Genomic DNA, 57,031 nt, shown 5'->3' with positions numbered 1-57,031 from the left:
CGACGAACTCCCCAGAGGAGTCGATCTCGCGCTCTTCGATTTCGCCGTCAACTCCGGTCCCCGGCAGGCAGTCATGATGCTCCAGCGGGTTCTCGGTGTCGAAGCCGACGGCCTGGTTGGACCCATCACGCTTGAGGCCGTTCGACGGGCCGATGCCGTCGATACGATTCGCCGCCTGACACGCAGACGCCTCGGGTTCCTCTCCCGCCTCGCCATCTGGCCCGTCTTCGGGCGCGGATGGCGCAGGCGGGTTCTCCACGTCGAGCGGGAGGCAATCCTGCTCGCGTCCTCCTTCACTCCTCAACACGGAATATCCAACATGATCGATACCAAGGCCATTCTTGCCAGCCGCACCATCTGGGCCAACCTGATCGGCCTCGTCGCCGTAATCCTCGGCCTGTTCGGTTTCGAGGCCTCGGCTCTCAGCGCAGGCGCTTTTCAGGAGGCTCTGGTTCAGTTCATCGCGGCAGGCAGCTTCATCGCCTCCACAGTCTTCCGGATCCTGGCCACGAAGCAGATTACGAACTAGACTGGACATTCAGGCTTTGTTCAGTGCGGCAAGGTCATAAGGCGGGCATGCGTCTGGTTTGGCTGATCATAGCGATGTGGGGGATGATGGGTGTTGCGTCCGCGCAAAGCGCGACGGCGGCGCTCAAGAATTGCCTCCCGCCTCGGGAAATGCAGCAGGCTGTGGCCTCCAAAGGCGTCGTGGCGCCGGCCTCGGCCGTCATGACGGCCCGTCGCCAGGTTCCGAACGCCGATGTGGTGCGGGCAAGCCTCTGCCGCAGCAGCGATACCCTGGTTTATGTGATCATGGCCTTGCAGAAGGATGGGCGTATCGTGCAAGTGACGATCGACGGCTCCTCCGGACGCGTAAAATCGGTCCAGTGAAAAGAAAGCTCGAAACGTGCGCCTTCTCGTTGTCGAGGATGACAGAACCCTCAATAAACAGATCGTGACCGCCCTCGAACAGGCGGGCTATGCGGTCGATGCTGCTTTCGATGGCGAGGAGGGGCAGTTTCTCGGGGATACCGAGCCCTACGACGCCATCATCCTCGATCTCGGCTTGCCGAAGGTGGACGGCGTATCCGTTCTCACGGCCTGGCGCCGGGAGGGCCGGAAGATGCCCGTCATCATCCTCACAGCCCGCGACCGCTGGAGCGACAAGGTTCAAGGCTTCGATGCCGGGGCCGACGATTACGTGACCAAGCCTTTCCACATGGAGGAGCTACTGGCTCGCGTCCGCGCCTTGCTGCGCCGGGCCACCGGCCATGCCACGAGCGAGATCGCCTGCGGCCCGGTGAAGCTCGACACCCGCTCCGGGCGTGTGGCGGTGGACGGGAATCCGGTGAAGCTCACCTCGCACGAGTACCGGCTCCTGTCCTACCTCATGCATCATATGGGCCGCATCGTCTCCCGCGGCGAGCTGACGGAGCATCTCTACGATCAGGATTTCGACCGTGACTCGAACACGATCGAGGTCTTCATTGGCCGCCTGCGCAAGAAGCTCGGGGTGGATATCATCCAGACCGTTCGCGGCCTGGGCTATCTCCTCGATGCGAGCCAGACACAGACGAAATCGTGAGGGGATTCCGCCCGATTCTTGACCGTTTCGCAAGCCGGCCCATTGCGGTCCGGCTTGCCGTTTCTTCAGTCTTTTGGAGCTTCGCGATCCTGCTCGTGGCAGGGCTCATCCTGCTCACGCTTTACCGCGACAACACGGAGAGGGCATTCGACCAGCGCCTGCTGGTCTATGCCAATACCCTGGCTTCGAATCTGGTGGCCCCCGGCGATCCGGACCGCGACCTCGGTCCCATCGGCGACCCGCGCTTCGAGCTGCCTCTGTCCGGCTGGTACTGGCAGGTGGCGCGGCCCAACGCCAAGCCGGAAGAAATCCGCTCCTCGAAATCCCTGTTCGGCGGCCAGGTGCCGAGCCTTGCAGCCACGGTCGACAACCGCTTCGGGCAGATCCGCCGCGGCTACGGCAAGGCCCCCGACGAGCGGAACCTGCGGATCATCGAGCGCGACATCGATCTCGGCGAGGATGGCCGTTACATCATTCGGGTTGCGGGCCCCGCCGATGAAATCGATGTGGGCGTACGCGATTTCCTTTTCGCGCTAACCGTGACATTCGCGCTTCTCGGCTTGGCTCTCGGCTTCTCGACCCTTCTGCAGATCCGCTTCGGCTTGCGTCCGCTCGCCAATCTTCGCAGCGCTCTCGGCGCCATCCGGCGCGGGGAGGCCGAAAGGATCGTGGGCGAGTATCCTCGTGATATTTCTCCGCTCGCAAGCGAGCTGAACCTGCTGCTCGATACGAACCGGGAGATCCTGGAGCGGGCCCGCACTCAGGTCGGGAATCTGGCCCACGCCCTCAAGACACCCCTCAGCATCGTCATGAACGAGGCGGAGAACGCCCCTGAAGAGGTTGCGTCCAGAGTACGCGAACAGGCGGCCCTGATGCGTGATCAGGTGAACTACTATCTCGACCGTGCCCGTGCAGCGGCTCTGGCCGGCACGCTGGGAACGCTCACCGATGTTGAGCCCGTCATCGGCGGCCTCGCCCGCACCTTCGCCAAGATCTACCGGGAGAAGGAGCTGGCGGTTGAGCTAGCCATTCCCCGCGACCTGCGCTTCAGGGGGGAGAAGCAGGATCTGGAGGAGATGGCCGGCAACCTGATCGACAACGCCGCCAAATGGGCCTCTCACAAAGTCGAGATTTCCGTCGAGATCATCCGCGAGGACGATGACCGTCCGCGCTTCCGTCTGCTCATCGACGATGACGGGCCAGGCCTTCCGGAAACGGCGCGGGCCGAGGTGCTCAAGCGCGGCCGACGTCTCGACGAAACCAAGCCCGGCTCGGGCCTCGGCCTTTCCATCGTCACCGACCTCGCCACCCTCTATCGAGGCTCGCTCAGGCTCGAAGAATCTCCCTTGGGAGGCCTGCGAGCCGTGCTCGAGCTCCCGGGGGATAGAGGTTAATCCTATGTATTTTTACGCGTGACACCGTGCCACCGTCGTGCTTGACGAGGACTCGGGGTAATTAGGATTTTATGGTGATCTGGATCATACTCTTGCTGATGACGGCGGCAGCCGTGATGGCGGTGCTTTGGCCCCTGTCGCGCCACCGCGCATTTTCTGCGCAGCAGCTCGATCCGGATATGCAATTCTATCGCGAGCAGATCGCAGAGATCGAGCGCGATCGGGAGCGCGGCGTGCTCCTGGACAGCGAAGCCGAGGCCGCCAAGGCGGAAGCCGGACGCCGTCTTCTGCGCGCCACGGGAATGACATCGGATACATTCGCGGCTCTTGGAGAGCCTGCTCTGCGCCGCCGCAGAGCCGCATCGACTCTGGCCTTGTCGATGATCCCCATCATGGCTCTCGTCATCTATGGTGCCTACGGCTCGCCACATCTCATGGCTAATCCGCCTCAGCGTCAGGCCGAACAGCCGGGCTCCAATCTCGACCTCATGACTGCCGTTTCCCAGATCGAGGCACATCTGGCGAAGCATCCTGAAGACGGTCGTGGCTGGGAAGTCGTCGCTCCCGTCTATTTCCGCATGGGGCGGCTGGACGATGCGGTAAAGGCCTATGAGACCGCCATTCGCTATCTCGGTCCCGGCGCGGAAAGGCTGTCCAGTTACGGCGAGACGCTGGTCCTCGCCAATGATGGCCTTGTCTCGTCCAAGGCACAGGCGGTTTTCGAGCAGGCCGTGCAATTGGACGCAAGCGCATTCAAAGCGCGCTATTATCTGGCTGTCGCCGCCGAGCAGGATGGCCAGCCCGAGAAAGCCAAGCAGGCTTACGCGGCGCTTCTTGCTTCCTCACCTGAAGGCGCGCCATGGGCCAATGCCATAAAGCAGCGCCTGGCCAGCCTCGGCGTGGAGCAGCCCGTTGCAGGGCAGCAGAATGCTCCCCAGATAGGGGCCGAAGACATTGCTCGCATGGTGTCGGGCCTCGCCGAGCGCCTCGAGACCCAGGGCGGATCTCCTGAAGAATGGGCGCGCCTGATCCGATCCTATACGGTTCTCGGGCAACGGGATAAGGCGGTGGCCACTGCTGCGCGCGCGCGGCAAGTCTTGGCGCAGGATGACGCTGGCCTGAAGACCATCGATGCAATGACACGCGAACTGAAACTGACTGACGCCGGACCATGACCAGAAAGCAAAGACGTTTGACCCTGATCGGCTTCGCAGGCGGCATTCTCGCGCTTGCGCTGGGTCTTGTGCTTTACGCCATGAACGACACGATCGTGTTCTTTAATTCACCGGCGGACATCCAAGCCAAGAATGTGCAGCCCGGCACGCGTCTGCGTCTGGGCGGTCTCGTGAAAGAAGGAACCGTGCAGCGCGGCGTCGATCAGCAGATCTCCTTCGAGGTCATGGACGCACAGGCCACCATGCAGGTGCACTACAAGGGACTGTTGCCCGATCTGTTCCGTGAAGGGCAGGGCGTCATTGCCGAGGGCATTCTGGAGAGCGCCACCGTCTTCCGGGCGGATTCCGTTCTGGCCAAGCACGACGAGAATTACATGCCGCGCGAAGTGGCAGACACCCTGAAGAAACAGGGGCATTGGATGGGTGAGGCCAACGCCGCGCCGAAGACACAGTAGTAAGGGAGAGCCTGGTGATTGTCGAAGCCGGACATTTCGCGCTCGCACTGGCGCTCGGATTATCCCTGATCCAGTTCATCGTGCCTCTCTGGGGCGCGCGCGCCAACGATCCCGTTTTGATGTCGGTGGGACCTGTGACGGCTCTAGCCGTCTTCGTCTGTATCGCCTTTTCCTTCTTGGCGCTGACAGTTGCTTACGTGACGTCCGACTTCTCGGTCGCGAACGTGGTCGCGAATTCGCATTCGACAAAGCCGCTGATCTACAAGATCTCCGGCGTGTGGGGGAACCACGAAGGTTCCATGTTGCTGTGGGTGCTGATCCTGGCGCTGTTCGGGTCTGTTGTCGCTCTTTCCAGGAACAGCATTCCCATGCGGTTGCAGGCTAACACCCTTGCGGTGCAGGCAGCCGTCACCATCGCCTTCCTGCTCTTCATGCTGCTCACCTCGAATCCGTTTACGCGGATCATTCCGGCGCCCATCGAAGGGCAGGACTTGAACCCGCTGCTTCAGGATCCCGGCCTCGCGATCCACCCGCCGTTGCTCTACATCGGCTATGTGGGCTTCTCGATCTCATTCGCCTTCGCTTGCGCCGCGCTGATCGACGGTCGCATTGATGCGGTCTGGGCACGCATCGTCCGGCCCTGGACGCTCGGTGCCTGGGCGTTCCTGACCCTGGGCATCGCCATGGGCTCTTACTGGGCCTATTACGAACTCGGCTGGGGCGGCTGGTGGTTCTGGGATCCGGTGGAGAACGCTTCGCTCATGCCATGGCTTGCAGGCACGGCTCTTCTGCATTCCACGGTCGTCATGGAAAAGCGCGATGCGCTGAAAGTCTGGACGATCCTGCTCGCCATCCTCACGTTCTCCCTGTCTCTGCTCGGCACCTTCCTGGTGCGCTCGGGCGTGCTGACCTCCGTGCATTCCTTCGCGGTCGATCCAGAGCGCGGCACGTTTATTCTCGCCATTCTCATCCTGTTCATCGGCGGCTCGCTCGCCCTCTTCGCGTGGCGCGCGCCGATGCTCAAGCAGGGAGGGTTGTTCGCTCCCGTCTCCCGTGAGGGAGCGCTTGTGCTGAACAACCTGTTCCTGTCGACCGCCTGTGCGACGGTTCTGATCGGCACCCTCTATCCGCTGGCGTTGGAGGTCGTGACGGGAGAGAAGATCTCGGTTGGCGAGCCGTTCTTCAATCTGACCTTCATTCCTCTCGTCCTTCCGCTGCTCCTCCTTTTGCCTCTTGGCCAAACCCTTGCCTGGAAGCGCGGAAACTTCCTCGGTTCCGCGCAGCGTCTTTATGCCGTGTTCGGCATCTCGCTTGTCACGACCGTCGCGCTCTTCGCCTTCTATTACGGCGGCCCCGTCGCCGCTCCTCTCGGCATCGGTCTTGGCGTCTATCTGGTTCTCGGCTCGTTCAACGAGATCGTGACGCGCTCCTGGTCGAAGGGTACTCCTTTTGCCGTGGCTCGTCGCAAGGCCGCCAACCTGCCGCGCTCCACCTGGGGCACCGTGCTGGCTCATGCAGGCGTCGGCCTGACGGTTATCGGTATTGCGGCCACGGCCTGGGGCGTCGAGGGACTCGCCACGGTCAAACCTGGCGAGCGCCTCAAGGCTGGCGATTACGAAGCCAGACTCGAACGCGTCATTCCTCGCACTGAAGCCAATTTCCGTGAGGATGTGGCTGTCTTCACCATCTACCTGCAGGGCCACGAAGTCGGCACCCTGGAGAGCATGAAGCGCCTCTACGTGACGCGCGGCATGCCGACGACGGAAGCCGGCATCATGACGGTGGGCTTGGGGCAGGTCTATGTGAGCCTCGGCGAGCCGCAGGCCGATGGCTCGGTGGGCGTGCGCCTCTACTATAAGCCGCTCGTGCTGCTGATCTGGATCGGTTCGGTAATCATGGCCCTTGGCGGCGGTGTCTCTCTGACCGACCGGCGGCTGCGTATCGGCGCTCCGGTTCGTGCCAAGACATCGGCGGCTGCGCCCGTCCCGGCGGAGTGAGCCATGCGATTTGTTCTCAGCCTCCTCGCCGCCCTTGTCTTCAGCATGTCGGCTCTTGCGGTTCAGCCGGATGAGGTGCTGAAGGATCCAGCTCTCGAAAAGCGTGCGCGCGAAATCTCTTCGGGCCTGCGCTGCCTCGTGTGCCAGAACCAGTCCATTGACGATTCCGACGCGCAGCTTGCCAAGGATCTGCGCGTTCTCGTGCGGGAGCGTCTTGTGGCCGGCGATAGCGACGCGCAGGTAGAGAGCTTTCTTGTGCAGCGCTACGGTGAGTTCGTACTGCTCAAGCCCACTTTCGGGGCTCACACCCTGCTGTTGTGGCTGACGCCTGCGCTTGTTCTCGTCCTGGGCGGTCTCGGCGTCTACGTTGCCATGCGTCACCGCCCACGTCCTGCGACAGCGCTCGATGCGGATGAGCAGAAGGCGCTTGAGAAGCTGCTCAAGCGCGATCAGGGTGCCTGAAGTCAGGGACAAGCGCTCTGCGCTTTCCGTGACAGGACATGATCGAGGGGGCTTCACTACATCCATGCCTAAGGTGTTTAGTCCTTAGCTGATGGGCCCTTATTCCTTGCTTAGAAACAGGCCTGTTATTTCCGTTGAACAAGCCAATTTGTCGCTGCGCCAAACCGCAAAGCTAATGCTATCGGGCCATCGATTTCCTCATATCTGGCCTGAAAGGTACGGTCGTGAAAGCAGCGGCCTCTGGATTTGTTTTCTTCTTTTTGCTCCTGCCATTTTCCGCTCAATCCAATGAGAACCTCGTCGCCAAGCGCGAAGCCTGCCGTCAGGAAGCGAGAGCGCGCATCTCTCCCCTCGGCAAGGTCGGCGTCGATGAGTTCCGGCGTGTCGTGGAACGAAGGGGCGCTTATGTCAGCCGTTGCATGTCTAGGAAGGTTGCCATCGGCACCGACCCCGGGTCCTCTTCGGAGCAAGCCCTCGTTGTTACGGTCGCGAGCCCTCTGAAACGGACCGCTGTAGCGGTCCAGAACAAGCCCGCCAGGATTGCGAGGAGCCCTGATCGAAAGAAGATGAAAGCGGCTTCGGTCAGGTCTGGTAAAGTCAGGAAGGCAGCTCGGAGGGGACCTCGGCGTCTGACCGGACGGGCGAAGTGAGAGGCTGCCGCCGTGCCTCAAAACCTTACCAACATTTCATCTTGAGGTGAGGGTACCGTAAGGCGGCATCCCCCATCTTCCTCTCAACATGAACCGAAATAGGTTCTGTCAGGAGAGAAGAGATGTTGGATAAAGTGTCCAATCCCGTTCGTAAGCGCACTGCGAAATGGCTCGGAGCCGCAGCCGTCGCCGCCCTGATTGCAGGCGGCTCCGTTGGGACCGGCCTCGTCGCCCCTAGCCCTGCCCATGCCGAGCTGCGCTCCATGTCGCAGCCGATCCAGAATGTGCCGTCCTTCGCGGATGTGATCGAGCGCGTGAAGCCCGCTGTCGTGGCCGTAAAGGTCAAGGTGCAGAATGTAGCTGACCGAGGTGATGGTGATGATGGCCCGCAGTTCTCGATGCCGGATCTGCCCCCGGGGCATCCGATGGAGCGCTTCTTCCGCCAGTTCCGGGATCAGATGCCGGGCGAGCGCGGCGGCCGTGGACCGCGCAGCGAGCGTCCCCGTCAATTCGGCCAGTCCCTGGGCTCCGGCTTCTTCATCTCGGCTGACGGCTATGTCGTGACCAATAATCACGTGATCGACAATGCCTCCGAGGTGCAGGTGACCATGGATGACGGCAAGACCCTGGACGCCAAGGTCATCGGAACCGATCCCAAGACCGACCTTGCCCTGCTGAAGGTCGAAGGCAATGACTTCCCCTACGTGCGCTTGGCTCCCCAGAAAGCCCGCATCGGTGATTGGGTGGTCGCCATCGGCAATCCGTTCGGCCTCGGCGGCACTGTGACGGCCGGCATCGTCTCGGCCCAGCACCGCGACATCGGCGCAGGTCCTTACGATGACTTCATCCAGATCGATGCCTCGGTGAACAAAGGCAACTCGGGCGGCCCGACCTTCAATCTCTCAGGCGAGGTTGTGGGCGTGAACACGGCGATCTTCTCGCCGTCGGGCGGCAATGTGGGCATTGCGTTTGCCATCCCGGCGAGCACGGTCGACCAGATCGTCACATCCTTGAAGGATAAGGGCTCCGTGACCCGCGGCTTCATCGGCGTGCAGATGCAGCCGGTGACCAAGGAGATCGCCGAGGCTATCGGCCTCAAGGAGGCCAAGGGTGCTCTCGTGGCCGAGGCGATCAAGGACGGTCCCGCCGCGAAGGCCGGGGTCCGCACAGGCGATACGATCATCGCCGTCGACGGCCAGCCGATCAACGAGGCCAAGGATCTGTCCCGCAGAGTCGCCCAGGTCGCGCCCGGCAAGAGCCTGTCCTTGACGCTCTGGCGCGAGGGCAAGGAACGGACGGTGACCCTCGAGGTCGCCAGCCAGCCGAAGGGCGTCTGATCCTTCGGGAATGAGTAAGGACACCAGGCCTAAAGTGTTGATTGCCCCCGACACCTGGTGTCTTCTGCCCACGGCAGGCTGGCCTTTCTCCCCTCCAAGGCCGGCCTGCCGTTGGGCTCAATTGCGTTAAAGACAGGCTATGCGGATTCTCATCATCGAGGACGACAAAGAGGCGGCCTCCTACCTGGTAAAGGCGTTTCGGGAATCAGGCCACGTGGCGGACCATGCCGCCGATGGCCTCGATGGCTATGCCATGGCCGAGTCGGGGGATTACGATGTGCTCATCGTCGACCGCATGCTGCCGAAGCTCGATGGCCTCTCCCTCATTCGCTCCCTGCGCGAGCAGAAGGTCGAGACGCCTGTTCTCATTCTCTCGGCTCTCGGTCAGGTCGATGATCGCGTAAAGGGCCTGCGCGCCGGCGGTGACGATTACCTCCCCAAACCCTATGCCTTCTCCGAGCTTCTGGCGCGGATTGAGGTGCTCGCCCGTCGCCGCGCTTCCGCGCCGAGTGCGGAGCCGACCCTTTATCGCATCGCCGATCTCGAACTCGATAGGCTGTCCCATCGGGTGACGCGCTCGGGCCACGAGATCGTATTGCAGCCGCGCGAGTTCAGACTGCTCGAATACTTGATGAAGAACGCCAATCAGGTAGTCACGCGCACGATGCTGCTGGAGCACGTGTGGGATTATCACTTCGATCCCCAGACCAACGTGATCGACGTTCACGTCTCGCGCCTGCGGTCCAAGATCGACAAGGGCTTTGACAAGCCTCTCATCCACACCATTCGCGGGGCAGGATACATGGTCCGCGTCGGTGCGATGGATGGTGAGGAATGAGTTCGCCCGCATGACATCTCTCGGCAAGCTCTTCCGGACCACCGCGTTCAAGCTGTCCTTCACATATCTCGTCGTCTTCACGCTCTTCGCTTTTGCGACCCTGGGCTATGTTGCCTGGAGTGCGCAGAAGGTCCTGACGGATCAATTCGTCTCCAGTATCGAGTCGGAGATTAACAGCCTGGCCGGGATATACAGAAGCGGCGGTCTCCGGCGGCTGGTCAACGCGGTCGAGCGGCGCTCTCGCGCACCTGGCGCATCGCTTTACCTCGTCACCACCAGCCTTGGAGAGCGGGTTGCAGGCAATGTCGGAGCCTTGCCTCCCGGCGTGGTCGATCGCTTCGGGGAATTCGAGACACTCTATAATCGAACCGATGAGACGGACTCGAAGCCCAATGTCGCGCTGGTGCGTGTCTATCAACTGCCCGGAGATTTCCGTCTGCTCGTCGGCCGCGACATCGAGGAGCGCATTCGTCTGCAGGACGTTATCCATCGCGCCTTCGGCTACTCCATATTGTTCATCGGCGTTCTGGGCTGCCTGGGTAGCTGGTTCATTGCACGCCGCGTCCTCAAGCGCGTCGATGACATGACCGACACCACACGCGATATCATGGCGGGAGATCTCGACGGACGCTTGCGGATTGCAGGAACCGGAGACGAGCTCGACCGTCTCGCGCAGAACCTCAACGACATGCTCGACCGCATCGGCGAGCTGATGCGCGGCATGCGCGAAGTGTCGGACAATATCGCTCACGATCTCAAGACGCCCCTCACGCGCCTCCGCAACAAGGCGGATGAGGCGCTGAGAACGGCGAAGACCCCTGATGAGCTGAAGGCGGCGCTCGAAGCGACCATTGAGGAAAGCGACAACCTGATCCGCATCTTCAACGCCCTTCTCATGATCGCGCGGCTTGAGGCCGGCAATGCCCGTGAGGCGCTGGCCGATTTCGATGCGTCGGAGGCGGTTCGAGATGTGGCGGAGCTTTACGAAGCTCTCGCTGAGGAGGCCGGGGGCTCTCTCGAAGTCTCTGTCGAGGAAGGCTTGCCGATTCATGGCAGCCGCGAGCTACTGGGTCAGGCCATGGCTAACTTGCTCGACAACGCGCTGAAATATGGCGCATCCCACGATGGGAGGGCTCAAAAGATCAGCGTTTCGGCCCAACGCATAGGAAGCGAAGCGCGGATCGTCGTGGCCGATCGCGGCCCCGGTATTCCGGAAAGCGAGCGGAGCCATGTGCTGGAGAGGTTCGTGCGCTTGGAAACCGCCCGCTCACGTCCCGGTTTCGGCCTCGGGCTCAGCCTTGCGGCCGCAGTGGCGCGGCTTCACGAGGGAAGGCTCTTGCTTGAAGACAATGCGCCCGGGCTGCGTGTCATCTTGCTCCTGCCTTTGAAGGAGGTTTCGGTTCCGCAAGCGGTCCCGGTCCCCGCCGCCTGAGCCTGAAGTCGCATTGGGCGCGGCTCAATTTTCGATTGCCTCGCGGGCCGCGGCGTGAACACTCAGGCCGTCTCAGCATTTGGATGGATTAGCCGTGCCCGACCAGAACTGCTCACTCATCAGCCGCCTGACGCAGACCCCGCCTGTCTCCGAGGTCAAAAAGGCCAAGGCGCAGCTGGCGGAGTTCATGGAGCGTGCTCGTCATGAGCCTGAGGCGGCGGGGCTTCTCCCGCGTCTCGAAGAAGGGATGTTTCGCGATCTTCTGCTGGCGCTGGCGGATTATTCTCCATTTCTCTGGCAGCTCGTCGTAACCGATCCGCCACGCACAGCAAGGCTCGCCCTAGAGGAACCCGAGGCTGTTCATTCTTCGATCATCGAGAACCAGGCCCATCTCTTCCGGCGTGTCCGCGCAGGCGAGATAACCCGGGACGATGCCGTAGCCGCCTTCCGGCGTAACCGCAACAGTCACGCGCTTCTCGTCGCTCTTGCCGATATCGGCGGACTTTGGGGAGCGGAGGAAGTCACGCAAGCTCTGTCTGACTTTGCCGATGCCTCCGTTTCAGGCGGCTTGAACCTGATCCTGACGGAAATGGCGGATCTCGGGCGCATCAAGCTCCAGAACCCCGATGCACCGGGTGAGGGCTCAGGCATGACGGTGCTGGCGCTGGGCAAGCACGGGGCAGGAGAGCTCAACTACTCCAGCGACATTGATCTCGTCATTTTCTTCGATCCCGAGACATCCGCCCTCAAGGAAGGAGCAGAGGCGACGACCATCTACACGCGCATCGCTCAGCAATTGTCCCGGCTGCTGCAAGAGCGGACGGCTGACGGCTATGTGCACCGCGTCGATTACCGGCTGCGTCCCGATCCGGGCTCGACACCGACCGCCATGTCCTTGTCGTCAGCCTATGTCTATTACGAAACGCTTGGGCAGAACTGGGAGCGCGCGGCTTTCATCAAGGCACGGCCTGTGGCCGGCGATCTGACACTGGGCGAGAACTTTCTTAAAGAGCTTCGCCCTTTCATCTGGCGCAAGTACTTCGATTTCGCCTCCATTGCCGATGTGCATGCCATGAAGCGGCAGATTCATGCGGTGCGAGGACACGACCAGATCGCGGTGGCAGGGCACGACATCAAGCTCGGACGAGGTGGGATCCGCGAGGTCGAGTTCTTCGTGCAGACGCAGCAGCTCGTGTTCGGCGGCAGGCGTCCCGCGCTTCGGGGGCGCCGGACCCTCGACATGCTGGTCGAGTTGCACAACGAGGGCTGGATCACGGATCAGGCCCGCGATGAGCTTTCCCATGCCTATCGTTTCTTGCGCGCTATTGAGCATCGGTTGCAAATGGTTGCCGACGAGCAGACGCAGCGCTTGCCCTCGGATGAGGACGAACTTAAGCGCTTCGCTAAGTTCTGCGGCTATCCCGATCTCAAGGCCTTTTCGAGAGCTCTCACCGATCAGGCCAAGATCGTGCAGGGGCATTATGCCCTTCTTTTCGAAGAAGGACCTGAACTCGCCTCCGATGCGGGAAGCCTCGTCTTTACCGGTACCAGCGACGACCCGGAGACGCTTGCAACGCTCCAGCGCATGGGTTTTCGTGAGCCTGAGAAAGCGGCGGAGACTGTGCGTGGCTGGCATTTCGGGCGTCGCGCTGCAATCACCAGCCAGCGGGCACGCGAGGTGCTGACGGAGCTGACGCCCGCCTTGCTCTCAGCTCTGGGTGGCACGGCCGATCCCGATGGTGCGCTCGCTGCTCTCGACAGTGCCTTCGGCCGCATGCCGGCTGCCGTGGAGCTTCTCACCATCCTGCAATCCCACGAAAAGCTGCGCCTGCGCTTTGCAGACCTGCTCGGCACTGCGCCGCGGCTCGCCAATACGGTGGCGCAGTCCCCGCATGTGCTCGATGTGCTGATCGATCCCGCGTTCGGTATCCCGCTTGTGGATGAAGCGGCCATCGAAGAGCAGGTGCGGCAGATCATAGGGACGCCTGGAAATTATGAAGACTTTCTCGACCGCACTCGTGATGCCGCCCGGCAGATGCGGTTTATCACCGGCGCGCGGCTTCTGTCCGACATCATCTCCCCATCACAGGCCGGCGCGGCCTACGCCGCGATAGCTGCTGCCATCGTCCGGGCATCGTTCGAGCGCGTACGCAAGGAGTTCGAGGCAGAGCACGGCGTCGTGCCAGAGGCCCAGGTTGCCATCCTGGGACTTGGCCGTCTCGGCACGAAAGAGCTGACGGCGGGGTCGGACCTCGACCTTGTCGTCCTCTATGACTTCGATGAGGAACAGCGTGAGAGCACCGGTCCACGCGCCCTCGACGCGGTCGTCTACCATACTCGCCTGACCCAGCGCCTCGTTGCGGCGCTGACTGTGCCGACGAGGCGGGGGCTTCTCTACGAGGTGGACCTGCGCTTGCGCCCTCAGGGCGGCAAGGGGCCTGTCGCTTCGCAATTCAAAGGCTTTGTCGCTTATCAGCAAAGCGAGGCCGAGCTGTGGGAGCACATGGCGCTCACGCGGTCCCGCGTCCTGAGTGCCGATCCGGGCTTTGCGGAGCGGGTGCAAGCAGCCATCGATGTGATTGTCCAGGCTGAACGCGATCCCCGGCATGTGGTGTCGGAAGTGCGCTCGATGCGCGCGCTGATCGCTCAGGAGAAGGGCGAAGATGACGCCTGGGATCTCAAGCTCGCAAAGGGCGGCCTGACCGATCTCGACTTCATCGCCCAGGCTCTGGTGCTGGCGCATTCTTCCCAGCATCCATCACTGGCAGGGCTCGCGCCGGAAGAGACTTTCCAGGAGGCCTGCAAAGCAGGTCTGATTTCACAGGAAGACGCGAGGGAGTTGGTTGAGGCTCATCGTCAGTTTAATGCCATTTTCCAATGGCAGCGCCTGACCATTGAAGGAGCCTTCAATCCTGACCATGTGCCACCCGCCATCTTCAAGCGTCTCGCCACCGTTGCTGGCTTGCCCGATGCGAAGGTGCTGCTGACGCATTTGAACGCAACGCGCCAGCATGTGCGGGAGATCTATGAGCGTGTGCTGCGCTGAACGGAGCCCAGGGGCTTAGGCGGCGGCGTCCGCCAGAGCAATATCGGCGTTCGTCGCTTCGGTGAGCGGAAGGTGGACCAGTACGATGGTGCCGAGGCCTTCCTGGCTCTTGATACGCAAGGAACCGCCATGGAGTTCCGCAAGCGAGCGGGCAATGGCGAGGCCGAGGCCCGAGCCCTTGTAGCTCTTGGAGAACTCAGTTTCTACCTGCTCGAAGGGCTGGCCGAGCTTATGCAGGGCATGATCCGGAATGCCGATGCCGTTGTCCTCGACATAGATGTTGACGGCGTCGCCTGCGAGACGGGTACGCACCGTGATGCAGCCGCCTTCGCTCGTGAACTTCGTCGCGTTCTGAAGCAGATTGACGAGGATCTGGTGGAGCGCGCGCTCGTCGGCCGGCACCACGATGTCCTCGGGCGTCACGTCGACATTGACTGAGAGGTTCTTCGCTTTGGTCTGCTCGCTGACGAGCTTGAGCGCCCGCTGGATCGAGCCGTGAACTTCGAGAGGCTGCTTCTTGAGGGTCGTGCGGCCCGCCTCGATGCGCGACATGTCGAGGATGTCGTTGATGACCGACAGGAGATACTCGCCGCTCGAGCGGATATCCGTGCAGTATTCTTCATACTTGTCCGAGCCCAACGAGCCGAAGATGCCGCTCTGCATGACTTCTGCAAAGCCGATGATGGCGTTGAGCGGCGTGCGCAGCTCGTGGCTCATATTGGCCAGGAATTCAGACTTGGCGCGGTTGGCGCTCTCGGCCTGAGCCTTCTGGTCGAGATAGCGCTCGGCGAGATCCGCGAGCTGGTGCGTCTGCGCTTCGAGCTTTTGGCGCGACTGCTTGAGATCGAGAACGGTGGCGATGAGTTCCTTCTCGGATTCGACGAGGCGGTGCTCATGGCGCTTGAGCGCGGTGATGTCCGTGCCCACCGACACGTAGCCGCCGTCTTTCGTGCGGCGTTCGTTGATCTGCAGCCAGCGGCCATCCTGAAGGCGCGCCTCGAAGGTGCGGGCGCCCACATCCTGCTGCTCACGGCGCAGGAACTGGTGCTGCACTTCCGGCGGACGGCCAAGCGCCATCACTTCCGCATAGGACTTGCCCTGCAGGTTGGCATCGGCTGGCAGCTCGTGAAGCTTCTGGAACTTCGAGTTGCAGAGAACGAGATGATTGTTGGCATCCCAGAGAACGAAGGCCTCGGAGATTGCCTCGATGGCGTCGTGAAGGCGCGCATCGGCGCGGGCGGTCTTCTCTTCGAGGCCGCGCTGTTCGGTGACATCCACGGCAATGCCGACGAGGTGGCTCGCTGCATCGTCCGGATCGTTCATGAGTTCGGCGCGGGCACGTAGCCACACCCAGTCGCCGGTCACGCTGCGAATGCGGAACTCATAATCGACGAGGGAGGTGGTGGCGGAGGCCAGCTGTTCGGCGAGGGTATAGAGATCCTGATCCTCGGGATGGATCATGGTGTTCACTTCGCCGAACGAAAGGAATTCGTCCTGCCGCTCATAGCCGAGGAGCTCGTACATGGAGTCGGACCAGTAGATGCGCCCGCGTCCGATGTCCCAATCCCACAAGCCGCAGCGGCCGCGATTGAGCGCGGAGTCGATGCGATCACGCACCTTCTCGCACACCTCGTCGGCAGCGCGGGCCCGGTTCGCCTGCATCATATAAGCAACGCCGATGCCCAGAAGCACCATGATCGTCGCGCCCAGCAGGGAGACATGGCCGATGGTGCGTGTCCACCAACCCGCGAGCACGTGGGGCAGGGGCTGCACGATGGCGATCTGGCCGGAAGAGGCCTGAAGGGCCCGAACGGTTGCGATACCCTCGTTGCCGCCAGCCATCTTGATCGTCATGACGCCTGCGCGATCTGCAAAGAGTGCCAGGGGCTGCGCGTCCCCAAGGACTTCGGCCAGGGTCTGCGGCACGTTCTCCGCTGACGGGTGCATGGCCAGCACGGCGCCGGCTTGGTCGATAAGAAGAAGGCGTCGGCTGTGGTTCAGGGCGCTCGCCGGCATTTCCTTGGCGAGCGAGTTGAGCTGCGCCGCAGCCTGCACCCGGTCCGCCGGAGCGGGATATGCGCCGAGCTTTGCCGCAGAAAGGGAAGCGATGATGTCGATGTCCTGAATGGCATCCAGCATGGTGTCGCGGCGCCCGTCGCGGATTTGAATCCACGCGCTGCCTGCGAGCGTGATGAGAAAGAGAAAGAGAACGGCAGGAACTGCAAGCCGGAGCAGGGATTCATATTGCTCGAGCCGACGATAAGCCGGGTTCGCGTCCGATCGCGCCACCCCTAGAATCGTACCCGCGCGTGCGGGTACGCATGCGGTCACCGCCCCCGCCATGCGATGCTCCCTTCGGAACCGTTACTGTCCTCATATTCGGAAGGACGTGCCGCATCTCTCCGAATCACCAACAATAGAATCACGGGCAGGTGATTTGTCTAGCTATGTGATCAGTTAGGTTAATAAAAAATTCTCATCCTCTCTCAGGCCTGGGGATAGCTTTGGATAACCCACATCGACACTTGCCAAGATGCCCCGAAGCCTAAGCGTCCGCGCTTTCCTCAAGTGAACGATTTACGATGTCACCTACGTCACGGGAAAGACTCGGTTTTTGCGCGATGGACTGCAGCGCGATGCGTGCATGATTGCGGCGTGTTGATTCCATCATCTTCCAAGAACTGAAGGCAGTCAGCAGGCGCGATGCGAGTTGCGGATTCAACTCATCGGCACGCAGTACGATAGAGGCGAGGAACGCATAGCCCGCTCCATCCTTTCGGTTGAACTGCACTTGGTTGAGCATCGCGAAGCTGCCGATCAAAGAGCGCACGCGATTGGGGTTGTTCATCGAGAAAGCCGGGTGCTCCATCAGACGTTGCACGCGCTCAACCGTCGTATCCTCGGGGATGGCAGCCTGCAGCGAGAACCATTTGTCGAGCACGAGAGGTTCATCGCGGTAACGCTCCTCGAAACTCGCGATGGCGCTCTCGCGCAGCGAGCCGGGGATCGTCATGAGAACGCTCAGGGCCGCCAGTCGATCGGTCATGTTGGTTGCAGTTTCAAACTGCTTGCTCGCGAGCTTCTCGCCAGCTTGCGGATCGGCTGCGGCCAGAAGATCGAGTGCTGCATTGCGCAGAGATCTCCTGCCGGCGCTTGCCGCATCGGGGCTATAGGTCTTGGCCGGTGCGAGGGAATGGTAAAAATCCGCCAGTTTTTCGAAACAGTTTTTGCCGAGATGACCACGCAGTTCCTTGCGAGCGTGATGAATCGCATCGGGATCCACATCCTGGCCGATCTCCTGAGCGATGTCGGCATCGCTGGGGAGCGATAGAACGAGCGCTGCGAAGGCAGGATCGCGCAAAGCGGCCTCTTCCAGGAAACCTTTGAAGGCAGAGGATAGGGAAGCCATGGCATCTTCGCTCACGGGCACTCCGGTCGAGCGCGCCGCGAGTGTGCGCATGGCCAGGGTCTGTGCGGCCTGCCAGCGGTTGAAGGCGTCCGCATCGTGCCGAAGCAGCACGATGAGTTCCTCGTTCGTAAGGTCGAGAGAAACCTTAACCGGAGCCGAGAAGTCACGAAACACCGACGGAACAGGGCGGGAGCTGACCCCCGTGAAGGTAATGCTGTCTTCAGTCTTGTCGAGCAGGAAGACACCCCTGGAATTCACGCGCTCGCATTTGGCCTCCATCCGCTGCCCGTCTTGCGTGACGAGGCCGAGCACGACGGGGATCACCATCGGCTCCTTCGTGGGTTGTCCAGGCGTGGGAGGCGTCTGCTGTTTGAAGTCGAGCCGGTAGGTCTGGGTTGTCCCATCATAATGTCCGCGCACCTCTACGCGCGGGGTGCCGGATTGCGCATACCATCGGGCGAAATGCGAAAGGTCGAGCCCCGTGACATCGGCAAAGGCCTTCAGGAAATCCTCGACCGTGGCGGCGGTGCCGTCGCAGCGATCATAATAGAGGTCCATGCCTCGCCGGAAATCCGCATCGCCGATGATCGTCTTAAGCATGCGGACGATCTCGGCGCCTTTCTCATAGACGGTCGCAGTATAGAAATTGTTGATCTCACGGTACTGGTTCGGACGCACCGGGTGGGAGAGGGGGCTTGCATCCTCGAGAAACTGCCGCGACCGCAGCGTCTTCACCTCCGCGATGCGATGCACCGGCCGGGAGCGCTCGTCCGAGGAGAATTCCTGGTCGCGGAAAACCGTCAATCCTTCCTTCAGGCAGAGCTGGAACCAGTCGCGGCAGGTCACGCGATTGCCGGACCAGTTATGAAAATACTCGTGGGCAATGATCGCCTCGATATTCGCATAATCCGTATCGGTCGCGGTCTCGGGTGAGGCGAGCACATATTTATCGTTGAAAATGTTGAGACCCTTGTTCTCCATCGCGCCCATGTTGAAATCGGACACGGCAACGATGTTGAACACGTCGAGGTCGTACTCGCGGCCGAAGACCCTCTCGTCCCAGATCATCGAGCGTTCAAGCGCGTCGAGCGCGTAGCCGGCGCGATCCTCCTTGCCTGGCTCCACATAGACAGCGATTTCCACCTCTCGGCCATTCATGGTTGTGAACGGCTTGGCAATCTTGCCCAGGCGCCCACCGACGAGCGCGAACAGATACGACGGCTTCGGGAAGGGATCGTGCCAGACCGCGTAGTGACGACCGGTGCCCTCGATGATGCCGCTTTCGACCGGATTGCCGTTGCCGAGCAGGACCGGAGCCTCCTCCCGATCGGCCTCGATGCGTGTTGTATAGACGGCCAGCACATCGGGACGGTCGAGAAAGTAAGTGATCCGCCTGAAACCTTCGGCCTCGCATTGCGTGCAATAGTTCCCGCTGGACCGGTAAAGACCCATGAGCTTGGTGTTTGCGGTGGGGTTGATCTCGGTTTCGATGGTGAGCTTGAACGGATGCTGCGGCGGCTGCGAGATCGTGAGCGATTGCGGGGAGGCTTCGAACTCTCCGGCTTCCAACGCACGTTCATCGAGAGCGATGCCCTTCAGGTTCACCTCGTCGCCGTCCAGGATCAGGGGAACATCCGAGCGCCCAGCAGGATTAGGCCGCATGGAGAGGGTCGCCGTCACCTTTGTGGCCGTCGGGTGGAGTCTGACATCCAGCTCGACCCGGTCGATCAGGAAATCGCTGGGCAGGTAATCCTCAAGCCGGACGATATGGTCGACATCGGTGCGCATCGGCAACTCTCTGATGAAATATGATTGCGTTGGAGCCTAGGGGTCGGGCTGCAGGAAGCAAGGGCGTTTGAATCGGCGAGTTACAAAAGTCACGTCCAGTTGGACATTTCAAAGGCTTTTTACGCCTGGGTAAACCATTGCCCTTGATCTCCCGGCCGATTGCGCCATCAGGTTAGCCCAAGCTCAATAAGGGAGATTGTTTATGGAATACCTGCATACGATGGTCCGGGTTTCTAACCTGGAACAGTCCCTCGACTTCTTCTGCAACAAGTTCGGTCTTGTCGAAGTCCGCCGGACCGAAAACGAGAAGGGCCGTTTCACCCTCGTTTTCCTGGCCGCTCCCGGTGATTTGGAAAAAGCCAAGGACACGAAGGCGCCGCTGCTGGAGCTCACCTATAACTGGGACGAGCATGAATATGCCGGCGGCCGGAACTTCGGCCATCTGGCCTACCGGGTCGACGATATCTATGAGATCTGCCAGAGGCTGATGGATGCGGGCGTCACCATCAACCGTCCGCCGCGTGACGGCTACATGGCCTTTGTCAAAACTCCCGACAACATCTCCATCGAATTGCTGCAGCGCGGTGAGCCCAAGCCGGCGCAGGAGCCCTGGGCTTCGATGCCGAACACGGGTTCTTGGTAAGCCTGGGTGTTCGTAGAAAGTATCCTTGGCGAAAAGCTCTTGCTCCTCCATTCTTCCCGGCCCACCATAACAGGCCGGGAAGAGCCCGGCGGAGGATAATCTTGGCAAGAGACGCAATTCGTTTCTGGCGGAATGGTCAGCCCATCGAAGTTTCCGGCTTTCACCCGCGGACTACCCTTCTGGACTATTTGAGACTTCAGGAGCGTCGGGTCGGAACGAAGGAGGGCTGCGCCGAGGGCGATTGCGGAGCCTGTACGGTTGCACTCGGTCGCATTCGGGACGGGCGCGTTCAATATGAACCCATCAATGCCTGTATTCTGCTTCTCGGCCAAGTAGACGGCGCCGAGGTCGTAACCGTCGAGGATCTGGCGCAAGGTAGCGACCTTCACCCTGTTCAGTCCGCCATGGTTGCCCATCATGGATCTCAATGCGGTTTCTGTACCCCCGGCATCGTGATGAGCCTCTTTACGCTCTATCACCAGGATGCCGAGCGGCGATTGAGCCGCGAACACGTCAATGATGTCCTCGCTGGTAACCTTTGCCGCTGCACAGGCTATCGTCCCATCGTCGACGCGGCCCTCGAGGCCTGCGCCGGCGCTCCCCAGGATACATTCGCACAAGCCAGCGAGACAACGATACGCGGTCTCACCGAGCTGGCTGACGAGCAGGATCTCTTCATTGGCAACGAAGCACGCTTCTTTGCCGCGCCAGCGAGCGAAGCCTCACTCGCAACCCTCTATGCGCAGCACCCTGATGCCACGCTGGTGGCCGGCTGTACGGATGTGGGCTTGTGGATCACCAAGGGGATGGCCGAGCTCGACAGGATGATCTGGCTGGGGCGCGTTGCAGGCCTCGACAGGATCGAGGATGGTACGGACGCGCTGACCATCGGCGCAACGGTCACCCACGCACAGGCCTATGCGGGCCTTCAAAACATCGATCCCGATCTCGGCGAACTCATGCGCCGTTTCGGGTCCGCTCAGGTGCGTGCCTCCGGAACCGTAGGCGGCAATATCGCCAACGGCTCGCCCATCGGCGATCTTGCGCCTGCTCTCATTGCGCTGGACGCCACGCTTGAGCTGCGCCGAGGCGAGAGCACGCGCAATATACCCCTTGAAGATTTCTTCATCGCCTATCGCAAGCAGGACCGTTTACCCGGCGAGTTCGTGCGGAGCATCAAGGTGCCGAAGCTCAAAGGCCATGAGGCGTTTCGCGCCTACAAGGTTTCCAAACGCTTCGACGAGGATATCTCCGCTGTCATGGGAGCGTTCAGGTTCGCGCTCGATGGCCGCAAGATCGTTCAGGCGCGCATTGCCTTCGGGGGCATGGCGGGCATACCGAAGCGCGCATCGGAGACGGAAGCCGCGCTCATCGGCGTTTCCCTCGACGAGCCTGCCTCGTGGGGGGATGCTATGGCCGCCGTCGCGCGCGACTACCAGCCGCTCGACGATCACCGCGCGTCTGCCGCCTATCGCGCAACGGTTGCTCGAAACCTCGTGTTCAAGGCCTTGAGCGAGACAGCATCCGGCGCCACGCGTCCTACGCGTATCGTCGGCCAGCGCGAAACGCTGGCAGCTGCGGAGTAAGACCATGAATGAGCAATCGAAGGTCGGCGCAGCTTTCGTCTCCTCCTTGAGGGAGGGGAGCGCTCCCGAGGGAGCGGAAGCGCTCCGCCATGTGCGCAAACCCCTGCCGCACGATTCCGGACCCAAACATGTGCAGGGTGTTGCGCAATATATCGACGACATCCGCGAGCCCGAGGGCACGCTTCATATCGCTATCGGACAGGCGCCGAAAGCGCGTGGGCGCCTCGTCTCGCTCGATGTCTCAGCCGTTCGCAAGACGCCCGGCGTCGTTGCGGTTCTCACCATTGCCGATATTCCCGGCAAGAACGACGTCTCGCCTGCTTTCGGCGACGATCCTTTGTTCGTTGACAGTGAGATCAGCTTTCGCGGGCAAGCTGTGTTTGCTGTCGTTGCCACGAGTCGCGATATTGCGCGGCGCGCGGTGAAGCATGCGGTGATGGAGATTGAATCTGAGGCGCCGAGTGTCACCGTCGAGGACGCATTGGCGCGCGGCGAAACCGTTCTTCCTGACTATTCTTACGGTCGTGGTGACGTCGATGCCGTCGTCGCGGCAGCGCCGCATCGGCTTCAAGGCCAGTTCCGTGTCGGTGGGCAGGAGCACTTCTATCTCGAAGGCCAAGTGGCTTTCGCCATTCCGGGGGAGGATGGCGATATCCATGTCTATTCCTCGACCCAGCATCCTACCGAAGTGCAGCATGTGGTCGCCCGGGTTCTGGATATTCCCGATGCTTATGTGACCTGCGAAACCCGCCGCATGGGCGGCGGGTTCGGCGGCAAGGAAAGTCAGGCCACGCAATGGGCCGTGACGGCGGCGCTGGCTGCGCGGGTAACCGGGCGCCCCTGCAAGATCCGCCTGGATCGCGACGACGATTTCATCCTCACCGGCAAGCGGCACGATTTCCGCTGCGACTGGCGCGTGGGTTTCGATGTAGAGGGGCGAATCCAGGGCTATGGCGTCGACCTTCTCGCGCGCTGCGGCTATTCGGCTGACCTTTCGGCTGGCGTGGTGGACCGCGCCATGTTCCATGCGGACAACGCCTATTGGATGCCTGCCGTCCATGTCGCCTCGAAGCGGGTCAAGACCAATACAGTGTCGAACACCGCCTTCCGCGGCTTCGGCGGTCCACAGGGCATGTTGGCCATCGAGCATGTGATGGATCAGATCGCCTGGGCGACGGGGCAGGATCCGCTCGATGTCCGCTATGCCAACTTTTATCGCCCGGGTGAGAATGTCACGCCCTACGGCATGGAGGTGGAGGAAACCGACACGCTTCTGAACCTCGTGCGGACGCTGGAGGAAACCTCAGGCTACCGTGAGCGCCGCAAGGAGATTGCAGCTTTCAATGCGTCTTCACCGATCATGAAGCGCGGATTGTCGCTGACACCGGTCAAGTTCGGCATCAGCTTCACCCTGACCCATATGAACCAGGCCGGTGCTCTGGTTCATGTATACCAGGACGGGTCCGTACATCTGAACCACGGCGGCACAGAGATGGGGCAGGGGCTTTACATCAAGGTGGCGCAGGTTGTGGCCGAGGAGTTCGGCATTGCCATGGAGCGTGTGCGCATCACCGCGACAACAACGGCGAAAGTGCCCAACACCTCACCGACGGCGGCCTCCTCCGGCTCCGATCTCAACGGCATGGCGGCGAAGGTCGCTGCTGGCGCGATCAAGAAGCGCATGATCGCTTACGCTGCCGAGGCATACAACGTTCCCGAGGCTCAGATCGAGTTCCGGGATGACCGCGTGTTCATAGGGAACCAAAGCATCCCGTTCGATGAGCTGGTGAAGAAGTGCATCCTCGCGCGCGTTCCGATGTCCGAAGCCGGACATTACAAGACGCCGAAGATCACTTGGGATCGCGCCAAGGGTACGGGCCGCCCCTTTTTCTATTTCGCCTACGGTGCGGCGTGCTCGGAAGTAATCGTCGATACGCTGACCGGCGAGAACCGCGTGCTGCGTACGGATATCCTCCACGATGTCGGGCGCTCCTTGAATCCAGCCATCGACATCGGGCAGATCGAGGGCGGCTTCGTGCAGGGCATGGGCTGGCTCACCACCGAGGAGCTGGTATTCAGCAAGGAGGGTCATCTGCTCACGCACGCGCCCTCCACTTACAAGATCCCGGTAGCCTCGGACGTACCTTCCGATTTTCGCGTAGCGCTCTATCCCAACACTAACCGGGAGGAGACGATCTACCGCTCCAAGGCCGTAGGCGAGCCGCCGATCATGCTGGCGAACAGCGTGTTCTGCGCATTGGCCGATGCGATCCACGCGCTCGATCCGTCGAAGCCTGTTCTGCTGCACGCACCCGCGACGCCCGAGGCGATCCTGCGCGCCTGCGAAGCCTTGCGGGGGAGGTCGATGGGGTGAGGGCTTGGCGACAGCTCACCGAGTTGATTGAGCGGCATGGGGTTGCGGCCCTGATTACCGTGCATGACGTGAAAGGTTCCGCGCCTCGCGAGAAGGATGCGCGTATGGTCGTGCGGCCGGATGGGGCTTTTCACGGCACCATCGGCGGCGGGCAGCTCGAGTTTCTGGTGCTCGACATCGCCCACGAGATGCTGAAGGCGGGGAGAGGGCCTGCACGCATCGTCGATCAGGCCCTCGGACCCGATCTCGGACAGTGCTGCGGCGGGCGCGTGAAGATCCTCATCGAGACCTTCGACAAGCAAGACCTCGACGACATCTCTCCTTTTGTTGCCATGGAGAGTAAAGGCGGGCTGTTCGATCTCGAATGCCGGATGGAGGCAGGGCGCGTCGGGCGCGAAATGGCATCGGAAGCGGATGTCAGCCCAGGCGCTGAATGGCGTGAGACCCATGGCGAGGACCGCACGCCGGTTCTTCTCTTCGGCGCGGGCCACGTGGGACGGGCGCTCGTTCTGGCGCTTGCGCCTCTGCCGTTTTCCATTCGCTGGTTGGACGATCGCGAGGGGGCTTTTCCCGCTCACGTTCCCGCAAATACTTCAGCGGTGCAGATGAGGAGCCCCGAGGCCGAGATAGCCGAGGCGCGGCCGGATTCCATGATCCTCGTGATGACCCACGACCACCCCCTCGACATGGCGATTGCGGCGGCAGCCTTGCAGCGGGGTTTCCCTTATGTCGGCCTCATCGGCAGCGCCACCAAGCGGGCACGGTTCGAAAAGCGCTTCCGGGAACTCGGGTTGCCCCAGGAGCGTATCGACGCCCTGATCTGCCCCATCGGGGTTGCCGGCGTCGCGGACAAGGATCCGGCGGTGATCGCGGCCTCGGTGGCAGCGCAGCTTCTCCAGACGCGGGAGCGCCGGCAGCTTGACCGAAAACTCTCGCCACTCGACGCAGCAGGCGGTACATAAGCCCCATGACTGACACGAACACTCAGGACCAGCGCTACCTGAAGCGCGCCATCGACCTGTCTCGCGAGCACATGGATGACGGGGCCGGCGGGCCGTTCGGAGCCGTCATCGTTCGAGACGGCAAGGTTCTGGCTGAAGGCTGGAACCAGGTAACTTCCGCCAATGATCCTACTGCCCATGCCGAGGTAACGGCGATCCGTCGGGCCTGCGAGGCGGTCGGCGATTTTTCCCTGGAAGGCGCAACGCTCTATACGAGTTGCGAGCCCTGTCCCATGTGCCTGGCCTCTGCCTATTGGGCACGGGTGTCCCGGATCGTCTTCGCCAATACCCGCCAGGATGCTGCCGAGATTGGGTTTGACGACAGCCTGATCTACGACGAAATTCCCAAGCCTATTTCGGAGCGTATCATTCCGACCGATCATTTGCCGAGCCTGGAGGCCAAGGCCGTGTTCCAGGCGTGGGCGGACAAGCCCGACAAGATCGAGTATTAACTTGGCCGATTGCGTTTCCTATCTATCGCTGATCCAGCACTGACCAGAGACAAAGCCATGCCCCGCGTCACCACTATCGTTCGCAAGCCCGCCGTAAAGGCAGACCGTGTCGTCGACACGGTGATCCTCGACCATGAGGCGAGGAGCCGCCGGCAGGCGAGGCTGACGGCTGAAGGCGGCATCGAGATCCTGATCGATCTCGATATGGAAACCACCATCAATGACGGCGATGCCCTGCGCCTGGAGGACGGCAGCCTTGTTCAGGTGAAGGCGAAGGCCGAGGGCCTGCTGGAAGTGAAGGCGGAGAACCCCTTGCGTCTCATGCGTCTTGCCTGGCACCTCGGCTCCAATCATGGCCTCGCCGAGATCAAGAACGATGCTCTCTACATCGAGAACGATCCGGCTCTCGCGGAGCTCGCGCGCGGGCAGGGCTGCACCGTGACGCCGGTGGAGCGCCCCTTCAAGCCCGAGCGCAGCACCCATGTCTGCGACCATGATCACCATCATCACGGGCACGGGCATGATCACCACCATCATGACCATGCTCACGCTCATGAGCATCATGGCCATTCCCACGATCACAAGCATGACCACGGCCATCAACACGAGCACGGTCATGGCTGTGGATGCGGCCATCATCATGGACACGACCACAAGCATGATCATTGATCATGTGAATATCTGACGCATTCGATGTCCAAGACGACCCGCGCCACGCAGGCCCTGCAGCAGGCCGGTGTTTCCTTTACAGTCCATGCCTACGAGTATGATCCCAATGCGGAGCGCATCGGTCTGCAGGCAGCCGAGGCCATCGGCGCGGACCCTAACAGCGTGCTGAAGACGCTGATGGTGCTGGTGGATGGAAAGCCCGCCTGCGTCGTCGTTCCCTCCGACAAGGAGGTGAACCTGAAGAAGCTCGCCTCGACGCTCGGCGGCAAGGCGGCGCAGATGATGAAGCCCGCCGATGCGGAGCGCCTGACCGGCTATCACGTGGGAGGCATCAGCCCCTTCGGTCAGAAGAAACGCGTTCCAACTGTCATGGAGCAATCCGCTTTTGAGCATCCGGAAGTGTTCATGAACGGTGGTCAGCGAGGCCTTCAGGTGAAGCTCAAGCCGAGCGATGCGGCAAAGACGCTGGACGCCAAGGTGGCGGCGGTGATCTGACCCGCCTTCCGTGATCGCACCCTCGTGGCCGGACATGATCCGGCCACGAAGGATATGCGTTAAAGAGTGAAGTCACCCAGGTCGGCGTGGAAATCGAGCTTCTTCGGCAAAAAGTCCAGCAAATGCTCCCGAATTTCTGGGAGAGCCTCGTGATGTGCCGCTGCGAATTCGGTCAGGGTTTCAGAACTCCATATATCGGTAATGCCATCGATCACGTCCCCAGGAGAAACACTTGCTTCTCCGAAGACGAATGAAAAGGCATCCTCAGTGAGGGTGATAGGGATGCTGGGATCGTCCGTGCCAGCGAGCCTGGAACTCAAGTCCAGCAGCCTCTGAGCCGCAAGGGTGAGAATGGGGTCATCCTGCGCCGTGAGCACGGCTGCCGTCTGCTGCAGCCATTCGGTCAGGGCCGCCACTTCTTGCGGTTCGGGTGAGATGCTGCCCTCCTCGATGCGGTCGATGGCGCTTTCGATGATCGTCTGCACGTCGACGGTTGCCAGGAGCTCAGGGCGGCCGTTTACGACGGCGATCTGGTAGAGCATGGCCAAGGCTGCCCCGCCCGCATAAAGATCGCCTTCTCCTGTAACTTCATCGGGGGACTGCCTCAGGATTCCCTTGATCAGCTGAAGGTCGGCTTGAGCGCGCAGGAGGGTATCAGGCTGGTCATAGGCTCTGTCATGGCGGCGGAACAGGGCGTCGAGGGAATCTTCGGGTGGCACGGTGTAATCACCGGGCTCATCGTCGCCGACGAACTCACCGCCCGTCCAGTTCGGGCCGCCGTAATTGCCGTAAGTGGGAATGGGAAGACCGCCGGGGCCTTCGGTCAGAAGCAGCCAGTTGATCTGCATATTTCCGTCCTCATCTGAAGCCTATGTTTTCGATGGGCTAGGTTCGGTCGAGCTTGCAGGTCACCGGCTCAATCCGGCCAGAATGCGGTAGCTGGGCTATTGCGGGACAACGATTCCAGCCTCTGTGACATTGCTGCCCGCTTATTTTCCTTGAGATTAGGGTTGCCATGTCGGAAAAGGCTGCTCGAAGGCTGATAACCCGGAAAGCTCTCCTAGAAACTATTTCGAGATGACCCAGAAGTTCTTCACCGTTGCGCCGATGATGGATTGGACCGACCGGCATTGCCGCGCGTTCCATCGCGTCATGTCGCGCCGGGCGCGCCTTTATACGGAGATGGTCACCACGGGTGCGGTCATTTTCGGTCCGCGCGAGCGTTTGCTTGGCTTCAGCGACGCGGAGCATCCGGTAGCGGTGCAGCTGGGAGGCTCGAACCCGGAGGAGCTCGCGAAGGCCGCGAGGATCTGCGCCGAGTTCGGCTATGACGAGATCAATCTCAATGTAGGTTGCCCCTCCGACCGGGTGCAGAACGGCCGCTTCGGCGCTTGCCTGATGCAGGAGCCGGTGCTTGTCGGCGAATGCGTGGCGGCCATGAAGGCTGCGGTTTCTCTGCCCGTCACGGTCAAGTGCCGCATCGGCGTGGACGATCAGGATACGGAGGAGGCGCTCGACCGCCTCACCGATTGCGTGGTCACGGCAGGCTGCGACGAGTTGACGGTCCATGCGCGCAAGGCTTGGCTGAAGGGCCTTTCTCCGAAGGAGAACCGGGACATCCCGCCGCTCGATTACAATCGCGTCTATCGGCTGAAGGCGGCTCGGCCCGATTTGCCCATCGCCATCAATGGCGGCATCAAGACCTGGGCCGAGATTCACGAGCATCTCAAACACGTAGACGGCGTCATGCTGGGCCGCATCGCCTATCACGAGCCCGAGATTCTGCTTGGCGTGGACCGCGAGCTTTATGGCGAGGAGCCGCCGGTCGCCGACGGCTTCGAAGCCGTGGAGGCCTATGAGTCCTACATCGCGGCGCAGCTGGAAAAGGGCGAGCGCCTGAGCAACATCACCCGCCACATGCTCGGCCTCTTCACAGGCCGTCCGGGTGCGCGCGCCTTCCGGCGACATCTGGCCACGGAAGCGGTGAAGCCGGGCGCGAACCTGCAAACCCTGCGCGATGCGGTGGCGCATGTGTCGCGGGGGTTTGCCTTGGATACGGCTGCGGAGTAAGACGGCTCTCCTCCGGCGGTGAAGTCGATTGGATATTCTCCGCTTCGTCCGGAATGACGGCTTGGATCAGTCGCCTTCCTTGGCGCGCAGTATCAGCCTGTTCCCCCGCACTTCATACGACCCAAGTCGCTCCAGGAATGTCATGCCGAGGAGATTGGCGTGCAGGACGCCTTCGCGCGCGATGAGGGCGCGGACATTGCGCTCCGTGATCGAGCCAATGGACAGGGTCTCCACCACCACCGATGCTGCAAGCGCACCGCCATTGGCCGTCGCGACTGGCACGGAATAGTTCAGCGTTTCCGGCTTGAAGCCGAGGGCAGCGGCGTTCTCCGCGCGCAGCACCACCGTGCTTGCGCCTGTGTCGAAGACGAAGCGCGTATCATTGCCGTTCACCTTGCCTTGCAGCAGAAAGCTGCCGTCCGTCTTGCGGGCAGCGACAACTTCGCCGTCCGGCGTCACCACGGTACGTCCCACCGCAATGTCGCCGATGGCGCGGTCGATCACGGCCTGCAATTCGCCGCGTGCGCCGAACATGACAAGAAGCGCGATCAGCACTCCGCCGCTCACGGCGGTGGCCTGTACCCCATAGGTCCAATGCTGGCCAAAGCCTTCGATGATGGCGGCAGCGAGGATTAGACTGATGCCTCCGAACGCCAAAAGACCTGCTGCCTCGAGCGGGGAGAGATCGGCTATGTTCCGATCGGAGAACATGGCGATGAGCAGCGCTGCAATCAGAAGAAATCCGCCTGCGCCACGAATGCCCGGCATCACTCGGCCTTGTCGCGCTCAGGGGTGAAGGCTTCGCGCATGCGCTCCGGCAGTTCGGCCATGATGCGCTGGCGCTCCTCTTCCGGAATCCGGTACCAGCTCGCAATCTCAGCCCGCGTGCGGCCACAGCCTTCGCAGAGGCCCGTTTCGGGGTCGAGGGTACAGACGCGGATGCAGGGGCTGGAGACGCGGGCCATATCTCTCACATGTTGTTACGGTTGAGCCGCGGTCAAGAGGCCGATGAGCGCAGCGATTTCCGCGATCTGCTGCGTTGCGCCCGCAATATCGCCCGTCTGACCACCGAGATGCTTCATGGACAGGCGGATGAAGCCCCATCCCGTCAGCCCCGAGAGAATGAGCATGAGTGCAACGCCGGATGGCGGCAGGTTGCCGATCATGCCGAGGATGATGGTGATCAGCCCTGCCAGCGCCGCCGCGAACCAGAACCCTTCCCGGGTAGGCTGTCCGACCGCATAGGCCGCTCCATCGATGCGGGCAGGGGGCAGGAACACGAGGGGCATGAGACCGATCGTCCGGGAGAGAGAGGCGGTAATCAGAAGGGCAAGCATCCCCGTTTGCCACCCGGCGACGGAGGTGAGCCCGGCAAGCGCTCCGATGCGCAGCAGCAGGCCTAGGAAGAGGGCGGAGGCCCCGAAGGAGCCGATCCGGCTGTCGCGCATGATCTCCAGGCGGCGCTCGCGGGTCGAGCCGCCGAAGCTGTCGGCGGTATCGGCAAGGCCGTCCTCGTGGAAGGCCCCCGTCGTGAGCGTCGCTGCGGCGACTGCCAGGGTGGCTGAAAGCCAAGGGCCGAGGGCCAGGAAATAAGAGAGCGCGAAGACCAGCGCCGGAATGCCCCCCAGGATCAGCCCGGCAAGCGGCAGAACCCGGACAAGGCGCGAGAAATCCGGCAGCGCATGGGCGTTCTGCTCCCAGGGCAGGGGTGGAACCGGAAGGCGCGAATAGAAGCGCAGGCAATGGGCCAGATCGATGGTCGTGGCCTGCCAGAAGCCGGTTGGCGCGCCCTGCGGCGTTTCGATTTGCTCGGACATGCTTCACCCCACGCAATCAGGCCGCTATAGGTCACGCCTCTTCAGATTCCGCAATGCCCCCTGGGCCGGAGCCTTCCATGACCAATGCCTCACCCTTCGACGATATCCGCCGCCTGATCACGACCATGCCCGGTCCAGACGAGGCGGCCATCGAGGCGGTGCGGCTGCGGGATCGACAACTCACCAAGCCCGCCGGGAGCCTGGGGCGCTTGGAATGGATCGCCGAATGGCTCGCCGCCTGGCAGGGCAAGCCTAACCCGACAGCGGACCGCCCGCTGGTCTGCGTCTTCGCCGGGAGCCATGGGGTGACGGCGAAGGGCGTCTCGGCCTTTCCGTCCGACGTGAACCGCCAGATGCTCGAGAACTTTGCTGCTGGTGGAGCGGCCATCAACCAGATCTGCGCGGCTTACGGCCTTGGCTTCAAGGTGTTCGACCTCGCCATCGACATGCCCACCGGCGACATTACCGAGGCGGAGGCCATGGATGAGAAGGCCTGCGTCGCTACCATGGCCTTCGGCATGGAGGCGATTGCCGGCGGCACGGACCTGCTCGCGATCGGCGAAATGGGCATCGGCAACACGACCGTGGCTGCCGCCATCTATATGGCCCTTTTTGGCGGCCCTGCCGAGCATTGGGTAGGCCGCGGCACGGGCTTGGACGAAGAGGGCTTGAAGCGCAAGATTGCCGCCGTGGAGGCTGCCGTCGCCCATCATCGCGAGCATCTCAAGGATCCGCTGGAGGTCTTGCGCCGTCTCGGCGGGCGCGAGGTCGCGGCAATGGCCGGTGCGATTCTTGCCGCGCGGCTGCAGAAGATTCCCGTAGTGATCGACGGTTATGTGGCGACCGCCGCGGCCGCGGTGCTTCACGCCATCCATCCCTCGACCATCGATCATTGCATCGCCGGTCATCTGAGCGCCGAGGGCGCGCACCAGGATGTACTGGCGCGCCTCGGAAAAATTCCGCTGCTCGCGCTCGGCATGCGCCTCGGCGAAGGCTCGGGCGCCGCCCTTGCCATGGGCATCGTGAAGGCTGCCGCCGCCGTTCATCGCGATATGGCGACCTTCGGTCAGGCTGGAGTCTCCGAGCGCCTGTCGTGAGAATGCGCCGGCGCCGCTCTAAAGCGAAGGGCCTTCAATCCCTCGTCATCGCGCTGGCGCTCGCCGCCGGATCGGTCGTCGTGCTGAAGCCGAACGAGCGGAGCTTGGAAGGCCGCGCCCAGGTCACCGACGGCGATACGATCCGCATCGGCGAAGCCAGGATCCGCCTCAAGGGTATCGACGCACCGGAGATGGAGCAGACCTGTTCCCGCGCAGGACGCTCTTATCGCTGCGGCGACATGGCGAGACGGGCGCTCATCGACATGGTCTCCGGCGAGAACGTGCAATGCCGGGCTGCGGGCCGTGACCGGTATCAGCGCATTCTCGCGCGCTGCACCGTGAAAGGCAGCGATATCGGAGCCCGCATGGTTGAGGACGGCTGGGCCGTCTCGTATGGGCGCGATTACGATCTTCAGGAAATGCGCGCGCAGAGCCGCTCTGTGGGGCTCTGGTCGGGTGAGTTCGAGCGCCCACAGGATTGGCGTCGCTCTCGGGGCTAGGCCTTGGTGTGACGTCTCGGCGCGTCGCCAACATGCGCCAGCATTCCTATCTGAAGAGCATGCCTTCCTCCGATTTCGATGACCTTGCCCGGCAGCTTCGCGCCTGCCGGATCTGCCGGGATGAGCCGCGATACGGCTCGGCACTGCCGCATGAGCCGCGCCCCATCATCCAGGGCAGCATTTCCGCGCGTCTTTGCATCGCAAGCCAGGCTCCCGGTACCCGGGCGCATGCCAGCGGCGTTCCGTTCGATGATCGCTCGGGAACGCGTCTGCGTGAATGGCTGGGGCTCGACAAGGCCACGTTCTACGATGCCTCCAAGGTTGCCATAGTGCCCATGGGTTCCTGTTTTCCCGGGCAGGACGCCAAGGGTGGCGATCTCGGCCCGCGCCGCGAATGCGCCGAGGCTTGGCGGCAGCCCTTGTTTCAGGCGCTGCCCGATCTCGAACTTGTTCTCCTCATCGGCCAATATGCTCAGGCCTGGCATCTCTGCGACGGTTTTCGCGATGGGCTGACGAGCACCGTGCGCCGTTGGCGGGAGATTCTCTCCGGCCCGCAAAAGCCCCGTATCCTGCCGCTGCCTCATCCATCCTGGCGCAACAACGGGTGGCTGAAGACCAATTCCTGGTTTGAAGAGGAGCTTTTGCCTGTTCTTCGGTCCGAAATCCGCTCTATGTTCAAGCTCGACCATTGAGGAGCTTGAGTCATGAGTCCCACGACCCTGCGCTGCACCGTTGAAGGGGCCGTCGCGACGATCGCGCTGGCCCGCCCCGACAAGCTGAACGCTCTGAACGGCACCATGCATGCCGAATTGCGTGAGGCGCTCGACAAGTGCGAGCAGGACGAGGCTGTGCGCGTGGTGGTGCTGACGGGTGAGGGCAGGGCCTTTTCCTCGGGCCAGGATCTTACGGAGAACCTGCCACAGGACGAGCAGGGCCGCATCGATCTCGGGCCGCCGTTGGCCCGCGACTACAATCCGCTTGTCCTCAAGCTCGCCAATTATCCCAAGATCACCATCGCCGCGCTCAACGGACCGGCGGTCGGCGCGTCCATGAACATCGCGCTCGCCTGCGACATCGTCGTGGCTGCGCGCTCCGCCTATCTGCAGGAGGCCTTCGCGAGGATCGCTCTCGTGCCGGACGCGGGCGGAACCTGGATCCTGCCCCGACTTGTCGGTCCCAAGCTGGCGCTGGCGCTCATGCTCACAGCCGAACCCGTTTCTGCGGAGGAGGCGCAACGCATGGGACTGATCTTCAAGGTCTTCGACGACGGCTCCTTCCCGGTGGATGTAGCGGGGTTTGCAGCCGGCATCGCCGCCGGCCCTGGTCTCGCCCAGCGGCTGACCAAGCAGGCCGTGGCGCAGAGCCTCTCCAACGACTTACAGGCGCAGCTCGATTTGGAGGCCAAGTTACAGCGGGAAGCAGGCTTCAGCCGGGATTTCATGGAGGGCATCACATCCTTCCGCGAGAAGCGCGCTCCCCGCTTCGAAGGACGATAAGAGGTTAAACCATGCGCCGTCTTCCCTGGATTCTCATTCTCGCGACTTTGGCTATCGTGATCGCCTTGTTCATGGGCCGCGACCCGGAACATGCTCAAAAGTTGTCCGAAATGTATCGGGACGCTGCATTCACCGGCGAGGCCCGGGAGATGGTTCTCATGCTGCTCGCCCTCGGGATCGGCGGCTTCATCGTTTACCTCACCATGACTCGGCGCTGAGCAACCGCGCGTTCCCCTTTGTTCACGGGGCGTTCAACTGTATCACCTTACCTCTGGCGTGAAATGCCCGGTTCTCGGGCGAGGGAAGGTCCGCGTACCGTGCACCACATGAAACGTGCTATCGTTTTTGCTGTTTTCGTCTTGACGGCTTTTGCCGGGACAATGTCGGCTGCTTCCGCCCAGCAGCGGCTCGCGCTGGTGATCGGCCAGAGCGCCTATGACGGGCGCGTGCTTGCCACCGCCGCCAACGATGCGGGCTTGATTGCGCAGACGCTCACCAGCGCCGGGTTCGAAGTCGTTCAGGGGCGGGATCTCAACGCCAACGATCTGCGCAGCGTCGTGCGCGATTTCCTGGATAAGGCCCAGACGCTCGAGAGCGACGGCGCCGTGATGGTCTATCTCTCGGGTTACGGCATTCAGCTCGAAGGCGAGAACTACCTCCTGCCGGTCGACGCTCGCATTCAGCGCGATGTGGACGTGCCCATTGAGGGCTTTCGCCTGTCGGATCTGGTCCGGTCCCTGGAACGCACTCCGGCGCAGGTCCGCATCGTCGTGGCAGACATGGCGCGCGATTATGCAATGCCTGCGGGAAGCGAGCCCATCGCCCGCGGTCTTGCCCTCGTGGAGCCGCCGTCCGGCTTCCTGATCGCGTTCTCCTCGGCTCCGAACATCACGACCGGCGATGCACCCGGACCTTACGGTCATTATGCGACCGCTCTCGCCGAGACGATCCGCCAGCCGGGCGTGCCGGTGGATGAGGTGTTCAACCGCGTTCGCCTGCGTACGCACGAGACGACCAAGGGATTGCAGACGCCTTGGCACATGGCCAATCTCGGCAATGCTCCCTTCGTGTTCTTCGAACCCACGGAATCGGCCTCTGCTGTCGCGCCTCCGGTTCGTCAGGTCCGTCGCATCGAGGATGTGCCTGCCGAGGAGGCCTACAACATCGCCGTCGAACGCGACACGATCCAGGATTATCAAGCCTTCCTGCGCCGCTATCCCGATCATCCCCTCTCCCGCCGTGTGTCGGCTCTGCTGGCCGCGCGCCGCGAGGCTGTCGTCTGGCGTCAAACCGTTCGACGCAACACGAGCGAAGCCTACTGGACCTATCTGCGCCGCTATCCGAACGGCCCTCACGCCGCCGATAGCCGGCGCAAGCTTGCGCGCCTTTCCGCCCCCGTCGCTCCGCCACCGGCCTTCGAGGAGATCGTCTATGAGGATCTGCCGCCTCCGCTTCCGGGCGTGGAGCGAATCGAGGTGGTCGAAGTGGTGACGATCATCCGCGATGCCCCGCCTCCGCCGCCCCCACCGATCTATCTGCTGCCGGATTACGAGGAGGATGTGGAATTCGTGGAGATCATTCGCGAACCGCCTCCGCCTCCGATCCTGGTCGGTGTGCTGCCGATCCCGGCTCCTTTCCCGGTGCCGCGCTATGCTCGCCCGCCGCGCTCGTACTACGAGCCCATCGCGCCTGTGACGCCGCGCGGGCCGGTTGCCATTCCGGTCGCCCGTCCGCCGATCCGCGAACCATTTGTCGGCCGTCCCAATGAACCCCGGCTACGCCCTCAGCGGCCCGATCCGGCGATCCCGCGCCAGCCCGGCCTGACGGCGCAGCCGGTGCCGATCTCCGTCCCGTCCCATCCTCCGGTTGTGAGCCCGCAAGCACCCGGTCCTCGGACGCAGCCGCCGCGACTGCCGAGCCGCCCGATGCCGCCGGTCACGGCCCCCGGGGCGCGCCCTCAATCTCCCGCGCCCGCTCGCCCTGAGCCGGGGCAGGTGAGACTGCCGCCGGATCGGCAGCCTACCGTTCGGCCACAGTCTGTCCAGCCCGCGCCAAGCGTGCAGAGACCGAGCGCGGATGGAGAGCGTCCTGCGCCGCGTTTCCAGCGTCCCGCGGCGGATCGGGATCCGCCGCCCAGCATGCGCCCGCAAAGGCCCGCTATGGGATTTGACGGTCCAGGTGCGCCGCGTGCGCGTCCCCCAGAAGAGAGCCGTCAGGCGGTTCCACGTCCTCAACGTCCCCGTATCGAGGAGGAGCGTCCCCGTCCGGTGAATCCTGCAGCGCAGCCCGCGCGGCCGAGCCCGTCGCCGGAGGCACGTCCGAGGTTCTCCTCGCCCGAAGCCCGACCGATGCAGCCGCGTCCGATGCCTCAGCCGATGCCGCAGCAGGCACGCCCCGCGATGCAGCCGCGTCCTGTGCCGGAGTTCAGGCCGTCGCCTCAGGCGAGGCCGCAGCCTATGGCTCCGGCGGCCCGATCCGCTCCGCAGCCGCAGCCGCAGCGGGCTTCCCCGCAGGCCCCCAACCAGCGCCCGCAATGTCCGCCTGGACGCCCTTGCAGGCCGGAATGAGCAAATAAAAAGCGCCGGAGCCTGAAAAGCTCCGGCGCTTTCACGTTCAGGGCTGAAAAGCCTTCGCTTACTTTTCGAGGCGCGCGATGAGGCTCGACGTGTCCCAGCGGTTGCCACCCATCTTCTGGATGTCGGCATAGAATTGATCGACCAGAGCCGTGACAGGCACGCTCGCGCCGCTCTTGCGGGCTTCGTTGAGGACGATGGAAAGATCCTTGCGCATCCAGTCCACGGCGAAGCCGAAATCGAACTTGCCCTGATTCATCGTCTTGCCGCGGTTTTCCATCTGCCAGGAGCCAGCGGCACCTTTCGAAATCACGTCGAGCACAGCCTCGATGTCGAGACCTGCACGCTTGCCGAAGTGGATGCCTTCCGCCAGGCCTTGGACAAGCCCTGCAATGCAGATCTGATTGATCATTTTGGTGAGTTGGCCCGCACCGGTTTCGCCCATGAGGCGGCAGGCGCGCGCGAAGCTCATGATCGCCGGCTCGGCTTTGGCATAGGCATCCGCATCGCCACCGCACATTACCGTCAGCACGCCATTCTCGGCTCCGGCCTGACCGCCGGAGACCGGCGCGTCGACGAAGGCGAAGCCTTTGGTCTTGGCGGCAGCATACAATTCGCGGGCCACTTCCGCCGAGGCGGTGGTGTGATCGACGAAGATGGCGCCTTTGTCCATGCCGTGGAACGCGCCATCCTCACCGATGGTGACTTGGCGCAGATCGTCGTCGTTGCCTACACAGGCGAACACGATCTCCTGGCCCTGCGCTGCCTCGCGCGGGGTCCGGGCGGCGCGGCCACCATTTTCGGATACCCATTTGTCGGCTTTTTCCGCCGTGCGATTATAGACCGTCACCTCATGGCCCTTGGCCGCGAGATGCCGCGCCATGGGATATCCCATCACGCCAAGACCCAGAAAGGCAACCTTCGCCATCGTCCGCTCCCATACTGTTCCTTTGGTTGTAGGAACAGTGAGGGCAGGGGTCAAACGAGTCTATTTGATATCGAAGGAAAAATACTTGGCGCGGATCCGGTCGTAAGTTCCGTCCGCTTTCACCTGCGCGATGGCGCGATTGAATCTTTCGCGCAGGGCTTCGTCGTCTTTACGAAGCCCGATGCCGTAAACTTCGCGGCGATAGGCCGGATCGGCGGGCGCATCGCCCAGCACATGGCAGCACTCGCCCTCGCGGCTCTGCAGGAATCTGGAAAGCAGGAGTTCGTCTCCGAACACGGCATCGAGGCGCCCCACGAGCAGATCGAGATTGGCCTCGTCGGCCTTGGCGTAGGGAGCTATCTCTGAGTTCGTATAGAAGGTTCTGAGATAGGTCTCGTGATCGCTGCGTTCTATGGTGCCGATCTTCTTTCCTGCCAGGGCCTGCGGGGTTACCTCTCCGCTCTTCATTTCCCTGGAGCCGATGAAGACGGCGGGGATGCGATAATAAGGATCGGAGAATGAGATCCTCTTCTGGCGTTTCTCCGTGATCTCCAGAGAGGACATGATCGCATCGTATTCGCGATTGATCAGGCCCTTGATGATCCCGTCCCATTCATGCTGGACGATCTCGCATGAGGATTCCATCACCTCGCAGAGACGCTTCAGAAGATCGACCTCGAAGCCCTGAAGTTCGTTGGTTGCCGGATCGATCTGGTTGAAGGGAGGATAGGCTCCCTCGATTGCGACGCGAATTGCAGGCTTCTGGATCGGCACCGTGTCCTGCGCAAAGGCTACAGGAGTTGCGAGGGCTGCCAGGAGGCTCGCAAGTAATAAGAGATTCCGCCCCGTAGCAAACGCGTTCACAGTTCTTCAGCCTGTTTGTTCAGTGCTGATATCACTTGAAAATCTTAAACAGTCAATTGTCCGAAAGCTCAGTATTATCACTGCTGAAATGTAGAGCGGTTACCCGCCTGTCATGCTCATGTGCCGTCCGACGGCGGGTCGGGCATGGTTGCGGTCAATGATGAAGTCATGCCCTTTGGGCTTGCGGGCAATGGCCTCGTTGATGGCCTGCACGAGCAATGCATTGTCCTGCGAGGCACGGACAGGCGCGCGCAGATCCGCTGCATCCTCCTGGCCCAGGCACATGAAGAGCTGGCCGGTGCAGGTCAGGCGCACCCGGTTGCAGCTCTCGCAGAAATTATGCGTCAGCGGCGTGATGAAGCCGAGCCTGCCGCCGGTTTCGGCCACCTGCACATAGCGTGCCGGGCCTCCGGTGCGGTCGGGAAGATCGTGCAGCGTGTAGCGCGCCTCGAGGCGCTGCCTCACGGTTGACAGCGGCAGATACTGGTCGACGCGCAGCCCGTCGATCTCGCCGAGCGGCATCACCTCGATCAGCGTCAGGTCCATGCCGCGCCCATGGGCCCAGTGCATGAGGCTCTCGATCTCGTCCTCGTTCACATCTTTCAGCGCGACGGCGTTGATCTTCACCTTCAGGCCGGCGGCCTGGGCGGCGTCCAGTCCCTGCAACACCTTGGACAGATCGCCCCAGCGGGTGATCCGGCGGAACTTGTCGGGATCGAGGGTATCGATGGAAACATTCACGCGCCTCACGCCGCAGGCGGCCAGCTCCTGTGCGAAGCGCGCGAGCTGCGAGCCGTTGGTGGTGACGGTGAGCTCGTCGAGGGCGCCGGTGTCGAGGTGGCGTGAGAGCGAGCGGAACAGGCTCATGATGTCGCGGCGCACGAGGGGCTCTCCGCCGGTGATGCGCAGCTTGCGCACGCCCTGCTCGACGAAGGCGGTGCAGACCCGGTCGAGCTCTTCGAGGCTGAGCAGGTCGCGCTTGGGCAGGAAGGACATGTCCTCGGACATGCAATAGACGCAGCGGAAATCGCAGCGGTCGGTCACCGAAATGCGCAGATAAGTGATCGCGCGCCCAAACGGGTCCAGCAGGGGGGAGCCGGAGGAAGGCGTCGGAAACCTGATCGTTGATCCCTCCATCGGGGGCTGATCCTCGGTGGTTGCGTGCGAAGGGTTGGTTTAGACTTCATATGTAGAGAGCTTCAGTCAAACCTCAAAGCCGGGAAGAGGTCCTATTCATGACGACAGAGCGCTGGCCCACGGAACTGCGCCTTGCCAAGGACAGGCGCAGCCTGCGCATCGCATTCGACGACGGAGCAGCCTTCGACCTTCCGGCAGAGTATTTGCGCGTGACGAGTCCTTCGGCGGAAGTGCAGGGTCATGGCCCGTCCGAGCGCAAAACGGTGCCAGGCAAGAAAAGCGTAGAGATCATCGGCGTCGAGCCGGTCGGGAATTATGCCGTCAGGCTTGTCTTCGACGATCTGCACGATACGGGCATTTATGGCTGGAACTATCTCTACGAACTTGGGGCCGGTTACGAGGAGAAGTGGCAGGCCTATCTCGACGAGCTTGCATCCAAAGGTCTATCGCGCGAGGGACTGCGCTGAACGCAATGGAAAAAGGCCGGCATTTGCCGGCCTTCCATCATCTTAGCAGGGGTGCGTCTCAGCGCTGAACGATCACTCGCGCACCGACTTTGGCGCGGTTGTAGAGGTCGATCACGTCCTCGTTAGTCATGCGGATGCACCCTGAGGAGACGGCCTCGCCTATGGTCTCGGGCTCGTTCGATCCATGGATGCGATAGATCGTGCTGCCGATATACATGGCGCGGGCGCCGAGGGGATTGTCGGGGCCGCCTTTCATGTAGCGGGGCAGATCGGGACGGCGCTTGAGCATTGCGGCCGGGGGGCGCCAATCCGGCCATTCGCGCTTCATGGTAATCGTGTTCGAGCCGCCCCAGGTGAAGCCCGGGCGTCCTACGCCGACGCCATAGCGCAGGGCCTTGCCGTCGCCCATCACGTAGTAAAGGCGGCGCTCGGAGGTGGAAACCACAATAGTGCCGGGAGCATAGCGGCCGCTGAAGGACACGACTTCGCGCGGAACAGGCGATGCCTGGGCTCTCACGCTCTGGTCTTCAGCCTGATAGAGGGGCTGGCGGGTGAGGGGATCGATTGCCGTAAATGCCGCAGCCGGGGTCGCCAGAGCGACGAAGGCGCAGGCAAGACCGAAGAGGGGTGCGCGCGTGCGTCCCATAATTGCCTCGAAATGAACAAGTTTGGTGGCGGGTTTGTGATCGTTGAACGCATATGGCCGCGTTTCGGATCCGACCTTTATCAGGGATTTGCTATAAAATCCTAGCCCAGAGATGCCACCATTTCGCCACGTCGTAACCGAGCGGTTAAAGCCATGCTGCCGCAATTGCCGTTGAAAAAATCTTCGTGCCGTTCTCGACTTCGTGGCTTGACGCAGAGCCCATGACGCCATTAGAAGGCGCTGGTCAGGGCGCGTAGCTCAGCGGGAGAGCATTCGCTTCACACGCGAAGGGTCACAGGTTCAATCCCTGTCGCGCCCACCATTCCTTCCTGACAGTCCAGTTTCATGGGGTGCGTTCGCAAGAGTGGGCGCAAGGCGCATTCATGCGCTCAAGCCGCAATCGGCTTCATCAGCGCCTCGACCGCAGCGAACAGCTCATCGAAATGGTCGATTACGATATCCGGGTTCAGGCTCTGCACCGGCACGTCCGTGTAGCCGAAGGGAACGGCAATCGACGGAATTCCGGCATTCTGCGCGGTTACGATGTCAGTGCGTGAATCCCCGACCATCACCGCCCGGGACGGATCGCCCCCAGCCCGCGCGATCGTCAGGGTCAGGTGCCGCGGGTCGGGCTTGAAATAAGCAAAGGTGTCACGACCGCAATTGGCCGCGAAGCGATGGCTGATCCCAAGAGCGTCGAGCAACCTGACCGAGTGCTCCTCGATCTTGTTGGTGCAGACCGCGAGAATGAAACCGGCCGCTTCAAGCCGATCCAGCGCCTCGATCACCCCGGGAAAGAGTTGGGTCCTGATGCAGATATTCTCGCTGTAATGCACCATGAACTGCTTGAAGAGCGCATCGAGATGAGCGGGAGCCAGTTCCTTCCTCGCTGCTTCGAAGCCGCGTTCGATCAGGGCCCTTGCCCCCGCGCCGATCATGTCGCGCGCCTGTTCGACCGGCAGTGAGGCGAGGCCCTCCTGCTCCAGAATGACGTTGAGCGTCCCCACCAGATCGCCGGCCGTATCGGCCAGGGTGCCGTCAAGATCGAAGACGGCGATAGGCGGGGCGATTTGCGGGGTATGAATGACCATGAAGCTCGGGTACCTGCTGCTGCTCAAATCAAGGGAATCAAGCGGAGGGGATGATATGGTGCTCCCGGTTGATTCGTTCTTAACCGTAATGGAGTGATGAATGCGGCTTTTTGGTTACGCTGCGTTTGTATCGACGGCCTTGGCCTTTGTGGGCATGTCGGGTTCGGTCCTGGCGGCCTCGTACGATTTCGTGCCAGCGCCGCAAACGGACCTGAACCGTATTTATAGGATCGATCGCGTCACCGGCGAGGTCAGCTCCTGCCAGTACGGGCTGCAGGAGGGCACCATCGGTGTCACCCTCTGCTTCAGCCCCGGCGAAGGGGCGGGCCCCCAGCAGCCTGGGGAATACGGGCTCGTCGCATCCCGTCACGAGCGTGAGGGCGGCGTGTTTCGGGTCAATTTCCGTACCGGCGACATGAGCATCTGCTACGTATTCGACCAGCAGGTCGTCTGCACGCCGCAGGCGAGGCCCTCGACGTCCGCGTCCACGATCGTCCCTGAGGCTGCGACACCGGGTGCGGGCTCGGGAACGGGGGCCTCCCCCCAGCGTCCATAACCCTGGCTTGGAGCTTTCTGCCCTGGCGCGGCGTGTGGAAAAGTGGATCCCGTTTTCACGCTCAACGCTGCGCTACCCTAGAAAGGGCATCCAATGGATCCCAAAACGGTTTCCATTTCGGGCTCGATGCCCGGACGAATATGAAACCATCTTTCTTTTCAACATCCCTACATGCTAGAGGCGGGCTGCGACCTGCCTTTCGGTTGGGGCGACATTTTAGAGGTCCTCAGTGAGCGACAATCTCAAGCGTGCAGCGGCCGAAAGGGCAGCCCAACTCGTAACCGACGGCATGAGGCTTGGCCTCGGCACCGGTTCGACGGCGGCGCATTTCGTGGCTGTCATCGGCGAGCGCGTGCGCGGCGGCCTGAAGGTCGTGGGCGTGCCGACCTCCGAGGCGACCCGCGAGCAGGCCCAACGCGAGGGGATCCCGCTCGCGACCCTCGACGAAATGCCGGAACTCGACCTGACGGTCGACGGCGCCGACGAACTCGATGACGACCTGCGCCTTGTGAAAGGCGGCGGCGGCGCATTGCTGCGTGAGAAGATCGTTGCATCGGCCAGCGCGCGCATGGTCGTGATTGCGGACGGCTCTAAGCGCGTCGCGAAGCTCGGCAAGTTTCCGCTGCCCATCGAAGTCGTCCCCTTCGGGCTCACGGCGACAGAGCGGGCTATCGGTAAGTTGCTGGAAAGCCTCAGCATGAAGGGCGAGCTGCGCCTGCGCCGCGCTGCCGATGGGGCGCCATATGTCACCGATGGCGGTCACTTCATTCTCGATGCCCATCTCGGGCGCATCGACAAACCTAACGTTCTCGCCTCGACGCTCAACAATATTCCCGGGGTCGTCGAGCACGGTCTCTTTATCGGCCTCGCTTCCGGCGCGATCCTCGCGACCGGGGAGGGGCTTGTCGAACTCGGTCAGCTCTGACCTCAGCCTTTCACGATTGGAGTCCCTTCTATGATCCGTTCCGCTTCACGCCTAGCTGCGACCTCCGTCGCGCTGTTCATGCTGGCAAGCCCTGTCTTCGCGCAGGCACAGCCGAGCGCCGGCCATCTGGCCGCCGCGCGCGAAGTTGCCATCAGCTCCGGCATGACGGGCGCCTTCGACGCGCTGGTCGGGCCGCTTCTCAGCCGCCTGCAGCGGATGAGCGTCACGAGCCCTGAAATCCAGAAGGACCTGGACGCGGTCGTGACTGCGCTTCGCCCCGAGGTCGAGCAGAAGAAGCAGGAGCTGATCGATGCGACCGCGCGCGTGCTGGCTACGACCATGACCGAGGCGGAGCTGAACGAGGTCGCAACCTTCTATAAGTCGGCCGTGGGCCAGAAATACGTGCAGGTTCAGCCCGGCGTGCTCGACAACGTCGTGCGCGAGATGGATATCTGGTCGCAGCGGACTTCGGAGTTCATCATGTCCCGCGCCCGTGAGGAAATGGGCAAGCGCGGTCATTCGCTGAACTGATCGGCAAGGATCGACGGTAAGAATAAAGCCCGGTTCGCCGGGCTTTATTCTTTAGGAGTATCGCTCTTGTCGGAGCTTGGCCTGGCCTTAGCCTTCTTGTTCGTGACCCATTTGCCGCGATGACCTTCAAGGAGGCTTCCATGAGCGAAGACTGGGCGGTCGACGTCAAGAAATATGCTCCGAGCGCAGACGACAAAGCGATTGCAGGTATCGTGCGATATCTGGGAATTGCCCTTCAGAAGAGGGACTCGGCCCTGGTGTCCTTCTCCGACCGGGATGAGTTGATCAGAGTTCGCGACGGCTTCCTGAAGAAGAAGCTCGGCCTGACCGCCTCCGATGCCGAATTGGACAAGGCGATCGCGGCAGTCGGCGAGAAGCTGAAAGGCGATCGAAGCAAGAACCGGGTGACCGTTTACTATCTGCTCGCCGAACAATTCGGAAAGCTGGCCGCCTTCTCATCGTGAGAGGCCAGTTCCTGAGAAGCAAAAAGGCCCGGTCTCCCGGGCCTTTTCGTTGGGTTTAGTCCTCGACCGCCTTGAAGCGGCCCATTCCCTTCATGACGAAGGGGAGGACGAGGGCGATGAGCGCGATGGCGAGCAGCGTTGCCGAGATCGGGCTTTGCAGGAGCACCATTGGGTCGCCGAGGCTGATCGACAGGGCGCGCCGCAGCTGGCTCTCCGCGATAGGACCCAGGATGAGGCCCACTACCACCGGCGCGATGGGGAAGTCGAAGCGCCGCATGAGGAAGCCGAGGACACCGAACACCGTCAGCATGATGAGCTCCACCGGCGAGGGGTTAGCCGCGATGGTGCCGATGGTGGCGAAGACCAGGATGCCCGCATAGAGCCAGGGCTGCGGAATCGCGAGCAGGCGCACCCACAGGCCGACCAGAGGCAGATTCAGCACCAGCAGCATGGCGTTAGCGATGAAGAGGCTGGCGATCAGGCCCCAGACGAGGTTGGGCTGGTCGGCGAACAGCAGCGGGCCGGGATTGAGGCCGTATTGCTGGAAACCCGCCAGCAGCATTGCTGCGGTTGCCGAGGTAGGCAGGCCGAGGGTCAGAAGCGGCACGAGGGTGCCGGCTGCCGAGGCATTATTGGCAGCCTCAGGGCCTGCCACGCCTTCGATGGCGCCGTGGCCGAACTCCTCCGGATGCTTGGTCAGGCGCCTTTCGGTCGAGTAGGACAGGAATGTGGGGATCTCCGCACCGCCTGCCGGAAGGGCTCCGATGGGGAAGCCGAAGGCCGTGCCGCGCAGCCAGGGTTTCCAGGAGCGCTTCCAATCCTCCTTGGTCATCCAGAGGGAGCCGCGCACCGGCTCCAGCTTCTCCTCCTGGATGTGGCGGCGGGAGGCCACATAGAGAGCCTCGCCGATCGCAAAGAGGCCGACGGCCAGAGTCGTGACCTCGATATTATCGTAAAGCTCCGGAATGCCGAAGCTCAGGCGGGACTGGCCCGAGAGGATGTCGATGCCCACGAGCCCGAGCGTCAGGCCGATGAAAAGGCTCGTGAGACCACGGACCGGCGAGTCGCCGAAGGTGGCCGACACCGTGACGAAAGCCACGCACATGAGGGCGAAGTAATCCTCAGGCCCGAAGCTGACGGCAATATCCACCAGATACGGAGCCAGGAAGGTCAAGCCCAGGGTCGCGATGGTGCCTGCCACGAAGGACCCGATGGCGGAGGTCGCGAGCGCGGGTCCGCCGCGCCCGGCCTTGGCCATCTTGTTGCCTTCCAGAGCCGTCGCCATGGAGGCGCTCTCGCCCGGCGTGTTGATGAGGATCGCGGTGGTCGAGCCGCCATACATGCCGCCGTAATAGATGCCGGCGAACATGATGATGGAGCCTGCCGGATCGAGCTTGAAGGTGATCGGCAGGAGCAGCGCCACGGTCAAAGCCGGGCCAATGCCGGGCAGCACGCCGACAGCGGTGCCGAGGAGAACGCCGATGAGGGCGAACAGCAGATTCATCGGCTGGATTGCGACAGTCAGGCCGTTGGCGAGCGAGTAGAAGGCTTCCATGTCTGGCCTCAGAACAGTTTTTCAATCGGCCCTGCGGGCAGGGACAGGGTCAGGAGCTTTCCGAGGAGCAGATAAACGAGCACGGCGAGGCCGGCTCCGATCAGCAGGTCCACAAGGAAAGCGCGGCGGCCAAAGGCCGTCGAGGTTGCCGCGAACAGAATCGCGGTTCCGATCATGAAGCCCCAGCCGAGAGCGATGAAGGTGATGAGGATCGCAAGGCCGCTGAAGATCAGGACGATGGGCTTCCAATCCAGGCTCTCTCGCTCTGGCAGGTCGCCACGGAGGGCGGAGATGCCGTTGCCGATGGCAAGCAGAACGAGGCCGATGGAAACGACGATCGGCATGACCTTCGGACCGAGGTCGTAGGGGGAGAGAATCTGGAGCTTGCTCATGTCCCACCAGACGAGCCCGGCGAGAGCGAGAAGAAGGAGCGCGATGGCAAAGCCTGCCACGTCGATGCGCCGCTGCGAGTTTGTGCTCATGGGATGTCCTAAAAAGAAGCGCCGCGCTCCGGAAGAACGCGGCGCTTCCAATGGGATTTATCTTGAAAATTAAGACTTCACCAGACCTACGGCGGTCAGGACTTCCTTGGTACGGGCGATCTCGTCGTTGAGGATCTTCGTGAAGGCGTCACCCGACACGTAAGCATCCTCCCAACCCTTGGCCTTCAGGATTTCCTGCCATTCCTTGGACTTGGCCAGCTTGTCGACGGCTTCCGTCAGGGCTTTCTTCTGATCGGCGGAAATGCCGGGAGGAGCGACGACCGCGCGCCAGTTGGCGATCTCGAGGTCAATGCCCTGTTCCTTGATGGAAGGCACGTCCACATTCGCCGTCTTGGTCGCCGAGGTCAGGCCGATGAGGCGCAGCTTGCCGGCCTTCACCTGGCTCTCGAACTCGCCGTAGCCGGAAATGCCCGCCGTCACCTTGCCGCCGAGGATGGCCGCGAGGGCCTCACCGCCGCCGGAGAACGGGATGTAGTTGATCTTGGTCGGATCGGCGCCAGCAGCCTTGGCGAAGAGCGCCGCGGCGATGTGGTCGACGCCGCCTGCCGAGCCACCTGCCCAGGTGACCTTCGCCGGGTCCGCCTTGATAGCGGCAGCCAGGTCCTTGGCGTTCTTGATCGGAGAATCGGCGGGAACGACGATGGCTTCATATTCCGTCGTCAGGCGGGCGATGGGGGTGGTCTGATCGAGAGTGATCGGAGACTTGTTGGTGAGCAGCGCGCCCACCATCACATAGCCCATGACCATGAGCTGGTTGCCGTCGCCCTTGGAATTGTTGACCAGCTGGGCAATGCCGATGGAGCCGCCTGCGCCGGGTACGTTGGTGACCTGCACGCTCTTGGCGATTCCGGCCTGAGTGAAAGCCTGCTGCATGGAGCGGGCGGTCTGGTCCCAGCCTCCGCCCGGTGCCGCCGGGGCCATGATCTTCAGTTCCATCTGGGCTGCCGCCGATGTCACGAAGCCTGCAACGGCTGCCGCAGCAAGGGCGCCGCGCCATAGGCTTTTGCGGAATTGGCTCATTTATGTTTCCTCCATGAGACTTACGTCACGTCAGGACGTGGTGTCGCAGACCGTAATGGCGGTTTTCCCAAGGGGCAAGCGCTTGAGTTCTTTATCGCTGTTGAACCTTGGCGTAAGGGAGCTTCGAAAGATTTTAATCGAAGCTCAGTCCTTATGGCATCCTCCCTCCCCACCACGACCATCTCGCGGCAGCGCCTAGCCGAAGGATTCTGGCGCGCCGCCATGGTGAGCCTTGTCGTGATGCCCCTGGGAATGGCAATAGCCCACCGATCAAGTCCGCTCTTCATCGTCCTGAGCGCTGTTCTCTGTCTGCTCGCGGCAAGGCTGGAGGGCAGGGCCCGGTCTTTCTGGAGTGATGTTTCTTCGGCATTGACCGCGCCATTGGGAATTGCCGTTCTCGCTTTCTTCGGCTGGTGCCTCATCTCCATAGGGTGGAGCGAGTTCAAGATCGTCTCCATACGGGCCTTCGGTGAATTCTGGCTGCCGATTGCCGCCAGTGTCGTACTGGCACTGACCTTACCCCAGCGCCTGACGCCGCGGATGTTCGGTTTTCTGGTTGGAACCTTCACGCTCGCCGGGCTCATCATCATCGTCGAGCTCCAAACCGGCATGATCCTGCGCAAGACTCTGGGCGTGCGCTCCGATCCATACATCTTCAACCGGCCAGTCCTGACACTTCTCATGCTGGCCTTGCCCCTGACGGCCTGGTTGCTGAGCACGAAGAGGAACGGCGGGGTCTATGGCCTGCTGCTGCTCCTGTTTCTCGGGGCTGTGGCGATCCAGTCTGAAAGCGATGCCGCGGTGCTGGCTCTTGCCATCGTCTGCCTGGTCTTTCCGATCGCGTGGCTTGCCCCACGCCTGACCTTTGTTCTGGCGGTAGCTGCGTTCCTTGCGGCTGTGTCACTATCTCCCCTGATCGGAGCGCTCTCGGCAAAATTCATGACCCCCGAGATGCACCGGATGCTTGCCACCGGCCATTCCAAGGAGAGGGTGGAGCTGTGGCAGAGCTTCGGTGCCGTGGTCCGGGAAGAGCCGCTTCTGGGCACCGGCTTCGGCGTGAGCCCGCGCATGCCCGATACGAAGGTTGCCGCGAAAGTGCCGGTAGAGCATCAGCCGATGCTCAACATCGGGCATCCTCACAATGCTGTCCTGCAGATCTGGGTTGAGCTTGGGGCCGTAGGCGCTCTGCTCTTTCTCGTCATCGCCTTTCTGAGCTTACGGGCCATTTGGCATCTACCCCATTTGATCCGTAGCGCTTCCCTAGCACTGCTTGCTGGAATCGTACCGGTGTCCCTCGTGGGTCACGGGGCTTGGCAGGGGTGGTGGGCTGCATCTCTCGGCGCAGCCCTTATATGGATGCAGGCAGTCAGACGAATTCAAACGGAGACCACGCAATGACCCAGTTCGATGTCGACCTCTTTGTCATCGGAGCAGGGTCGGGCGGCGTGCGGGCCGCGCGCATCGCAGCCGGTTACGGCGCGAAGGTGATGGTCGCGGAGGAGTACCGGGTCGGCGGCACCTGCGTGATCCGGGGCTGCGTTCCCAAAAAGCTGATGGTCTATGCCAGCCGCTTCGCAGACGATTTTCACGATGCGGCGGGCTTCGGTTGGAATGTGGGCGAGCCGACCTTCGATTGGGCGACCCTGATCCGCAACAAGGACACGGAAATCGACCGGCTGGAAGGAATCTACCGGGCGAACCTCGAGAAGGCCGGCGTTGAAATCCTCAACAGCCGCGCCGTGATCGAGGATGCTCATACGGTCCACATCCTCAACACGGGCGCCCGCATCCGAGCCCGCTATATCCTCGTGGCGGTCGGGGCTCATCCGACCATGGATCCGCCTATCCCGGGCGGCGAACTCGGCATCACCTCCAACGAGGTCTTCCACCTCGAAACGCTGCCGAAGCGCATCATGGTGGTCGGTGGCGGCTACATCGCCGTGGAGTTCGCCGGCGTCTTCGCAGGCCTCGGCAGTCAGGTGACGCTGGTTCACCGAGGCGACAAGCTCCTGCGTGGCTTTGATGAGGATATCCGCGATGCGCTGGGCGAGGCCTATGCTCAGCGCGGGGTGAACCTGGCGCTTCAAAAAACCCTGGCGCGCCTCGACAAGACAGCGGACGGCATCGCCGCGACCCTCTCCGATGGCTCCGTCATGACCGTCGATCAGGTGCTCGTCGCGACAGGACGGCGTCCGAATACGAAGGGACTTGGTTTAGAGAAGGCCGGGGTCACGGTCGACGAGGTGGGGGCGATCCCGGTCGACGCCTACTCTCAGACGCTGACGCCCTCGATCTATGCGGTCGGCGACGTGACCAACCGGGCGAACCTCACGCCCATCGCTATTCGCGAGGGCCACGCCTTCGCCGACACGGTCTTCGGGGCTAAGCCCACCATCGTGGATCACGACCTGATACCCACGGCAGTGTTCTCCACGCCCGAGATCGGCGTGATCGGCTGCGGCGAGAATGCCGCCCGGACCATCTATGGAGATGTCGACGTCTACCGGACCACCTTCCGGCCCATGAAGGCGACCCTGTCGGGCGGTTCCGAGCGGGTTCTCATGAAGCTCATCGTCGACAAGGCCAGCGACAAGGTCGTCGGGGTCCATATCATGGGGCACGATGCGGGCGAGATGATCCAGCTCGCAGGCGTCGCCGTCACCATGGGGGCGACCAAGGCCGATTTCGACCGTACCGTGGCGGTCCATCCGACTGCCGCCGAAGAATTGGTGACCATGCGTACGCCGCTGGTGATGAAGAAGCCGGTGGCTGTCGGGTGATATTCAGTTCCAAAAGGACGCGGCCATTCGGCACTCGCCTTTTTGTTTATGTCGTGTATAGGTGCGCTTTCGTGCCGCTTGTTGCGGTGCACGAGAGGATACAAACGACACGGGAGTAAGTGTCATGACTGAGCGGTGGACGCCCGACAGCTGGAGAAACAAGCCGATCCAGCAGGTTCCGGCATTTCCGGACCAAGAGGCGCTTGAAAGCGTCGAGCAGCAGCTCGCAGGCTTTCCCCCGCTCGTTTTTGCAGGCGAGGCCCGCAAGCTGAAGCGCGATCTGGCGAAGGTGGCCAAGGGGGAGGCGTTCCTGCTCCAGGGCGGCGACTGCGCCGAGAGCTTCGCCGAGCATTCCGCCGACAATATCCGCGATTTTTTCCGCCTGTTCCTACAGATGGCCGTGGTGCTTACCTATGCGGGTGGTTCGCCCGTGGTGAAGATCGGCCGTGTGGCCGGCCAGTTCGCCAAGCCGCGTTCGGCCCCGACCGAAACCATCGACGGCGTGGAGCTTCCGAGCTATCGCGGCGACATCATCAGCGACATCGCTTTTACGCCCGAGGCCCGCACGCCCGATCCGCGCCGCCAGCTCATGGCCTATCGCCAGTCGGCCGCGACCCTGAACCTGATCCGCGCCTTCGCGACCGGCGGCTATGCGAATCTCGAGAACGCCCATCGCTGGATGCTGGGTTTCGTAAAGGATTCGCCGCAATCCTCGCGTTACAGCGAGCTGGCCGAGCGCATTACCGAGAGCCTCAACTTCATGCGGGCCATCGGCATCGATCCCGAGACGCATCCCGAGATGCGCTCGACGGATTTCTACACCAGCCACGAGGCTTTGCTCCTCGGCTACGAAGAAGCCATGACCCGCGTGGATTCCACCACCGGTGACTGGTACGCCACCTCCGGCCACATGGTCTGGATCGGCGACCGTACCCGCCAGCTCGATCATGCCCATGTGGAATACATGCGCGGCATCAAGAACCCGATCGGCCTCAAGTGCGGCCCGTCGCTCACGGCGGACAACCTCCTGAAGCTCATCGACACCCTCAACCCCGAGGACGAGGCGGGCCGTCTCACCCTGATCTGCCGCTTCGGCGCGGACAAGGTGGCCGATCACCTGCCGGCCCTGATCCGCGCGGTGCAGAAGGAAGGCCGCACGGTGGTGTGGTCATGCGATCCGATGCACGGCAACACGATCAAAGCCGCCTCCGGCTTCAAGACGCGTCCGTTCGAGCGTGTCATGGGCGAGGTGCGGGACTTCTTCGCCATCCATCAGGCCGAAGGCACTCATGCCGGCGGCATCCACTTGGAGATGACGGGCAAGAATGTGACGGAATGCACCGGCGGCGCCCGCGCACTCACCGATGCGGACCTCTCGGACCGCTACCATACCTATTGCGACCCGCGCCTCAATGCGGAGCAGGCACTGGAGATCGCGTTCCTGACTTCAGAGTTGATCAAGCGCGAGCGTCAATCTAGGGAACGGCCCGCTGCCCTGGCTGCTGAGTAAAGGTTCGAAGAACAAAGAAAAGGGGCGCATCAAGCGCCCCTTTTGCTTTACGCATACGCAACTCTACTCGTATTGGGGCTTAGCTCAGCCAGCCCATGAAGAAGAGAATAAGAATGATCGGCAGCGGAATGCCGATGAGCCAAAGCAGGCCACCTTTCAACATGTCAGTCTCCCATATATTTCGTGCTGGGACAACGAACTGGACTATTACGGGTTCCAACAAAGCTTGAGTTGAAAGAGCTCCATGGTCCCGACTGCGTCTCTGCTTATGAAAGGGATAGGGAAAGCGCGCGGGAATCATTGCTGCGCACCCGACAGCGCGCTAATTCTGCGGGTGCCATGGCTCAGAACATTCTCAAGATCGCTCTCGCACAGCTCAATCCCATCGTCGGAGACGTCGCCGGAAACGAGCAGAAGGCTCGCGACGCCCGTGCCGAGGCCGCTCGCCTCGGTGCCGACCTCATCATGTTTCCGGAGCAGTTCCTCGCGGCCTATCCCGCCGAGGACCTCGTGCTCAAACCCGCTTTCCAGGATGTGTGCCGCGCAGCCCTCGAACGTCTCGCCCACGAGACGGAAGATGGCGGCCCGGGCATGCTCATCGGGTTGCCGTGGCGGGAGGGGGACGACCTCTACAACGCCTATGCGCTCCTCGATAAAGGCCAGATCACCATACGCTACAAGGTGGATCTGCCGAACTATGACGTGTTCGACGAGAAGCGCAATTTCGACGCCGGTCCGCTGCCGGGCCCGGTGAATTTCCGAGGCATCCGCATCGGTATCCCGATCTGCGAGGATATCTGGACGGGAGACGTGGTGGAGTGCCTGGCCGAGACAGGCGCGGAGCTGCTGCTGGTCCCAAACGGCTCGCCGTATCATCGCGGCAAGACGGATGAGCGGTTCAACATTGCCACCTCTCGCGTGACGGAGAGCGGGCTGCCGCTCGTCTATCTCAATCTGGTCGGCGGGCAGGATGAGCTGGTCTTCGACGGCGCATCCTTCATCCTCAACGCGGATTGCTCGCTCGCGGGCCAGCTCCCGGCCTTCGAGGAAACCATCGCCCTGACCGTCTGGGAGAAGGGCGAGAACGGCTGGGTCTGCCGCGAGGCTCCCATGAACACGGTCGACGAGGGCAGGGAGGCAGATTACGCCGCCTGCGTGCTCGGCCTGCGCGACTACGTGGACAAGAACCGTTTCCCGGGCGTGGTGCTCGGCCTCTCCGGCGGCATCGACTCCGCCATCTGCGCCGCCATGGCGGTGGATGCGCTGGGCCCAGGCCGCGTGCATTGCGTGATGCTGCCCTATCGCTATACCTCCGGCGAGTCCTTGAAAGATGCCGAGGATTGCGCTCGCGCCCTCGGCGTACGCTACGACATCCTGCCCATCGCAGACCCCGTGGAAGGCTTCGAGGCAGCGCTGCAGCCGATCTTTCAGGGCAAGGAGCGCGACATCACGGAGGAGAACCTCCAGAGCCGTGCGCGCGGCACCATCCTCATGGCGATCTCGAACAAGTTCGGGGCCATGGTGCTGACCACCGGCAACAAGTCCGAAATGTCGGTGGGCTATGCCACGATCTACGGCGACATGAACGGCGGCTTCAATCCGATCAAGGACCTCTACAAGATGGAGGTCTTTTCCCTGTCGGCGCTCCGCAACCGGTGGAAGCCGAAGGGCGCGTTAGGACCGGACGGCATCGTGATCCCTGAAAACATCCTCACCAAGGCGCCGAGCGCCGAGTTGCGCGAAAACCAGAAGGATCAGGATTCCCTGCCTCCTTACGAGGATCTGGACGAGATCCTGCGCGGCCTCGTGGAGCAGGAGCTTCGCGTTTCCGAGATCGTCGCCAAGGGCTATGACCTCGAAGTGGTTAAGAAGGTGGAGCGTCTGCTCTACATCGCCGAGTACAAGCGTCGGCAATCGGCTCCCGGTGTGAAGGTCACTCGCAAGAACTTCGGCCGCGACCGCCGCTATCCCATCGTGAACCGCTTCCGGGACCAAGGGCTCGTCGCCCACCAGAAGGACGAGGCTTTGGAGCGTGCAATGGGCAAGCCGCGCACGGGCTCGCTGGATGTTTGATCTTTCCCTGCGCGCGGCCCCTTGCGCCGCCGCGCTCCCTTCGCCATAGGGTTGGCCCATGTCCAAGCCCATCGTACGTTTCGCCCCGTCTCCGACCGGGCACATCCATATCGGCAATACCCGCGTGGCCCTGCTCAATGCGCTTTTCGCGCGTCGGGAAGGTGGCACCTTCATCCTGCGCTTCGACGACACGGATCTGGCACGCTCGAAGCAGGAATATGCGGATTCCATCGAGACCGATCTCAAGTGGCTTGGCATCCCGCCGGATGTCACCGTGCGCCAGTCGGAGCGGTTCACGCTCTATGACGCGGCGGCCGAGCGGCTGAAGGCCATGGGGCGTCTCTATGCCTGCTACGAGACGCCAGAGGAGCTGGACTTCCGCCGCAAGCGTCAGCTCGCGCGGGGCCTTCCGCCGATCTATGATCGCGCCGCGCTGAAGCTCACGGATGAGGAGCGAGCGAAGCTGGAGGCTGAGGGACGCAAGCCCCATTGGCGCTTCCGCCTCGACCCGACGAACGTGGCGTGGAAGGACCTCGTGCGCGGCGATTGCCACGTGGATTGCAGCTCGCTCTCCGATCCCGTGCTGGTGCGCGAGGATGGAACCTATCTCTACACGCTGCCATCGGTGGTGGACGACATCGAACTCAAGATCACCCATGTGATCCGCGGCGAGGATCATGTCACCAACACGGCCGTGCAGATCCAGATTTTCGAGGCGCTCGGTGCGAGCATCCCGACCTTTGCCCATCACAGCCTTCTCATTACTGCAAGCGGCGAAGGGCTCTCCAAGCGCTTAGGGCATCTCTCCGTGAAGGGCCTGCGTGACGCGGGTCTGGAGCCGCAGGCGGTGGCGTCTCTTGCTGTGCTCGTCGGTTCGGCGGAGGCCGTTCGTCCGATTGCCGACCTGAACGATCTCGCCAAGCTCATCGACTTCTCCCACATCTCCCGCGCGCCCGCGAAGTTCGACGAGAGCGAGCTGGAGCATCTCAATGCGCGTCTCATTCATGAGATGCCCTACGAGACGGTTCGGGAGCGCCTCGTTGCGCTTGATGCGGCTCTTGGCGAGGCATTCTGGAATGCCGTGCGCGGCAATCTGACCAAAGTGCAGGATGTCGCCGAGTGGGCGAAGGTGGTGAGCGGTCCAGTGGCGCCGGTGATCGATGATCGCTCCTTCATCGACGCGGCCACCGAAGTTCTGCCTGAAGGGCCTTGGGATACCACGACCTGGAAAGCCTGGACCGAGGCGGTGAAGACAAAGACCGGGGTGAAGGGCAAGGCGCTGTTCATGCCGCTGCGCCTTGCGCTGACCGGTCTCGATCACGGCCCGGAGCTGGGCAACCTGCTGCCGCTGATCGGGCCTGAGCGTGCCAAGGCACGCTTGGCAGGGCAGGCGGCTTGAAACACGCCATTCATGGCCGGGATGTCCCGGCCATCTCTTTTCTGGAAACGCCAACCTCGTCCTGAAGGCTGCGCCTCAGGACGAGAGCTGAATGTGACATCGAGGTTGATTACGCCTTGATCTTGTAGCCCGTCCGGAAGATCCACCAGACGGCAGCGAGGCAGATCAGCATGAACAGGAATGTCATGCCGAGGCTGATGCCCACATCGACGTCCGACACACCGTAGAAACTCCAGCGGAAACCGCTCACCAGATAGACCACAGGGTTGAGCAGGGCGATCTTCTGCCAGAAGGGCGGAAGCATGTTGATGGAGTAGAAGCTGCCGCCGAGGAAGGCGAGCGGAGTCACGATCATCAGCGGGATCACCTGCAGCTTCTGGAAGCTGTCGGCCCACACGCCGATGATGAAGCCGAAGAGGCTGAAGGTGATGGCAGTGAGCAAAAGGAAGGCTACCATCCAGACCGGATGCTGAATGGAGAAATCCACGAAAAGCCGTGCCGTCACGAGAATGATGGTGCCGATGATCACCGACTTCGTGGCCGCCGCTCCCACATATCCGATCACTGTTTCGACTGCCGAAATCGGCGCGGAAAGGATCTCATAGATCGTGCCGGTGAATTTCGGCATGTAGATGCCGAAGGACGCATTGGAGATGCTCTCCGTCAGCAGCGAGAGCATGATGAGGCCCGGCACGATGAAGGCGCCGTAGCTCACGCCGTCGATATTGGCCATGCGCGAGCCGATGGCCGATCCGAACACGATGAAGTAGAGCGATGTCGATAGCACGGGCGAGGCGATGCTCTGCATGAGCGTGCGCCAGGTACGCTCCATCTCGAAGAGATAGATGGCCTTGATGCCGTAGATGTTCACGAGCGCCCCCTCACCAGGCTGACGAAGATGTCCTCCAGCGACGACTCGGAGGTGCGCAGATCCTTGAAATCGATGCCGTGCTCGTTGAGCCGTCGCAGCAGCGTGGCGATGCCCGTCTCATCGCTCTGCGTATCAAAGGTGTAGACGAGTTCCGTGCCGTCCGGGGAAAGCTGCAGGCTTTCGGATTGCAGGCCGGAGGGGAGCGCAGTGAGCGGGCTCTGCAGGTGCAGGGTCAATTGCTTCTTGCCCAGCTTCTGCATGAGCACGTGCTTGTCCTCGACCAGCACGATCTCGCCCTTGTTGATCACGCCGATCCGGTCCGCCATCTCCTCGGCTTCTTCGATGTAATGGGTGGTGAGGATGATGGTGACGCCATTCTCCCGGAGCTTGCGCACCATGTTCCACATGTCACGCCGCAGCTCCACGTCGACGCCCGCCGTCGGTTCGTCGAGGAAGAGGATGTTCGGCTCGTGCGAAAGCGCCTTGGCGATCATCACGCGCCGCTTCATGCCGCCGGAGAGCGCCATGATCTTCGTGTCCTTCTTCTCCCACAGGGAGAGGTCTTTCAGGATGCTCTCGATATAGGCGGGGTTCGCCGGCTTGCCGAAAAGGCCCCGGCTGAAATTCACCGTCGCCCATACGGTCTCGAAGGCATCGGTCGTGAGCTCCTGCGGGACGAGCCCGATCTTGGTGCGGGCAGGGCGATAGTCGCGGATGATGTCGTGCCCGTCCGCCGTCACCGTGCCGGTGCTCGGATTGACGATGCCACAGATGATGCTGATCAGCGTCGTCTTGCCCGCGCCGTTGGGGCCGAGAAGGGCGAAGATCTCGCCTCGGCGGATCTCCAGGTCGATTCTGCGCAGGGCTTGAAAGCCTGACGCATAGGTTTTGCTGAGACCTGCGACCGATATAATCGGGGCCGATGAGCCCGAGGCGTCAGGGATTCGCGAATGATCGAGCGGTTTCATGGGCGCCTGATAGCATGCTTGGAAAGGGCCTGAAATTCCCTCTCCCGAATGAGAACGGGCCCTGATGGGCCCGTTGCTGAGGAACGCTTTATCGGTCGCGTCAGTTCTGCGGGTTCGGCACCGGGATGAGGTTCGGTGCGATCACGCGGACGGTTTTCTTCTGGCCGTTTCCGACGACGACTTCCTGCTGGTTGCCTTCGTTCTGGCCGACGATCCGGGTGTTCTCGATGGATTGCGGGCCGATGCCGGAGGATTCCTTGCCGGCGGTCGGGGCGGAGGCGGCGCTCTCGGCCTGGGCCTTCTCTTCCTCGTCCGCCTTCTTGTCGGCAGCCTTGCGAGCCTGAACAGCCTTGGGGCGAGACAATTCCTCGGCCTTCTCGGCGGTCACGATCATATCGCCCT

53 protein-coding genes and 1 tRNA gene (2 of these 54 cut by a window edge) are annotated in these 57,031 nt (G+C 62.3%); 37 read left to right on the top strand and 17 right to left on the bottom strand.

The window, feature by feature from the left end:
* From BLP10_RS02110 to BLP10_RS02050, 12 genes are all read left to right on the top strand, one after another.
* Positions 1 to 529: the 3' portion of a glycoside hydrolase family 108 protein gene (locus tag BLP10_RS02110; RefSeq protein WP_091129049.1), read on the top strand. Its footprint begins 227 nt before the window's first position; only the last 529 of its 756 coding nucleotides appear in the window; its start codon lies off the left edge, out of view; its stop codon occupies positions 527 to 529.
* 47 nt (positions 530 to 576) lie between these two features.
* The gene (locus tag BLP10_RS02105; RefSeq protein WP_091129047.1) at positions 577 to 891 is read left to right on the top strand and encodes a PepSY domain-containing protein; all 315 of its coding nucleotides are present in this window, start codon (positions 577 to 579) and stop codon (positions 889 to 891) included.
* A 16-nt stretch (positions 892 to 907) separates the two neighbouring features.
* Entirely contained in the window at positions 908 to 1,585 is a 678-nt protein-coding gene (locus tag BLP10_RS02100) for a response regulator transcription factor (RefSeq protein ID WP_091129044.1), read from the top strand.
* A gap of 14 nt (positions 1,586 to 1,599) precedes the next feature.
* Positions 1,600 to 2,979 carry an ATP-binding protein gene (locus BLP10_RS02095; RefSeq protein WP_091130065.1) on the top strand — a complete coding sequence of 460 codons (1,380 nt, stop codon included), beginning with the start codon at positions 1,600 to 1,602 and terminating at the stop codon, positions 2,977 to 2,979.
* Between the two features lie 71 nt (positions 2,980 to 3,050).
* On the top strand, positions 3,051 to 4,154 hold the full coding sequence (ccmI, locus tag BLP10_RS02090) for a c-type cytochrome biogenesis protein CcmI (RefSeq protein ID WP_091129041.1): 1,104 nt from the start codon (positions 3,051 to 3,053) through the stop codon (positions 4,152 to 4,154).
* Entirely contained in the window at positions 4,151 to 4,609 is a 459-nt protein-coding gene (gene ccmE, locus BLP10_RS02085) for a cytochrome c maturation protein CcmE (protein WP_091129037.1), read from the top strand. Before ccmI ends, ccmE begins: the two co-directional genes overlap by 4 nt.
* A gap of 14 nt (positions 4,610 to 4,623) precedes the next feature.
* Entirely contained in the window at positions 4,624 to 6,606 is a 1,983-nt protein-coding gene (locus BLP10_RS02080; RefSeq protein WP_091129034.1) for a heme lyase CcmF/NrfE family subunit, read from the top strand.
* A 3-nt stretch (positions 6,607 to 6,609) separates the two neighbouring features.
* A complete protein-coding gene (locus BLP10_RS02075) occupies positions 6,610 to 7,068 on the top strand; it encodes a cytochrome c-type biogenesis protein (RefSeq protein ID WP_091129031.1) in 459 nt (152 codons plus the stop codon).
* Positions 7,069 to 7,840: 772 nt separating this feature from the next.
* Positions 7,841 to 9,055 (top strand): S1C family serine protease, encoded by a 1,215-nt coding sequence (locus tag BLP10_RS02065; protein ID WP_091129024.1) that lies wholly within the window; start codon positions 7,841 to 7,843, stop codon positions 9,053 to 9,055.
* A 139-nt stretch (positions 9,056 to 9,194) separates the two neighbouring features.
* Complete coding sequence (locus tag BLP10_RS02060; protein WP_091129021.1) at positions 9,195 to 9,893, top strand: winged helix-turn-helix domain-containing protein; 699 nt, start codon at positions 9,195 to 9,197, stop codon at positions 9,891 to 9,893.
* Between the two features lie 10 nt (positions 9,894 to 9,903).
* Positions 9,904 to 11,325 (top strand): HAMP domain-containing sensor histidine kinase, encoded by a 1,422-nt coding sequence (locus tag BLP10_RS02055; RefSeq protein WP_175493736.1) that lies wholly within the window; start codon positions 9,904 to 9,906, stop codon positions 11,323 to 11,325.
* 94 nt (positions 11,326 to 11,419) lie between these two features.
* Complete coding sequence (locus BLP10_RS02050) at positions 11,420 to 14,371, top strand: bifunctional [glutamine synthetase] adenylyltransferase/[glutamine synthetase]-adenylyl-L-tyrosine phosphorylase (protein ID WP_091129013.1); 2,952 nt, start codon at positions 11,420 to 11,422, stop codon at positions 14,369 to 14,371.
* Between the two features lie 15 nt (positions 14,372 to 14,386).
* On the opposite strand, the gene BLP10_RS02045 is transcribed toward BLP10_RS02050, so the two are convergent.
* Together BLP10_RS02045 and pepN are read right to left on the bottom strand one after the other, a co-directional pair.
* Complete coding sequence (locus tag BLP10_RS02045; protein ID WP_091129010.1) at positions 14,387 to 16,714, bottom strand: PAS domain-containing sensor histidine kinase; 2,328 nt, start codon at positions 16,712 to 16,714, stop codon at positions 14,387 to 14,389.
* Between the two features lie 202 nt (positions 16,715 to 16,916).
* Positions 16,917 to 19,568, bottom strand: coding sequence for an aminopeptidase N (gene pepN, locus BLP10_RS02040; protein ID WP_091129007.1), 2,652 nt, complete (start codon positions 19,566 to 19,568; stop codon positions 16,917 to 16,919).
* 202 nt (positions 19,569 to 19,770) lie between these two features.
* On the opposite strand from pepN, the gene BLP10_RS02035 reads away from it, so the two are divergent.
* The 7 genes from BLP10_RS02035 (at position 19,771) to ybaK (ending at position 26,788) form a co-directional block, all read left to right on the top strand.
* Positions 19,771 to 20,211, top strand: coding sequence for a VOC family protein (locus tag BLP10_RS02035; protein WP_091129004.1), 441 nt, complete (start codon positions 19,771 to 19,773; stop codon positions 20,209 to 20,211).
* A gap of 101 nt (positions 20,212 to 20,312) precedes the next feature.
* Positions 20,313 to 21,797, top strand: a complete 1,485-nt coding sequence (gene xdhA, locus BLP10_RS02030; RefSeq protein ID WP_091129000.1) for a xanthine dehydrogenase small subunit — start codon at positions 20,313 to 20,315, stop codon at positions 21,795 to 21,797.
* Between the two features lie 4 nt (positions 21,798 to 21,801).
* Entirely contained in the window at positions 21,802 to 24,171 is a 2,370-nt protein-coding gene (xdhB, locus tag BLP10_RS02025) for a xanthine dehydrogenase molybdopterin binding subunit (protein WP_175493735.1), read from the top strand.
* Entirely contained in the window at positions 24,168 to 25,133 is a 966-nt protein-coding gene (xdhC, locus tag BLP10_RS02020; RefSeq protein ID WP_091128996.1) for a xanthine dehydrogenase accessory protein XdhC, read from the top strand. Before xdhB ends, xdhC begins: the two co-directional genes overlap by 4 nt.
* Before the next feature lie 5 nt (positions 25,134 to 25,138).
* Complete coding sequence (locus BLP10_RS02015; protein ID WP_091128993.1) at positions 25,139 to 25,624, top strand: nucleoside deaminase; 486 nt, start codon at positions 25,139 to 25,141, stop codon at positions 25,622 to 25,624.
* A gap of 57 nt (positions 25,625 to 25,681) precedes the next feature.
* Positions 25,682 to 26,293: an urease accessory protein UreE gene (locus BLP10_RS02010; protein ID WP_091128991.1), complete on the top strand. Its 612-nt coding sequence runs from the start codon at positions 25,682 to 25,684 to the stop codon at positions 26,291 to 26,293.
* Positions 26,294 to 26,317: 24 nt separating this feature from the next.
* Positions 26,318 to 26,788, top strand: a complete 471-nt coding sequence (gene ybaK, locus BLP10_RS02005; RefSeq protein WP_091128987.1) for a Cys-tRNA(Pro) deacylase — start codon at positions 26,318 to 26,320, stop codon at positions 26,786 to 26,788.
* A gap of 59 nt (positions 26,789 to 26,847) precedes the next feature.
* Here ybaK and BLP10_RS02000 read toward each other — a convergent pair whose 3' ends face one another.
* The gene (locus BLP10_RS02000; RefSeq protein WP_091128984.1) at positions 26,848 to 27,636 is read right to left on the bottom strand and encodes a phospholipase A2 family protein; all 789 of its coding nucleotides are present in this window, start codon (positions 27,634 to 27,636) and stop codon (positions 26,848 to 26,850) included.
* A gap of 229 nt (positions 27,637 to 27,865) precedes the next feature.
* On the opposite strand from BLP10_RS02000, the gene dusA reads away from it, so the two are divergent.
* A complete protein-coding gene (dusA, locus tag BLP10_RS01995; protein WP_091128980.1) occupies positions 27,866 to 28,858 on the top strand; it encodes a tRNA dihydrouridine(20/20a) synthase DusA in 993 nt (330 codons plus the stop codon).
* Between the two features lie 66 nt (positions 28,859 to 28,924).
* On the opposite strand, the gene BLP10_RS01990 is transcribed toward dusA, so the two are convergent.
* From BLP10_RS01990 to BLP10_RS01980, 3 genes are read right to left on the bottom strand one after another with little or no spacing between them, the layout of a single operon-like run.
* Positions 28,925 to 29,626, bottom strand: coding sequence for a retropepsin-like aspartic protease family protein (locus tag BLP10_RS01990; protein WP_244510346.1), 702 nt, complete (start codon positions 29,624 to 29,626; stop codon positions 28,925 to 28,927).
* Positions 29,626 to 29,823, bottom strand: coding sequence for a DUF1289 domain-containing protein (locus BLP10_RS01985; RefSeq protein WP_091128977.1), 198 nt, complete (start codon positions 29,821 to 29,823; stop codon positions 29,626 to 29,628). The genes BLP10_RS01990 and BLP10_RS01985 overlap by 1 nt, the downstream gene beginning before the upstream one ends.
* 15 nt (positions 29,824 to 29,838) lie before the next feature.
* On the bottom strand, positions 29,839 to 30,675 hold the full coding sequence (locus tag BLP10_RS01980) for an adenosylcobinamide-GDP ribazoletransferase (protein ID WP_091128974.1): 837 nt from the start codon (positions 30,673 to 30,675) through the stop codon (positions 29,839 to 29,841).
* 77 nt (positions 30,676 to 30,752) lie between these two features.
* Here BLP10_RS01980 and cobT point away from each other — a divergent pair, with 77 nt between their 5' ends.
* The 6 genes from cobT (at position 30,753) to BLP10_RS01950 (ending at position 36,335) form a co-directional block, all read left to right on the top strand.
* The gene (gene cobT / locus BLP10_RS01975) at positions 30,753 to 31,772 is read left to right on the top strand and encodes a nicotinate-nucleotide--dimethylbenzimidazole phosphoribosyltransferase (protein ID WP_091128971.1); all 1,020 of its coding nucleotides are present in this window, start codon (positions 30,753 to 30,755) and stop codon (positions 31,770 to 31,772) included.
* Between the two features lie 2 nt (positions 31,773 to 31,774).
* A complete protein-coding gene (locus tag BLP10_RS01970) occupies positions 31,775 to 32,272 on the top strand; it encodes a thermonuclease family protein (protein WP_091128967.1) in 498 nt (165 codons plus the stop codon).
* 59 nt (positions 32,273 to 32,331) lie between these two features.
* Entirely contained in the window at positions 32,332 to 32,964 is a 633-nt protein-coding gene (locus BLP10_RS01965) for a uracil-DNA glycosylase family protein (RefSeq protein WP_091130054.1), read from the top strand.
* Positions 32,965 to 32,976: 12 nt separating this feature from the next.
* Positions 32,977 to 33,768 (top strand): enoyl-CoA hydratase-related protein, encoded by a 792-nt coding sequence (locus BLP10_RS01960; protein WP_091128963.1) that lies wholly within the window; start codon positions 32,977 to 32,979, stop codon positions 33,766 to 33,768.
* Between the two features lie 11 nt (positions 33,769 to 33,779).
* Complete coding sequence (locus BLP10_RS01955) at positions 33,780 to 33,986, top strand: hypothetical protein (protein ID WP_091128960.1); 207 nt, start codon at positions 33,780 to 33,782, stop codon at positions 33,984 to 33,986.
* Between the two features lie 108 nt (positions 33,987 to 34,094).
* The gene (locus BLP10_RS01950) at positions 34,095 to 36,335 is read left to right on the top strand and encodes a caspase family protein (protein ID WP_175493734.1); all 2,241 of its coding nucleotides are present in this window, start codon (positions 34,095 to 34,097) and stop codon (positions 36,333 to 36,335) included.
* Between the two features lie 67 nt (positions 36,336 to 36,402).
* Here BLP10_RS01950 and BLP10_RS01945 read toward each other — a convergent pair whose 3' ends face one another.
* The 3 genes from BLP10_RS01945 to moaA all read right to left on the bottom strand — a co-directional run bounded on the left by BLP10_RS01945 (position 36,403) and on the right by moaA (position 39,270).
* Positions 36,403 to 37,269, bottom strand: a complete 867-nt coding sequence (locus tag BLP10_RS01945; protein WP_091128951.1) for an NAD(P)-dependent oxidoreductase — start codon at positions 37,267 to 37,269, stop codon at positions 36,403 to 36,405.
* 60 nt (positions 37,270 to 37,329) lie between these two features.
* The gene (locus tag BLP10_RS01940; protein ID WP_091128948.1) at positions 37,330 to 38,133 is read right to left on the bottom strand and encodes an ABC transporter substrate-binding protein; all 804 of its coding nucleotides are present in this window, start codon (positions 38,131 to 38,133) and stop codon (positions 37,330 to 37,332) included.
* Between the two features lie 99 nt (positions 38,134 to 38,232).
* Entirely contained in the window at positions 38,233 to 39,270 is a 1,038-nt protein-coding gene (gene moaA / locus BLP10_RS01935; RefSeq protein ID WP_091128945.1) for a GTP 3',8-cyclase MoaA, read from the bottom strand.
* Positions 39,271 to 39,368: 98 nt separating this feature from the next.
* Here moaA and BLP10_RS01930 point away from each other — a divergent pair, with 98 nt between their 5' ends.
* Positions 39,369 to 39,737 carry a gamma-butyrobetaine hydroxylase family protein gene (locus BLP10_RS01930; RefSeq protein WP_091128939.1) on the top strand — a complete coding sequence of 123 codons (369 nt, stop codon included), beginning with the start codon at positions 39,369 to 39,371 and terminating at the stop codon, positions 39,735 to 39,737.
* A 58-nt stretch (positions 39,738 to 39,795) separates the two neighbouring features.
* Here BLP10_RS01930 and BLP10_RS01925 read toward each other — a convergent pair whose 3' ends face one another.
* A complete protein-coding gene (locus BLP10_RS01925) occupies positions 39,796 to 40,383 on the bottom strand; it encodes a L,D-transpeptidase (protein ID WP_091128936.1) in 588 nt (195 codons plus the stop codon).
* A 247-nt stretch (positions 40,384 to 40,630) separates the two neighbouring features.
* Between BLP10_RS01925 and BLP10_RS01920 the strand changes: the two genes are divergently transcribed.
* A tRNA-Val gene (locus BLP10_RS01920) sits at positions 40,631 to 40,705 on the top strand.
* Positions 40,706 to 40,772: 67 nt separating this feature from the next.
* On the opposite strand, the gene BLP10_RS01915 is transcribed toward BLP10_RS01920, so the two are convergent.
* The gene (locus BLP10_RS01915) at positions 40,773 to 41,474 is read right to left on the bottom strand and encodes an HAD family hydrolase (protein ID WP_091128933.1); all 702 of its coding nucleotides are present in this window, start codon (positions 41,472 to 41,474) and stop codon (positions 40,773 to 40,775) included.
* A gap of 100 nt (positions 41,475 to 41,574) precedes the next feature.
* Here BLP10_RS01915 and BLP10_RS01910 point away from each other — a divergent pair, with 100 nt between their 5' ends.
* The 4 genes from BLP10_RS01910 (at position 41,575) to BLP10_RS01895 (ending at position 43,950) form a co-directional block, all read left to right on the top strand.
* A complete protein-coding gene (locus BLP10_RS01910) occupies positions 41,575 to 42,030 on the top strand; it encodes a hypothetical protein (RefSeq protein WP_091128929.1) in 456 nt (151 codons plus the stop codon).
* Between the two features lie 229 nt (positions 42,031 to 42,259).
* Entirely contained in the window at positions 42,260 to 42,955 is a 696-nt protein-coding gene (gene rpiA / locus BLP10_RS01905; protein WP_091128926.1) for a ribose-5-phosphate isomerase RpiA, read from the top strand.
* Between the two features lie 30 nt (positions 42,956 to 42,985).
* Positions 42,986 to 43,486, top strand: a complete 501-nt coding sequence (locus tag BLP10_RS01900) for a DUF2059 domain-containing protein (protein ID WP_091128922.1) — start codon at positions 42,986 to 42,988, stop codon at positions 43,484 to 43,486.
* 140 nt (positions 43,487 to 43,626) lie between these two features.
* A complete protein-coding gene (locus BLP10_RS01895; protein WP_091128919.1) occupies positions 43,627 to 43,950 on the top strand; it encodes a DUF2853 family protein in 324 nt (107 codons plus the stop codon).
* A gap of 55 nt (positions 43,951 to 44,005) precedes the next feature.
* Here BLP10_RS01895 and BLP10_RS01890 read toward each other — a convergent pair whose 3' ends face one another.
* From BLP10_RS01890 to BLP10_RS01880, 3 genes are all read right to left on the bottom strand, one after another.
* Positions 44,006 to 45,505, bottom strand: a complete 1,500-nt coding sequence (locus BLP10_RS01890; RefSeq protein WP_091128916.1) for a tripartite tricarboxylate transporter permease — start codon at positions 45,503 to 45,505, stop codon at positions 44,006 to 44,008.
* Positions 45,506 to 45,513: 8 nt separating this feature from the next.
* Complete coding sequence (locus BLP10_RS01885) at positions 45,514 to 45,987, bottom strand: tripartite tricarboxylate transporter TctB family protein (RefSeq protein ID WP_091128914.1); 474 nt, start codon at positions 45,985 to 45,987, stop codon at positions 45,514 to 45,516.
* Positions 45,988 to 46,056: 69 nt separating this feature from the next.
* Complete coding sequence (locus BLP10_RS01880; protein ID WP_091128911.1) at positions 46,057 to 47,028, bottom strand: Bug family tripartite tricarboxylate transporter substrate binding protein; 972 nt, start codon at positions 47,026 to 47,028, stop codon at positions 46,057 to 46,059.
* Between the two features lie 153 nt (positions 47,029 to 47,181).
* Between BLP10_RS01880 and BLP10_RS01875 the strand changes: the two genes are divergently transcribed.
* From BLP10_RS01875 to gltX, 5 genes are all read left to right on the top strand, one after another.
* Complete coding sequence (locus tag BLP10_RS01875) at positions 47,182 to 48,426, top strand: O-antigen ligase family protein (RefSeq protein ID WP_091128908.1); 1,245 nt, start codon at positions 47,182 to 47,184, stop codon at positions 48,424 to 48,426.
* Entirely contained in the window at positions 48,423 to 49,808 is a 1,386-nt protein-coding gene (gor, locus tag BLP10_RS01870; protein ID WP_091128905.1) for a glutathione-disulfide reductase, read from the top strand. Before BLP10_RS01875 ends, gor begins: the two co-directional genes overlap by 4 nt.
* A gap of 124 nt (positions 49,809 to 49,932) precedes the next feature.
* Positions 49,933 to 51,318, top strand: coding sequence for a class II 3-deoxy-7-phosphoheptulonate synthase (locus BLP10_RS01865; protein ID WP_091128901.1), 1,386 nt, complete (start codon positions 49,933 to 49,935; stop codon positions 51,316 to 51,318).
* 339 nt (positions 51,319 to 51,657) lie between these two features.
* Entirely contained in the window at positions 51,658 to 53,391 is a 1,734-nt protein-coding gene (locus BLP10_RS01860) for an NAD+ synthase (RefSeq protein WP_091130051.1), read from the top strand.
* A gap of 58 nt (positions 53,392 to 53,449) precedes the next feature.
* Complete coding sequence (gltX, locus tag BLP10_RS01855) at positions 53,450 to 54,790, top strand: glutamate--tRNA ligase (RefSeq protein ID WP_091128898.1); 1,341 nt, start codon at positions 53,450 to 53,452, stop codon at positions 54,788 to 54,790.
* 109 nt (positions 54,791 to 54,899) lie between these two features.
* On the opposite strand, the gene BLP10_RS01850 is transcribed toward gltX, so the two are convergent.
* The 3 genes from BLP10_RS01850 to BLP10_RS01840 all read right to left on the bottom strand — a co-directional run.
* Positions 54,900 to 55,661: an ABC transporter permease gene (locus BLP10_RS01850; protein WP_091128894.1), complete on the bottom strand. Its 762-nt coding sequence runs from the start codon at positions 55,659 to 55,661 to the stop codon at positions 54,900 to 54,902.
* Entirely contained in the window at positions 55,658 to 56,629 is a 972-nt protein-coding gene (locus BLP10_RS01845) for an ABC transporter ATP-binding protein (RefSeq protein WP_091128890.1), read from the bottom strand. Before BLP10_RS01845 ends, BLP10_RS01850 begins: the two co-directional genes overlap by 4 nt.
* A 100-nt stretch (positions 56,630 to 56,729) precedes the next feature.
* Positions 56,730 to 57,031: the 3' portion of a DUF2865 domain-containing protein gene (locus BLP10_RS01840; protein ID WP_175493733.1), read on the bottom strand. 823 nt of this gene lie beyond the right edge of the window; 302 of the gene's 1,125 nt are visible here — the last part of the coding sequence; its start codon lies beyond the right edge, outside the window — the gene reads right to left on this strand; its stop codon occupies positions 56,730 to 56,732.

The organism is Microvirga guangxiensis, assembly GCF_900102135.1.
GTDB lineage: Bacteria > Pseudomonadota > Alphaproteobacteria > Rhizobiales > Beijerinckiaceae > Microvirga > Microvirga guangxiensis.
The sequence above is the reverse complement of the archived record's forward strand: the minus strand, read 5'-3'. Positions and strand labels throughout refer to the sequence as shown.

Coding starts and splice junctions, on each gene's coding strand:
- BLP10_RS02105 (WP_091129047.1), top strand. CDS start 577: ATGCGTCTGGTTTGGCTGATCATAGCGATGTGGGGGATGATGGGTGTT.
- ccmI (WP_091129041.1), top strand. CDS start 3,051: ATGGTGATCTGGATCATACTCTTGCTGATGACGGCGGCAGCCGTGATG.
- ccmE (WP_091129037.1), top strand. CDS start 4,151: ATGACCAGAAAGCAAAGACGTTTGACCCTGATCGGCTTCGCAGGCGGC.
- BLP10_RS02075 (WP_091129031.1), top strand. CDS start 6,610: ATGCGATTTGTTCTCAGCCTCCTCGCCGCCCTTGTCTTCAGCATGTCG.
- BLP10_RS02065 (WP_091129024.1), top strand. CDS start 7,841: ATGTTGGATAAAGTGTCCAATCCCGTTCGTAAGCGCACTGCGAAATGG.
- BLP10_RS02060 (WP_091129021.1), top strand. CDS start 9,195: ATGCGGATTCTCATCATCGAGGACGACAAAGAGGCGGCCTCCTACCTG.
- BLP10_RS02055 (WP_175493736.1), top strand. CDS start 9,904: ATGACATCTCTCGGCAAGCTCTTCCGGACCACCGCGTTCAAGCTGTCC.
- BLP10_RS02045 (WP_091129010.1), bottom strand. CDS start 16,714: ATGGCGGGGGCGGTGACCGCATGCGTACCCGCACGCGCGGGTACGATT.
- pepN (WP_091129007.1), bottom strand. CDS start 19,568: ATGCGCACCGATGTCGACCATATCGTCCGGCTTGAGGATTACCTGCCC.
- BLP10_RS02035 (WP_091129004.1), top strand. CDS start 19,771: ATGGAATACCTGCATACGATGGTCCGGGTTTCTAACCTGGAACAGTCC.
- xdhB (WP_175493735.1), top strand. CDS start 21,802: ATGAATGAGCAATCGAAGGTCGGCGCAGCTTTCGTCTCCTCCTTGAGG.
- BLP10_RS02015 (WP_091128993.1), top strand. CDS start 25,139: ATGACTGACACGAACACTCAGGACCAGCGCTACCTGAAGCGCGCCATC.
- BLP10_RS02010 (WP_091128991.1), top strand. CDS start 25,682: ATGCCCCGCGTCACCACTATCGTTCGCAAGCCCGCCGTAAAGGCAGAC.
- ybaK (WP_091128987.1), top strand. CDS start 26,318: ATGTCCAAGACGACCCGCGCCACGCAGGCCCTGCAGCAGGCCGGTGTT.
- BLP10_RS02000 (WP_091128984.1), bottom strand. CDS start 27,636: ATGCAGATCAACTGGCTGCTTCTGACCGAAGGCCCCGGCGGTCTTCCC.
- dusA (WP_091128980.1), top strand. CDS start 27,866: ATGACCCAGAAGTTCTTCACCGTTGCGCCGATGATGGATTGGACCGAC.
- BLP10_RS01990 (WP_244510346.1), bottom strand. CDS start 29,626: ATGCCGGGCATTCGTGGCGCAGGCGGATTTCTTCTGATTGCAGCGCTG.
- BLP10_RS01985 (WP_091128977.1), bottom strand. CDS start 29,823: ATGGCCCGCGTCTCCAGCCCCTGCATCCGCGTCTGTACCCTCGACCCC.
- BLP10_RS01980 (WP_091128974.1), bottom strand. CDS start 30,675: ATGTCCGAGCAAATCGAAACGCCGCAGGGCGCGCCAACCGGCTTCTGG.
- cobT (WP_091128971.1), top strand. CDS start 30,753: ATGACCAATGCCTCACCCTTCGACGATATCCGCCGCCTGATCACGACC.
- BLP10_RS01970 (WP_091128967.1), top strand. CDS start 31,775: ATGCGCCGGCGCCGCTCTAAAGCGAAGGGCCTTCAATCCCTCGTCATC.
- BLP10_RS01965 (WP_091130054.1), top strand. CDS start 32,332: ATGCCTTCCTCCGATTTCGATGACCTTGCCCGGCAGCTTCGCGCCTGC.
- BLP10_RS01960 (WP_091128963.1), top strand. CDS start 32,977: ATGAGTCCCACGACCCTGCGCTGCACCGTTGAAGGGGCCGTCGCGACG.
- BLP10_RS01955 (WP_091128960.1), top strand. CDS start 33,780: ATGCGCCGTCTTCCCTGGATTCTCATTCTCGCGACTTTGGCTATCGTG.
- BLP10_RS01950 (WP_175493734.1), top strand. CDS start 34,095: ATGAAACGTGCTATCGTTTTTGCTGTTTTCGTCTTGACGGCTTTTGCC.
- BLP10_RS01945 (WP_091128951.1), bottom strand. CDS start 37,269: ATGGCGAAGGTTGCCTTTCTGGGTCTTGGCGTGATGGGATATCCCATG.
- moaA (WP_091128945.1), bottom strand. CDS start 39,270: ATGGAGGGATCAACGATCAGGTTTCCGACGCCTTCCTCCGGCTCCCCC.
- BLP10_RS01930 (WP_091128939.1), top strand. CDS start 39,369: ATGACGACAGAGCGCTGGCCCACGGAACTGCGCCTTGCCAAGGACAGG.
- BLP10_RS01925 (WP_091128936.1), bottom strand. CDS start 40,383: ATGGGACGCACGCGCGCACCCCTCTTCGGTCTTGCCTGCGCCTTCGTC.
- BLP10_RS01915 (WP_091128933.1), bottom strand. CDS start 41,474: ATGGTCATTCATACCCCGCAAATCGCCCCGCCTATCGCCGTCTTCGAT.
- BLP10_RS01910 (WP_091128929.1), top strand. CDS start 41,575: ATGCGGCTTTTTGGTTACGCTGCGTTTGTATCGACGGCCTTGGCCTTT.
- BLP10_RS01900 (WP_091128922.1), top strand. CDS start 42,986: ATGATCCGTTCCGCTTCACGCCTAGCTGCGACCTCCGTCGCGCTGTTC.
- BLP10_RS01895 (WP_091128919.1), top strand. CDS start 43,627: ATGAGCGAAGACTGGGCGGTCGACGTCAAGAAATATGCTCCGAGCGCA.
- BLP10_RS01890 (WP_091128916.1), bottom strand. CDS start 45,505: ATGGAAGCCTTCTACTCGCTCGCCAACGGCCTGACTGTCGCAATCCAG.
- BLP10_RS01885 (WP_091128914.1), bottom strand. CDS start 45,987: ATGAGCACAAACTCGCAGCGGCGCATCGACGTGGCAGGCTTTGCCATC.
- BLP10_RS01880 (WP_091128911.1), bottom strand. CDS start 47,028: ATGAGCCAATTCCGCAAAAGCCTATGGCGCGGCGCCCTTGCTGCGGCA.
- BLP10_RS01875 (WP_091128908.1), top strand. CDS start 47,182: ATGGCATCCTCCCTCCCCACCACGACCATCTCGCGGCAGCGCCTAGCC.
- gor (WP_091128905.1), top strand. CDS start 48,423: ATGACCCAGTTCGATGTCGACCTCTTTGTCATCGGAGCAGGGTCGGGC.
- BLP10_RS01865 (WP_091128901.1), top strand. CDS start 49,933: ATGACTGAGCGGTGGACGCCCGACAGCTGGAGAAACAAGCCGATCCAG.
- BLP10_RS01860 (WP_091130051.1), top strand. CDS start 51,658: ATGGCTCAGAACATTCTCAAGATCGCTCTCGCACAGCTCAATCCCATC.
- gltX (WP_091128898.1), top strand. CDS start 53,450: ATGTCCAAGCCCATCGTACGTTTCGCCCCGTCTCCGACCGGGCACATC.
- BLP10_RS01845 (WP_091128890.1), bottom strand. CDS start 56,629: ATGAAACCGCTCGATCATTCGCGAATCCCTGACGCCTCGGGCTCATCG.